We start from the raw sequence: 56,091 nt of genomic DNA, 5'->3' as shown, positions 1-56,091 counted from the left end.
CGGGCGTTTTTAACAAGTTCAATCCGCTGGGCTTCCACTTCAGTGATATCAGGTTGCTCCCCCAGCCTGGCACAAGTAAGGCCTCCAAACTTTCATTCGTCAGCAGTATCGCTTCTTCATTTAAAAACCGGGATTTCTCTACAGTGCAGGACATCCGCATTTCCCCCTATTTTCAATCGATTCGGTACAGGCATGTATACATTCAAGCCTTCCTGAGCTTATTATATCTAAAGAAGTCAGCGCTTTCAAAAGGATGGGCCTACAACTGAAAAATGTTTGAAATATTTTAATTTAAGTATATCTTCTATTTTTCTGTTATAATACGTTTACGCACAAAAGCGTAAAAGTATTAAAGAATGATATTTTTTCCAATGAGGTGTATGATTTGTCAAAAGAAAAACGCTTATCGTTTTCTATATCGGCTTTATTATTTTTAGTTATCTTAGCGATTATTTTTACGTGCCTGTTTATTTTCCACGCAGAGCCGCATTTGCCATTATTGATGTGCGTCGGCTTTTTGGCGGTCGTCGGCGCATTTAAAGGGTATAGCTGGAAAGAGCTTGAAAGCGGCATCGTCTCAGGAATTCGGAATGGTGTTCAGCCGATTATTGTTCTTTCTTTAATCGGCATATTAATCGGGGTTTGGGAATACAGCGGAGCGATTCCGACGGTTACGGTTTATGCTTTGAAGATGATCGAACCTCAAGCCCTGCTCTTGACGGCTTTATTCAGCTGCCTGATTATCAGTTCGCTGGTCGGTTCAAGCTTTACAACAGTCAGCACGATCGGAGTGGCTCTAATCGGCGTAGCCCAAGCAGCGGGAATTCCCCTCACATGGGTCGCGGGGGCTGTGATTTGCGGCGCCTGCTTTGGTGATAAAATGTCGCCGTTGTCAGATACGACAAATTTTGCCGCAGGGGTTGGAGAACTGCCGATTTTCAAGCATATCAGGCATATGATGGGAACCACGATTCCCGCTCTATTCATCACCATCCTGCTCTTCTTTTTCATGGGGCGTTCTTTAACCGTTGCATCGGCATCAACGGAAAACATTCAAACTATTGTCAGCGGGATTGAAAACATAGTCAATATCAACATGCTGACTCTTTTGTCGCCTCTCTTGGTCATCGTGCTTGCCGTAAGAAGAATTCCCGTGATTCCGTCCCTTGCAGCAGGAATCGTATCAGCGGGAATTCTCGCAGCGTTTATACAGCCTGATGTCAGCTTTTCATCTTTTTTATCAGCCATGCAGAATGGGCCGGTTTTTTCAGCCGAAAGCGAAGCGGTTGCAAACATTTTGAACCGCGGCGGCCTTCAATCGATGATGGGCTCCGTTTCCCTGATCATCATCGCGTTTGCGCTCGGCGGTCTGATGGAAAAGACAGGACTGATTACAAGCCTTCTTGAAGGTGTGATCAAAGGCATTCGTTCAAAAGGGCGCCTTGTTTTCTCAACCGTTGCGTCAAGCATGGGCATGAACTTGCTGACCGGAGAGCAATATTTATCGATTTTGATTCCCGGCCAATCGTTTAAAAAGCTGTATGATAGACTTGGAATTGAACGAAAACATTTGTCAAGGTCGCTTGAAGACGGGGGGACATTGATCAATCCGATGATTCCGTGGGGTGTCAGCGGCGCGTTTATGTCAAGTGCGCTCGGGGTCCCTGTGATTGAATATTTGCCGTTCGTTTTCTTCCTATATCTATCGCCGATCTTTTCAATATTGTTCGGATTTCGCAAACAATCATAATCCTAAAACTTTAAACCGTTTTAGGATTTTGCCCCAGCGTCAGTGAAAATCCTCGCAGTCTGGGAAAGCAGACTTTCTCAGGATGTGATTGACAGCGGCGTTCAGACAGGACGCCTGAGCGATTGCCGCCGTTCCTTTTCCCAAAGAATGCGAGGGTTTGTCGACACGCTGAAAGCGCCGTTCTCTGCTGGAGCGGCGCTTTTCTTTATTAAACAGGTTTTGCCGTTTCTGACAAAATGCTGTTTTGCATTGCTTTTTGTACTTCTTTTGTAAGCGGGCCCGGCGTTCCTGTTCCGACTTTCTGTCCGTCGATCACCGTGACCGGAATCACTTCGGCTGTTGTTGATGAAATAAACACTTCATCCGCACTCAGCAGTTCGTCTTTTGTAATGGCTTTTTCTTTATGCTGCCAGCCGTTTTTCGCAAACAGCTCGAGCAATTTCATCCGTGTGATGCCGTTTAAAATGAGATTTGTCGCGGGGTGAGTGTAAATGACGTTTTGTTTGACGGCATAAACGTTTGAAGATGTCCCTTCCGTCACGACGCCGTCACGAATCAAAATCGCCTCAAACGAGGAAGCTTCGCTTGCTTTTTGTTTGATCATGACGTTGTACAGCAGATTCAGGCTTTTAATATCGCATCTCAGCCAGCGCAGATCGTCTGCTGTGATTACGGAAACGCCGTGTTGCTGTTCTTTTTCAGGTTTTTGAATCGGAAACGTATAAGCGGTCACTTGAGGGGTGAGCCCTGCTTCATATTGATGCTTTCTCGGCGCCTTTCCTCTTGTCGCTTGAAGGTAGAGCCCTCCGTCTTGAACCTGATTGGCTTCAATAAGCTCTTTTAGCTCTCCCTTAAGCTCAGCTTCTGAAAACGGCAGATCAATGCCGATTTCGGCTGCGCTTTTGAAAAAACGGGCAATGTGTTCATTAAGCGTATAAAAGCTCCCATTGTAAATGCGGATGACTTCATAGACACCGTCTCCAAATTGATATCCTCTGTCTTCGATATCAACAGCACATTCGCTCCGTTCAATCAGCCGGCCGTTAAAAAAAACCTTCATTTCTCCATCCCCTTGTTTTTTATGGTTTCTCGATTTTCTCCATTCCATTCTAACATGTCGGTATCGTTCAAAATAGTGCAAGATTTCCAAAAACTTTCCCGCTGACGGATAAAAAACCTCTTCTTCTAAGTTTCAGCATTTTCTCTAAAAATTTGATATATTTTTCACTACACCCGGTACCCATCTTCCTTCCAATCCTGTATACTTAAAAATTGTGATCCATTATTTTATGAGACTCGCTTTCTATTACATAATGGAATCGAAAAATGATACGGAGAGAGTGACATGCGCCAAGTTTCAAAAAAAACATCTCCATCTGTAGCTTATCTGTTGACGAAAACAGCATGTTTTGTCATTTTGTGTCTGATCCTTCTCTACGTTTGGGATTTGTCACAGTCCTCTGACACCCCTGACAAAAAAGAGCTGACAATGTCTGAAAACAGTCAAATGCGGCATGAAGGAGATAGCATCCCGCTTAAAAAGGCAACGCAAGGACAGCTTCTTGATCACCTGAGCACAAAACAGGAGATCGCAAAACGCGAGCAGGAAAAAGAAAAGAAAAAAGCAGCGGAAGAAAAAAAGAATGAAAAAACGATTTATCTGACTTTTGATGACGGCCCTTCAGCGGTCAGCCAAAGGCTGTTGCAGATCTTATCAGAACATGATGTCAAGGCAACGTTTTTCATGCTTGAGCCAAACATGAAGGTTCACAGACAAGCCGTTCTCAATATGAAGCAGCAGGGCCATGCACTTGGACTTCATGGGGTGACCCATGACCAGAAGCAATTTTATAAAGACGCCAATTCTCCTAACTTGGAAATGAAGCAGGCTCAAAAAACGCTGAAGTCGATTACCGGGGTTGAAACCCATCTGATCAGAACGCCATACGGAAGCAAACCGTCGCTTACCGATGCTCAAAAGAATGTTCTGAAGAAAAACGGGTTTACTTATTGGGACTGGAATATCGACAGCCTTGACTGGAAATACAGGAGTCAAAAGTTTGTTCCGGAAGTCATGAACCAGCTGAATACGATCGAAAAGCGGCAGTCGAAACAGCCGATAGTGATCTTGATGCATGATATTCCTTCAACTGTTCAGTCATTGCCGCTATTGATCACAAATTTAAAAAACATGGGTTATTCATTCGAAACACTTGATGAATCGATGACACCTGTTCACGAATAGCAAATTGCCATACTGATCCCCTTTTTAAGGGGATTTTTTTAATAAAAGAAAGACTTGATCATCATCATATCCGTCATAAAATCTGACACACTTGTTGCCAAAAAAAGAGCCTCGGCTATATTAAACAGATAAGTTGATAAAATGGGGTGTTTTAAGATGCAGATTGAAGAAGTAAAATCGATCACAGAAGAAATTGATCAATTGGCGGGTCTTCTCGTTGAAGTGGTGAATGACGGGGCATCTATCGGTTTTTTGCCGCCGCTTAACCAGGTGCAGGCAAAAGAATATTGGCAAACGGCCTTCTCACCCAGCGTCATTTTACTGATAGCCAGACAGAACGATGAAATTGCCGGAAGTGTTCAGATTGCTCTGTGTACGAAACCGAATGGCCGCCACAGAGCTGAAATCTGTAAATTAATGACTGCCCCTGCCTTCAGACGGCAAGGCATCGCTCGTCTATTAATGCAACAAGCATTGCAAAGAGCGAAACAGGCAAGCAGATCACTGCTTGTTCTTGATACGAGAGAAGGCGATCCTTCAAATCTTCTTTATACGTCACTCGGATTTAGGGAAGCTGGACGAATTCCCGCCTATGCTGAGTCGGCTAACGGCGAACTGGATGCTACCGTTTTTTATTATCAATATCTATGACAAAGCTGCCGGAAGAGATCATAGTGAAGGCGTTCCCGGCGGGAACGCCTCTTAACCGTTTATTAATTTGGCAAACTCAGCGATTTTGTGATGGATCACAAGGTCAAACAAATGATCATAAGGTGTTTCATCCAGATTGATCATCATTTTCTTTAGTCCGGGAATCGCGTGCGCTTCCTCAGGGATAAATCTGACAGGCGCCACTTCAAGCGAGGTGCCGATCACTAAAAGCAGGTCAGATTGATCAAGACTCTCAAAAAGAGTATCGAAATGCTGAACAGCGTCGCCGAACAAAACGACATCGGTCTTTAAAATAAGGCCGCACTCTCTTCCCTTTTCATTCACACGGCAGCATCTGGGAACTTCAGCTTGCAAAATATGGTCCAGCCCATAGCGCGTCCCGCATTTAGGGCACGCGGCCGTTTGAATGGAGCCGTGCAGTTCATATACATGGCGGCTGCCCGCCTTGTTATGAAGCCCGTCAATATTTTGCGTGAACACCCTGACTTCTTTCCCCTTCCGCTCAAGATCGGCTAAATATAGATGCCCTGCATTCGGCTGAAACGAGCCTGTCATCTTGATTTGAAAAAGCTCTTTAAACTTTGGCCAAAAAAGCTTTGGAAAACGCTCGAAATAATCAAGGCTCATCGCTTCCATTCTCGACATATCTTCCGTCCAGATTCCGCCTGCTGAGCGAAAATCCGGAATGCCGGATTCAGTGCTCATTCCGGCGCCCGTTAACACGGTAATGCGCCTGGCGCTTTCGATCATCTCCAAAAACTTCCCGGTTTCTCCCTGCATTCGGCGCCCTCCCCCTTTCTCAAAACGATCTTTCTAGGCATTGTTTTGCTGATCCGTCATTTTCTTCAATTCAAAGAGACTGTGTCCAGGCGATACAAAATCCACCTCTTCTTCTTTCATAATGTCGAGGATTTTGTAGTTCACGTCCTGTCTGACGTCTAAATTTTCAGCCCACACCGTTGTATTGGTATAGTAGTTGAAAAAGATGCTCAAATGCGTATCCTGCAATACTTCTAGATTAACCATAATGACATCTTGGTTCACCTGCTCATGCGACCGCAGCATTTCTTTAAACCGCTCCACACATCTTTCGACCTTTTCCCGCGGTGTTGACGGATCGATATCGAGTGAGAACGTGACCTGGCGCTTCCGCATTTTCGTCCAGTTCATAATCGCTTCATTGGCAAGCACAGAGTTGGGAACAGTTACAAGCGCCTCTCCCGCCGTACGAACTCTCGTGCTTCTGAACGAAATATCCTCGACCGTTCCGATGACGATGTTCGTTTCAATCCAATCTCCTATTGTAAAAGGCTTCTCCATGATGATCACAATTCCCCCGAAAAAGTTCCCGACGGTATCTTTTGCCGCAAGTGCGAAAGCAAATCCCCCGAGCCCGAGGCCGGCAACAAAACCGTTCACATCATAATCGAACTCACCGGCAATGACGCTGATACCGAGCGCGACGATGATAAAACGGAGAATTTTTGACAAAAACGGCGCGAGAATGTCGTCCATGTCAAGTTCAAGCCGCTTATTGATTTTATAGAATAAAACCGATGATGATGCCGTTAAATTGTAGAGTCCGCTGACAATGATGATGATGACGGACACTCTGTACAGCTTATGGACGATGGCCATGTGGGTATCGAAAAACGGGGAGTAAATAATGGCCAAATAAATACCGAGTATAGCAAAAAACCATCTAGCGGGTTTTTCAAACGCCCGCGCCACCTGACTGAAAAAATCCGTTTTTGTTTTATTCGTCAATTTCAGAATCAGGTTGAACAAGTATTTCGTAAATATTTTTCTAAGCAAGAAAAATAAAAGCAGGATGCCGATGCTGATTCCGATTTCTGCGGCAAATTCCATTGTCATATATTTTGTAAACATTGCTTTCTCTCCTTATTAAAGCTCATCAACCATCTATTATACTAGATGCTTCGAAAAATTTCTCATTTTATTGCGCAGCAGCTCAATCCTGAAAGCTTAATCGATTTGCTTTTCCCAAACAATGACTTCATCGAAGCAATTGGACAGCTCAGAAAACCAGTCATCCAGAACCACACCCGATGTCCAGGACCACTCGCCTTTTCACAGGCAGATGGGACAAAAAAAAAGAATGGCCACTTTTCGGGCTGGCGACAAAATCTTATTTCTCAGCCACTTTGGCAAACTGAATGACGGTAGTATTCAACACCTGCTGCCTCCCTATTCTATTGATATAGGATTCGCACTTTAGTCTGTTTTTTTAGCTTTCAACAAAAAACTCCGGAATGCATCATCCGGAGTTTGATCGGTTGAGTTTGTATCCAAGAGACATTTCGGGCCAACACCGTTATTTTTTCTTTTGAGACTGTGTTTGATCAAGGAGAGTTGCTTTAAACATTTCAGCATCGGTTTCGATCTTAATCCGTTCTTCCACTTTCATTCTCCCTTTACCCATCATCTCGCCTCCTTTTGTCCATTATAAAATATCTGAAATATTGAACAAATGATGCTTTCGCACTAATTTTGACGAGCTTTGTCGTTTCCATCGCGCGTTTTTTTGCTCTGTTCTGTTTTTGAATATTTCGGGACTGGCGATTTACTTGCATCACCTCTTCAGGTATCCTAGATATGGAAAGATTTTATGAAGAGGAGCTGACATCTTTGCATATCATCGCCCATCGCGGAGCTTCAGCTTACGCCCCGGAAAATACGTTTGCCGCTTTTGATAAAGCAAGAGAGCTTGGAGCTGACTTTATTGAGCTTGATGTACAATTAACAAAGGACGGAAAGCTTGCGGTCATTCATGATGACAAGGTCGACAGAACGACAGACGGCGCGGGCTTTGTTCGGCAGTTTACGATGAGCGAGCTTGAAAAGCTTGATGCGGGAAGCTGGTTCGGCCCCGAGTTTCAAGGTGAACAAATCCCAGCTCTTGAAGACGTTCTTCAGAAGTATCACAAAAAAATGGGACTGCTCATTGAAATCAAGTCTTCCAAAACACAGCCGGGAATTGAACAAGCGATCGGGAAGCTGATCAGCCGATTCGGCGTCTCCATGAATACGATCGTCCAATCCTTTGATGCCGGCGCAATGATGACGCTTCACAAGCTGTATCCTTCAATTCCATCCGCTGTTTTGATCAAGCCGAGATTTGGAATGGTGCCGCGCAGCAGACTTCGGCATATTGCGTCATTTGCGGGCTATGTCAGCGTCAAACATACGATGCTCAGCTCTTTCCTGATCGAATCGATTCACAGTTATGATTTAAAAGCTTTTGCATGGACGGTCAACGGGCCAAAAACAGGCCGCCGTCTTGAGAGCTGGAAAATTGACGGACTCATTACCGATTATCCGGATTATTTCAAGAAAGAAGGAAAACCATGAAATCGTATGTTGCCGTTTTTATAGGAGGAGCACTCGGCTCCCTTCTTCGTTATGTCTTAAACTTGAATACAGACAGCGGTTTTTTTCCCTGGGCGACTTTTGTCGAAAATATCTCGGGGAGCTTGCTTCTCGGTCTGCTGACAGGCTTTTTTTCGTTCAGGGCAAAAAAACCGCTCGTTCAGCTATGTTTAGGTACCGGTTTTTGCGGAGGGTATACGACAATGTCTGCGTTTTCCAAGGAAACCGCCCTGATCCTTCAATCCTCTGTACCGCAAACCGGAGTCTTGTACTTAGCGGCTTCCCTTGCCGGCGGGATATGCTTCGCTTTGTTAGGGATTGTCTTTGGAAAACGGATCAGCAGAGCAGCAGGAAAAGAAAAGGAGCGGTTTGAATCATGATGGCAGCTGGTTTTATGATCGCGGGAGGAATCGGGTCTGTTCTGAGGTTTTGGCTCGGCAATATCATCATGTCGAGGCTTCCCCATCCGCGTATACCGGTCAGCATTATGCTGATCAACATTCTTGGCTCTTTCGCCCTCGGCCTATTTGTCAGCCTTGGAATTGACAATCAAGTACTCTCAATCGTCGTGGGAACGGGATTTTTCGGCGGGTTCACAACATTTTCCACCTTCAGCATCGAAGCTGTTGAGCTTTTGTCGGCAAAACGCCTAAAGGCATCAGCAGCATACATATTGCTGACAATGGTTTGCTGCATCGGTGGATTTTGGGCGGGGAGCATTGTTTGATCGATTTGGTTTTGAACAAGCAAAAGCTTGTCTGTTTCCGGTTGTCATTTTTCTTGCTCTTGCCATAACAAAAGCGGTTGAAGTGCCTTTTATGCCCCGATATGACTTTATTTTATTGATCTGTTATTGGTGCAAATATTCATGATAGCATTCAAGCTTGAATCTTTGGATGAAGTGAAAGTGATTGGCGTTTTCCACCTCATCGGCCTGGCACTAGAGCTTTATAAAGTACATATGGGATCGTGGAGCTACCCTGAGGAGGCCAGCCACCAAGCTGTTCGGCGTCCCTTTGTACAGCGGCTGTCAGCTCATGGCTCTTCTTGTGATTGTCAGCTTTATGATCGTTGCAATGCTGAAGCATTTAAAAGACAATCGCGCGAAGATGAGCTGCTTCAAGCAGGCAAAGGATTTAAAGGCCGTTTTAAGAAAGCGGTCCGAAAGAACAGGTTCAAAAAAAGAATCCATTTTGATCTCGCTTTTTTCAAAATGGATTCCTGATTTTTTTCGTTATCCTTTTACAATCTCTGCCGTCTGAAAGCTGTCCCAGTTTGAAGATATCACGTTCAAAACATCGTCTTTTTCTTGATAGGCCCCAATTTGTCCTCCGTCCATCGTCACCTTATATAATGAAGTGTCATTTTTCGTAAGACCCAGACAGACGGCAATCCCGTTGACATGCCCTCTTGCAGTCTGTTCAATCCAGGCGGCGCTTTTCATTTTTGCCGAATCGCCGGCATGGTCAATAAATCCGTTCTCAGTTAAAATAGCAGGCATGGCGGTTTCCCGAAGGACATGAAAGTTCGCTTTTTTCATCCCTCTGTCCCGGAGTCCGTTAAGTTTGATCACTTCTTGATGAATGATTCTTTGATAAAGAGCGGTTACAGACTCATCGGACAAGCCGCTGTAAATGTAGTCTTCATACCCGTAGGCTGTCCCGTCAAAAGCGTTTGTATGAATGGAAACAAACAAATCCGCGCCCCACGAATTGGCATCATCCGTGCGTTCCTGAAGCGAGACTGTTTTGTCCGTCATCCTGCTCAGCCTTGTTTCGGCATTGGCATACTCCTTTAAAAGGATATCATTGATCCTCAATGCAATGGCCAATGTGACGTTTTTTTCCTGCAGGCCGTTTCCTGCTGCTCCCGGATCACTTCCGCCGTGTCCCGGATCCAAATAAATCTTCATGTTCGATTTCCTCCTTGTTTAATGGTTTTAAGATGTTTTTTGAACCTGAATAAAAACCGACTGATGACAATCCTAGCCACGTTCCGATCATCATGTCTTCCTTCCAGTTTCCCGATGTCAAAAACAATGAAATACAGATGCCGAAAACCACTGCATAGACGGGGAGAAATCGTTTCTGAACGCCCAGAAGCTTTACCGTATGCACCAAACCTGTAATCAGCGGAACGAGTCCGATTTCAGAAATGTCCATATTCTTTCCCCTCCCTTTTCAGCCGATTGTCCAAGCAAATACCTCTGTTTACTGCGTCACATCTTGATCAGCCCCCTCGCTGAATAAAAGGTTGTCTTCATCATAAAAGGAAACCGCTCGTCCTCCCTGTCATCATCCTGTCAGGAAACTGAAGAAAAACGGAAGGAAGCTTGGTGCAAATGCAAAAAGGACTTGTCTCCGTTCCTGAAAACAAGTCCCAAAGGCGCTGTGCTAAATATTCGTGATCGCTGCCAAACTGACAAGCAGCTTATCGAGCAGCGTTTTTTTTAATAAAAACAATGTTTTTTCACTATAGCCGATTTCTATTGCGCATTTCCCCATGCTCCAATTTTGAATATACCGATATTCAACAAGCGTCCGCTCAATCTCGTCCAATTCAGCCAAAGCTGTCTCCATGGAGTCCAGCAAAAATTGATAGAGTCTTTTTTCCGCATCAATTTGATAATGCACGTCCGTCTCTTTCACCAATCCGCTCTGTTCTTCCTTATCCATCCTCCTCTCCAGATTTAATACCGCCGCTTTGTAATTTTTCCAATTTCTCAAATGAAACTCGATCCGCTTAATGTATGTTTTCTTCTCGTCCCCAGAAATGGTTTCATACCAAAGCAATTGCATCCCCCCAAATAGAACATTTGTTCCCATTATATACGAACATACATTCCTGTTCAAATGCCATTTGACTTATGGTCTTTTTTCTTAACAACACAAAAAACACCTTGAACTATTTTTCGCTCAAGGTGATTTCGTTTACGACAATCGGATTTGCCGGCGCCAGCTCCACATGTTCAGTCATTTGTTCTTGTTTGACCTCAACGTGCTTAATCAGCCGGCCTTCCATCTCAAGAACCGTTATCGTATAGGAGCCGACATGAACCGCCTGACCTACGGCGATATCTATATTTTCTTTCAGAACGAGTCCGCCGACCGTTTCGACTTCCTCTTCTTCAATATCATCCTCAAACAGTTCATTCACCTGATCGATTCTCGCCTTTCCGTCCATGATGTACTCATGATCGGAAATCTTCTGAATGAGGGGTTTTTCGTCTTCATCAAATTCGTCCCTGATGTCTCCGACGATTTCTTCGAGAATGTCTTCAGTCGTTACAAGACCTGAGGTTCCTCCGTATTCATCCGTTAAGATCGCCATATGAATCCGTTCCCGCTGCATTTTGATCAGGAGCTTTTGTACAGGAACGGTTTCAATGACTTCGATGACCGGACGGATATATGCTTCAAGAGAAAGCCGCTTTTTTTCCGTTTCTGACATGAGCAGCATATCCGTAAACAGCTGTTTCGTATTGATCATGCCGGTCACATGATCCTTATCGCCTTTATAGACTGGCCAGCGCGTATATTTTTCCTTCAGCATCACGGTAAGCGCCTCATCGATCGGCATATCCGCAGGAACCGAGGCGATTTCTGTACGAGGCACCATGATTTCTTTGGCGATCCGGTTGTCAAATTCAAAAATTTTATTGACGTATCTATATTCAGACGGATTAATCTCTCCGCTTTTATAGCTTTCTGATAACAGAATTCTCAGCTCTTCTTCTGAATGGGATTCATCCTTTTCCGAAGCAGGCTTCAAACCGAATATTCCGGTCAACACTCGGGCTGAGGCGTTTAACACCCATATGAAAGGGAACATGACAACATTGAAAAAATGCAGAGGTCCCGCCAGCCACAGTGTCATCTGTTCAGCTTTTTGTATCGCGATGGTTTTAGGGGCAAGTTCTCCAACCACGACGTTCAGGAATGTAATCACAGAAAAAGCAATCGCAATTGACAGCGCATGTGAGACAGAGTCTGAAACATGCAGGCTTTCAAAGAGCGGATGCAGAACTTTTCTGACTGCAGGCTCACCCATCCAGCCCAATCCCAGCGCTGTAATCGTAATGCCGAGCTGACAAGCTGACAAGTATTCATCTAAATCCGATATCACTTGCTTTGCGCGAACTGCCTTTTTATTTCCTTCTGCTATAAGCTGATCAATACGTGAGCTTCTTACTCTGACAATCGCAAATTCTGATGCTACGAAAAAAGCAGTCAAAGCAATCAGAACGCCGATGATAATCAGACTAACAATATCGTCCATTTAGCCCTATCCCTCTACAGGATAAGGAGTCACCTCCTGATGAATTCAAATTCCCGTAATAAGGCTGATGTGTGTTCTGTATGAGTGACTATGCAGAGGGCCCCATCAAACCACCTCCAAGCCAATATATACTATTATCTTACTTTATTAAAAAAGAGTCAGTCAAATGTCTAAACTTTAAATCTGACAATATTTCCTCGAATATTTAGAAAAATGAAGGTTTTCGCATCAATTTCACGCCTTTTTTTGATCAATTAACTTGTATAAACAGCTTCTAATATATTAAAATGTTTTATAACTATAACGTGATGGTTGAGGAGGGATGCAGATGGGGCAGAGAAATATCGTATCGGCGAATTAGCAGCTTCAGCGGGCGTTACAAAACGAACTGTTGATTATTACACAAATCTAGGGCTTTTAACGCCTATCAGATCATGTTCAAACTATCGGTACTACGATGAAGCCGCTCTTAAACGGCTGAAGTTTATTACAGACTGCAAGCAGCAGAGATTGGCTCTGTCCGACATCAAATTGCGGCTGGAAAACCAGTTTCCCTCTTCAGTTGTGAACGATGATGAAATTGGAAGCCTGACAACGGAGATTGATCATGTCAATGATCATATATCCGTGATCATAAATAGATTGGAACGGCTGAATCCCGATGAACGGAAGATTCTCAAAAGCCGCCTTTCTCCTGATAAAATGACGGTCATCCAGTCATTTATGCTGCTGCTTTAGTTAATCTTTTACTAAACAGGAGGTGTTACCTTCATTCTCACGTTAGAGTGAAGGTCCTAATTGGAAATAGTTAATTTGATTTTTGTTGCTGTTTTAATTGCTTTAACAGCATTTTTCGTAGCGTCTGAGTTTGCGATTATCAGAATCAGAAGCTCACGGGTCGATCAGCTGGTTACCGAAGGAAACAAAACAGCGGTTTCGGTCAAGAAAGTGATCACACATTTAGACGAATATTTATCGGCCTGTCAGCTCGGCATCACCCTGACGGCTCTGGGACTTGGATGGCTTGGAGAGCCTACTGTCGCCCGGCTGCTTGAGCCGCTATTTGTTCAGTGGAACATTCCAAGCTCTGTTTCACACATCGTGTCAGTTGTGATCGCATTCAGCTTCATTACGTTTCTGCATGTCGTTGTCGGAGAGCTTGCTCCGAAAACACTTGCGATCCAAAAGGCGGAAACCATTTCCTTTCTATTCGCAAAGCCTCTGATCTGGTTTTACCGCATCATGTTTCCATTCATTTGGGCGCTGAACGGATCAGCAAGGCTTTTGACGAAATCGTTTGGCCTTGAACCAGTTTCTGAAAACGAAATGGCACACTCTGAGGAAGAGCTGCGGATCATTCTGTCAGAAAGCTATAAAAGCGGCGAAATCAATCAATCTGAATTCAAATATGTAAACAAAATTTTTGAATTCGATGACCGTCTTGCCAAGGAAATCATGATTCCGAGAACAGAAGTCGTCAGCTTTCCACATGATATGAAAATCAAGGATATGATCGACATTACGAAAGCCGAAGGCTACACGCGCTATCCCGTTGAGGACGGCGATAAAGACAATATCATCGGCGTCGTCAATGTCAAGGAAATTCTGACGGCCTGCATCAGCGGAGAATGCTCCAAAGAAGACACGATTGAACAGTTTATCAACCCGATCATCCATGTGATCGAAACCGTGCCAGTTCACGATCTGCTTCTCAAAATGCAGAAAGAACGCGTCCACATGGCCATTCTTTCCGATGAGTACGGCGGAACGGCGGGTCTTGTTACGGTTGAGGATATTATTGAAGAAATCGTCGGTGAAATCCGTGATGAATTTGATATTGACGAAATCAATGAAATCCGCAAAATTGACGAAGGCCACTACATTCTTGACGGCAAAGTGCTGGTCAACCAAGTCAACGATTTGCTCGGCATCCAGCTGGACAATGAAGAAGTTGACACGATCGGCGGATGGTTCCTGACGCAAAAATATGATGTCCAAAAGGGCGATACGATCTCAGAACAGGGATTTGAATTTACGATTAATGAAATCGACGGCCATCACGTCTCATATGTAGAGGTTAAAAAAGCGGCTGAAGAACTGCTTGAGGAAGCGGAATAACAATTGAATGAACAACCTTCGAGGATACAATTCATTTTGTATCCTCTTTTTGTTGTCCGTTTTTTAGGTTCCATCCATGTAACCACTTGATTACATCATCAGCTTCCTTTAAAATGTAATCAGTTGATTACATTTATAGGAGGGGCATATGACGAAACAATTGACGAGGGAACGTTTAATTCAGGCGGCCCTTGCTGTTTTTAAAGAAAAAGGATATACAGCTGCATCCACCAGAGAAATTGCCCAACAGGCAGGAGTCAATCATTTGACCCTTTTTAGACATTTTGGAAATAAAAGAAATTTATTTCGGGAAAGTGTTGTTCAGCATGTAACATCAGGCGATTTTATCGGCGGGCTTGAGGGAAGATTAACTGGAAATATTAAAGAAGATTTAACATTGATCGCTAAAGCTTATCTTGAAGAAAACCTGGAAAAGGACACTGTTTTCTGGATTTACTATGCTGAATCAGCACAAGATCCGGAGGTTTCCGAATTAATCATGGACATTCCCCACCGCTTACAACAGTTTTTAGCCGCTTATTTTGCAAAGCTTCATTCTCAAAAAAAGATTTCAGGCGGCAACTTTCAAGTTCTCAGCGGCATGTTTTTCGGTTTGCTCAATCAATACATCATGTTTCGCCATTTGCCGGCATTCCGGGAATCATTCACTGATCATATAGAAGACTTTGTTGATGAGTGCGTCGATTTATTTTTCTCAAAACTTAAAAAGGAAGTGCTGTCTTGATGAGCCGTCAACCTGTTTTGCACATCCCTTCCGCTTCCAAATGGGATGAAAATATCAATTTGAAGATATGCGGACTCAATCCGTTTGATATCGTTGACATCGTTGTTACAGTGAAAGATGAAGCCGATGTCACGTGGAGATCGCACGCCGTTTTTCAAGCTAATCAATCTGGAGAGGTTAATCCTGCAGCAGCAATTCCATTAAAAGGAACCTATCAAGTTCAAGATCAAATGGGGCTATTCTGGTCAATGCAACCAGTTGGATCTTCCCGCTCCTTCCAGAAAAAATCGGTTCACCCTTCTGTGTATCGCATTGAAGTGAGGCAAAACGAACGGGTCATCTTGAGCAAGGAAATAAAACGATTGCTAGTCTATGAAACGATAAAAAGGCAGGAAATAGAGGAAAATGGATTCTCCGGCGTCTTTTTTCGTCCTCTTACTGCCGACCGGCCGCCCGTCATCATTGTTTTAGGCGGATCTGACGGAGGTCTTGATGAAACAATAGCAGGTATGTTATCAAATTACGGATACGCGACATTCGCAATCCCTTATTTTCAATACAAACAGCTTCCTAAAACATTGGCTGAAATTCCGCTTGAGTATTTTCAAAAAGCAATCGCCTGGCTGCTTCGCCAAGAGGGGCTCGATCATGGCCAAATCGGAATATTCGGACGGTCAAAAGGCGGGGAATTAGCGCTTTTAATCGGTTCTCATTTTCCTGATATCCGTTTTGTCATTTCCCATGTAGGCGGCGGAATCGTCTTTCAAGGTGTCGGATTGAAAAAACTTCGCCAGACATCTTCTTGGAGTCTGGGCGGCGCACCGCTGGCCTTTGCCCCTCTCCCACTGTTCACGATTTCTCAGCTGTGGACGTTCATGAAACAAAAGATCACAAGGCAGCCTCAATCTTTTCTTGAGCTTTATCAAAAAGCATTACATAACATAAAGGACGATCATCCTTCTATTATTAAAGCAGAAAATATAAAGGGACCCGTCTTTTTAACTTCAAGTACAGATGATTTGGTTTGGCCTTCGGCATTCATGAGCGAAAAAGTCGTTGAACGCCTGAAAGTGAACGGCTTTCCCCATTCTGTTCAGCATCTATGCTTTGAAAATGCCGGCCACAATATCAGACCTCCGTATTTTCCAACCGCTGCACGTCAAAGCGGAACGGTTGTATATGGAGGGGAAACTGCCGCGGATGCTCTCGCTTCCCAGACATTTTGGCGGGAATTGCTTTTGTTTTTGGAAAAAACGGCTTTATGCTGGCAAAATCAAAAAACACCCCTGTAAGATCGTAATGATCAATTACGACTCAAGGGATGTTTTTTTGTCTCATTCAACAGCCAGAAGCTGTTTCTTGTTCGCATTTTTTATGACAGCTCCTTGAGCTGCGTTTCAAGACCCTTAATACTGTCATTCAAAGCCTCTGTCATTTTCGCCAGCTTTTCTTTTGACGAATATTGAGCGAAATCTTCCGGATTGAGGGGCTCGCCGATGATCAGCTTCATTTTGCCTTTCTTGAAAAGCTCTTTTCCGTTGGACGGGCCGCTGTATGCAGCCGGTACAAGCGGCGCTTTTCCCATCTGCGCGATCGTGACCGCTCCCCTTTTTAAAGGAACATCTTCAGATGATCTCGTTCCGCTCGGAAAAATGCCGACAATCTTTCCTTCTTTCAGCAATTTGATCGGGGTTTTGATGCTGCTTGGCCCCGGATTTTCTCTGTCGACCGGAAAAGCGTTGATGCTCGAAAGGAAAGAACCGCTTAATTTATTTTCAAAAAGCTCTTTTTTCGCCATGTAATGAATTTCATTAGGCAAAATGCCGACACCTAATGTGACTACATCCACCCATCCGGAATGTGTACACGCAATAACGAAGCCTGTGTCTTTAGGAAGATTCTCCTTATTGTATACTTTAATTCCGCCGCGTAAAGAAAGAATCGCTTTTGCAGCATTAGCTGTAAATTTATACATATGGCACTTCCTTTATTGTTGTAATCGAATGAGGTTTCCCTTTTCCATTATAACAACAATTTTTATTACCTGGTACTAAAAATTGTTTTTTCATCAAAAAACCGAGGAATATCCCCTGCTTCAGATTGTTTACAAAATCCTAAACGGTCTTGAGAATTAGAATAAAAAAAACAGGAGTGAAGCTAATGTCTAAAATCAGTCTGATGACAACAATTTTTTAAAATACGCAAAGCATTTAAGCGCCTTTTCCAACCTTAGGTAATGACTTCCACATCCCTTCATAAGAAACTCGATCCGCAATATTTAGGTTTGATATTCTATTGCCAAAGCCTTCATCCTCCTTCACCTATACGACTTTGTTTTTTCCTTGTCCACTAGATAGATTCAGTTTTGCATGAAAATTAGTTTTTTTGAACAGGTTCAGTTATTATATAGGATAGATGATTTTTAAGGGTAAGAAATTGGAGGAAAAAACAGCCGTGGACATATTGAGTGCAACTTCAAACCTTTCTTATGCGTTTATAACATAGAGGGGAGAAAAGGCAGTGACTATCGATGAAATTTACCAAATGTATATGAATGATGTTTACAGGTTCCTGCTCTCCATGACGAAAGATAAACATCTTGCAGAGGATTTGCTTCAGGAAACCTTTATGAGAGCTTATATACACATCCACTCTTACGACCACAGCAAAGTGAAGCCATGGCTTTTTCAGGTGGCGCGGAATGCGTTTATCGATTATGTCAGAAAGCATAAAAAGGAAGTCACGATTTCTGACGATATGATCGGAAGCCTGTTTCAGACCGCGGTTCAAAGCCCGGCCCACCAGGTCGAGATTAAGGAAGTGTTAACGTTATATATGAATCAGCTTCCCGATAACTACAGGGAAGCGCTTACGCTTTATTATTTAAAAGAGCTGAATTACAAAGAAGCGTCAAGTTTGATGAATATCTCAGAGGCTAATTTTAAAAGTGTTCTATTTCGCGCCAGACAGCGGCTGAAAGCACTTTACAACAGAGGTGTTAACGATGAATGAAGATTTTAAAAAACGTTGGGAACAATATAAAAACGGCGAACTTTCCGAATCGGAAATGATCAAGGTTGAAGAGGAGCTTGAACAGCTTGAAGAATATCAGGATATGCTTGATCAGGAAATGAAAGATGAAAATTGGGATCTCACACTCAGTCCTGAAAAACAAAAAGCGATTTTACGATATGGAAAAAACAAATCATATATGCGGATTTCAGCCCTTGCTGTCCTTTCTACGCTCATCATCCTGCCGCTTTGTACGCTCGGGAGCTATTTATACTACGGCCTGGGTGGACATGAAAGCAAAGGAAACACACTGGTGCAGACCGCTTCAATGACCGTAGCCGTCACCAAGCCGAATATTCAAGTGGATACTGATTCACTCGTGAATAAAGTGCAGCTATTCGGAATCAAGACCCAATTCCCGCTAAAAAAACAGATCGGCAATGTGACGAAAGTGGTTGGGAATGAAGAAGTGGAAATGTTTTTTGACCAGCTGAAGTCCCCTCAGGTTCACCAATATAACCAGGAGCTGTCACAGGAAGAACGGCATTTTGTCTATCCAGGGGGCATAAAAGAAAAATCGGTTTCCAAAGCCAAATCAATCTTAAAACAATTGCCTGACGGGACTGTTGCCGAAGCTTTCCTTTCCTTTGAGAGAGCCTATCCGACAAGGGAACTCTATGACAAATTAAAAGGATACGATATTCGTGTTCTTTGGAATGCGATAGAAACCGAAAACGATTTAAAAGAGCATCCGTACGCTGAACCGATCGGTTATCCTGGAAAGGATTCCAACCGCATTTTCGAATTTCAGCACCCTGCTCAAAATGACAATGAACAGTTCAAAGCCGCGCTGTCATATATGATCAAACACAATGACTGGGCTGAAACCATATCAGGAAGAAAAGACTTAAAACTCGCCAAACGGCTTGATTACGTTGAGAAAAATGGTGTAAACGTGTATGGAGCGGTCATTACCGGCCCTTCAAAAGAAATTGAAAACCTGATTGAAAAAGGGCCTGTCAAAGCGGCTAAAGTAGGTGAGGTGGAATTATGGAATTGGTAAGAATCTTTAAAGAACATAATGTATTTGGGTGGGTATCTGTCGGGACAGCGATCCTTTCCCTCTTCATCTTAAATTTGGCGATTATAAGCGATACCTTCGCTTTTTCCTATAAAATGCTTCCTTTTGCAATGGCCGCCATACCGCTCGGCATCATCGAGCTCTTCATCAAAAAAGGACGGACAGGACTAGGATTCCTCGGAGTCGTGCTCAATATTTTCATTCTCATCTGCGTCTGGACCATTGTGTCTATCGATTCGAATTTGCAGCTTGGATTTTGATGTAAGGTCCAGATAGACAGGAGACACAGACTAAGGGCGGGCATCGGGGGCGGCTTTCATCCGCCGCCCCTCATGCCGGCCGGGTACAGCCGGATCGAAGATTTTGATTTCCTTAGAAATGACGCTTTCTCCAATTTTCGAAAAGCATTTCATTGATAGAATGCCCCCATAAGAATTATTGGTTGCTTTTACAGATTCGAAATGACCTCTTTCGTGAGTCAAAATCTTCTTTGAATCATGAAAGAAACATCATACTCATACGATCACCACATGTGAAATGTATTTTTTCTTTAATAAATGCATAAAATAAAAAAGAGCCGACTGCGCCAACAGTCGAGTCGTGTGTACAGAGCGGCCCAGCAAGGGGCTGGCTCAAACGCAATCTGGAAATAGACTTTCCCTTTAAACTTTTGCGGTGCTCAAGGGAAGTCTATTTTTCTTTTTTAGACAACACGGCAATTAACATGCCAAAAGCAATCATTAAAGAGATTGTTTCGAATGTTGTCATAAGCATCCCCCCCTTTCATAGGGGAGTTGAGTGAGCCGAAACTTTATGAAATGAATATTTTACCGTAACACTCTCTAACATTGAGAGTGTTTTCTCATTCCCAAGACAAAATGCCGAGGCTAAAGGATAAAATGATGAATCGCCTCCGAAGCTTGGTCAGCTTCATGTGGAGGCGGCTTTTTAATGCTGCCCAAAAGTCTTTCTTATGGCCTTTTGGGACAGCCCCTTTATTTGAGATGCTTGCGATATAAATAGCTCGCTTTTTCATAACCCATTTTTTCCTCGTAAAATCTGTGTGCCTCGCGTCGCTGTGTTCCTGATGAAAGTTCGACAGTCCGGCAGCCGTGCTGTTTTGCCCACTCTTCAACAGCCGAGAGCAGCTTTTTTCCATAGCCTTTTGACCGATGTTTTTCACACGTCACCAAATCGTCTACCCACACATGGACTCCTTGATTCAAGGTTACTCTCTGCACAAACCCGGCCAAGGAAACGGGAACAGCATCTTCGTATAATGCCAACATCCTATAATTTTCGGTTTTCTTCGCTTTGTCTGCGAGCTCTAAAAACGCCGGTTCATCCAGATGGGGCCGCAGCTGTTTCATGACCGGGTACACTTCCCTTAGCTCTGTTTCAGATTGGATTTCCTTTTGATAAAGCAACAGCATCATTCCTTTCTGATTGATGAATTTACTTTAACTCGAAATCTGGCATGAATAAAATAGTCAGTTTTGCTAAAATAAAGAATGCCAGTTATGTTATATGTTGAAAGGTATGGTGCTATGGATATAACGCCTTTTTTAAACCGCGAACATGATGAACCGCTTTATCAGCAGCTCTATATGTTTTTTAAAAACAAAATTCATAGCGGCCATATACAGCCCGGTACAAAACTGCCTTCCAAACGGGCGCTCTCCAAGCATTTAAATATCAGCCAGACAACCGTCGAACACGCATATGAACAGCTCACAGCCGAAGGCTACCTGATCAGCAAACCGAGAAAGGGCTGGTATGCGGCTGAGACGGACGGAGACTTTAACGACCATCCAGCGCCGCCCCTTTTTAACACAGAGGCGGAAACATCACCGTCTTTAGAAGATGTCATTGATTTTCATCACGGGCATGTCGATCTCCATTCTTTCCCGGTCTCCTCCTGGAAAAAAACAATCGCAAAAACGGTCGATGCATCAGACTTCGAGCTTTTTCAGAGCGGGCCGCCGGCCGGAGACCTTTTCTTGCGAAAGATGATAGCTGTCTATCTCAGAGAATCGCGCGGTGTCAAGTGTACGCCGGAGCAAATTATCGTAGGCGCAGGCACACCCGTTGTGCTGCAGCTTTTGTGCCAGCTGTTTCCTAAAGGAACTGCAGTCGGGTATGAAAATCCGGGATTTTACCGTTCAAAAAGCGTCTTAAAAGCGGGCGGGCTTCGAGTGATGCCCATTGCGGTTGATGAAAGCGGAATTTGTGTCAATGAACTTCATCAATACAGGCCAAAACTAGCATATGTCACACCGTCCCACCAGTTTCCGCTCGGCATGGTCATGCCGGTCGGCCGCAGATTGAAGCTGCTTGACTGGGCGAAGTCTCATGGCGCTTATATTATTGAAGATGACTATGACGGCGAATTTCGTTATGCAGGACAGCCGATTCCTTCCCTCCAGGGGCTTGATCAAAACAATCGCGTCATCTATTTGGGGACTTTTTCAAAATCGCTGATCCCCTCTTTAAGGGTCAGCTATATGGTCCTTCCTCTCCCATTGGCTGAAAGAGGACAAGAGCTCTGTTCATTATATAAACAAACGGTTTCCCGTCATGTGCAGCAGGCTGTCGCTCAATTTATGAAAAACGGCGAATACCAAAGACATATTAACCGAATGAGGACGCTTTACCGAAAAAAACGAAAAACGCTGCTTGAGGCCGTCAAGCGGGAATTAGGAAATGATGCCGCAATCAAAGGAGAAAATGCCGGCCTTCACATCATTCTTGAAACAAACGGCATTCAAAGTGAAGAATGGCTGGTTTCGAAGGCGCTTGAAGAAGGCGTCAAAGTCTACCCCGCATCTGTCTCATATGATACACCGCCGCAAACGAGGGCCGTGCTCCTCGGGTTTGGGGGACTTTCTGAAGAAGCTATCACAGCCGGAATCAAAAAGCTGAAAAAAGCGTGGCTTCGCCCATAAAATACCCTGCACAATCGGGCACAAAAAGTCGGATAGTGATATTCCGCTCCTGCTATTCTGTAAATAAAGGAGGTCATCTCATGGATTTGCTGAAGAACATGAATGAAGCGCTGAAGTACATCGATAACAATCTGACTGCCGATATTGACTTTAAAAAATTGGCAAAGCTGGCTTTTTGCTCTGAATATCATTTTAAAAGGATGTTTTCCTTTCTTGCAGGCATTTCTCTGTCAGAATACATCCGTCGCAGGCGGCTGACCCTTGCGGCATTTGAACTGAAAGACACCAGCGCAAAGGTGATTGATGTTGCGGTAAAATACGGCTATCAGTCCCCGGATGCTTTCACAAGGGCATTTCAAAAACTGCACGGGATCACGCCGACAGAAGCCAGAAACAGTGTGCACACGCTTAAAGCATATCCGCCGATGACCTTCCAGCTAACAATTAAAGGAGGAAGCGAAATGAACTACCGAATTGAAGAAAAGAAGGCCTTTCACATAGTCGGCATAAAGAAAAGGGTTCCTGTCATTTTTCACGGAATCCATCCGGAAATCGCCTCGATGTGGAAATCGTTAAACAGTGAGATGATTGACAGCTTGAAGAAACTTTCTAATGTGGAGCCTTCGGGAATCATTCAAGCATCCGCTAATTTTTCAGAAGGCCGGATGGAAGAAGAAGGAGAGCTTGACCATTATATCGGCGCAGCTACAACAAATGAATGTCCTGAACCCTTCACACAGCTTGAAGTGCCCGCCTTGACATGGGCAGTATTCGAAGCGGCAGGACCGTTTCCTGATACACTGCAAAATGTGTGGGGACGCATTTATTCTGAATGGTTTCCATCCTCTCACTATGAACAAATGGAAGGGCCGGAAATTCTCTGGAATGAGCATAAAGATATTTCCTCACCAATGTTCAAAAGCGAAATATGGATCCCGGTTAAAAAAAGGAGCTGAGCTGTTTACAGCTCTTTTTTTTAATCCCAATATTCGATCGCTACGTTTGAATATTCGTCCTCGCTTAGAACAAATCCAAATTTAAATGTCTCTGAAACGACAGACAAATTATCGTGCATGTCCAATATGAGCTTGTTCATCATTTTTTTGCATTCTCGTAAAGGGATGATGATAGCAATTGGATGCTTAAGATAAAGCCGCTGGCCTCTAAAGTAAAAACCCAATGTAGAAGGATAAAATAGAACTTTTTCCTGTTCGTATTTCTTATCGTAATCAAATATGAAGTCAATCTTTGACTTGAGCGTTTTTCCATCGTATGGAAATGTTAAAGTTTTGATTTCATCAGTTTTAATACGGGCATAAATGTTCTGATGCACTTCCTCGGCTAGTTGATAATCGGCATATTCTTTATCCGAAATATCTATATCGTGATATTGCTTCAAATCATATATAAGCTGTATCTTTGCTTGTTTTCTATTATTTTCTTTCAGCAGCTTCCCGAGCCTGCTTTTTCTATCATTCACCATATAACCACCCTGCTTTTAAAAAAATATGGAAGAAGGGAATTGGCCAAGACCCTTTTCCATATCTTTTTCTATTTACGTCTACCCTGTTATGGCATCCGCCGGCACAACATGTGCTTTTAAAAAGTCAATATATCCATCAACTGCGTCTACCGTCGTGTAAGGAGACACACTGTAAAATTTCTGAACGTAGAGCGGTACGGGCGACTGGCTGTCGGAAGGATAAACATACCTCTGCTTTTTCGTACTGCCAAAGTACGTCTGATTGCGGAACCTCCCCAACGCTTCTGCAATTGTCTCATTATGCCTGTTAACTTCCCGAACCTCTTCTTCAGTAATGTTTCCGCTTATCTCATCGTGATAGCGAACATTGCGGGGATAAAACCGGAAAGTCGTAACAGGCGCTGCCTCATTGGTCACTGCCGCATATGGAAAGGCTGCTGTCAGCTTTTTGCGAAACGCCAGATTGACCCTGATGTAATTCGCCAAGATCTGCTGATAGCCTTGGATGCCGAAGGCAAGCAATGAGGCATAAATCGGTATACTGCTTCCCATTCTTGAGCACTCAAGCGTATAGCTTGTATGATAGCTGCCAAAACCCCTGTTTCCAACATAAGGGGTCTCATCAGGGTCCAAGTCAACCGCTTTAAAATCCTCTCTGTTTTTGACTAAAAAAAGGCTTGTCGTATACGGCGTTTGGCCGAGTTTATGAAAATCAAAGACAAGGCTGTCCGCAAGCTTTAGATGCTGAAAATGAGACTTATAGCGGGAAAGCGTCTCAAGCACGTCATCTTCAAGCCGGAGCGGATTTTCTGCAAAATCATATCCGTTAAAAAAGCTGTACATTCCGCCCATCGCTGTATCGGCATGGATATATATGCGAGGCAAACCGTATGCGGCCTCTATTTCTTCTGTCACCTGCTTGATGCCCGCCAGATCATCAATCCCGAATGTATCTGTCGTGCCAAGCGTTGCCAAAACATAAATCGGAAGTCCGCCGTTTTCAATGACAGCCGTCATTTTTTCCCGCAAGTCGAACAGATCCATTGAATGATCGCGATTCGCTTTTACCCGGATCAAATGGTCCGTTCCTATACCTGAGGCTTCCATCGATTTATAGAGGCTGAAATGCGACAGCTCAGAACAAAACGCGTACAAATGATTTGGCGTTCCTTTTTGATTCGCTTCAGGACAGGCATTTGCAATCGCGAGCCTAAGCGACTGAAAAACGGCTCCCTGTCCTCCCCACGTCGTAAATCCCGCGCTTTTTTGCCTGTCATAGCCGACGATGTCTGACAGCATGCTGGTGATTTGCACCTCTGTTTTGGCCGCCGCCGTACCATCGACATCCCATAAATTATTTCCATTCAAAAGAACCATCAAAAGGTTTCCTGCAATGCTGGCATTGTTCGGCAGCGGAGTCGCATTCGCAACATACTGCCGATTCAGAAAGCGATGCCCCTCCAGCAATTTCAACAGCTCTTCAACACTCTTTTTTGTTCCGAGCCCTTTTTCAGGCAAAACGGCCGCATCAATTATATTTTGGTAATAATCAGACGAAATCTCTGATTCAAGGCCAAGCGTCAGCCGGCTCGGATCTTTCAGCTCATCCATCCCGGTCAGGACGGTTTCAAGCAGTTCAAGCAGTTCAAACCGCGCCTCATGCCCCCCATCCTCGCTCGGAAACATGTTTTGAAAGTGTTGCATCATATTCTCCCATCTCCTGATCAGTTAAAGTGAAAATACTCCGATTAAGTTTAAAAAGACGAGCACAATCGCAAGCGGAACTAGAAAGCGGAGCAGGTAAAACCACACGAGAAAAAATCCTCTCCCCGCCTTTGACCCGCTTTTCATCTCCTCAAATAAATCATGCTTGGACAATTTCAGCGGAATGAAAATGGAAATGAAAAGCGCTCCCAGCGGCATGAGCACATTGCTGACAATGTAATCCGCCGCATCAAAAAACGTCTTATTGAAAATGAACGGCTGATCAAGCACTCCATAAGACAAGCATGAGGGAACGCCCGCGGCAAAAATCAAAAGCCCGATTGTCCATGTCCATTTTCCCCTTTTTGTTTGATCTCCTTTCGTGATGGCCGCCACGATGATTTCAATCATCGAAAAAGCGGATGTCAGTGCGGCGAATAAAAAAGCCGCCAAAAAACCGATAAAAAACAAAATCCCGAACGGAAGCTGATCAAAAACAGCCGGCAAGACCGCAAACAATAAAGTCGGACCTTCATCTGGCTTCAGTCCGAATGAAAAGACAGCCGGAAAAATCGCCAAACCGGCGAGCAGCGCAACGGCAAGGTTCATGATGACGATCGACATCGCCGACTTTGGCAGGTTTTGAGATTTTGATAAATAAGAGCTGTATGTCACCATCACAGATACGCCGAGTGTCAAAGTGAAAAAAGCTTGTCCGAGCGCAAAAAGGATCGCCCGGGGCGTCAAACCCGCAAAATCAGGAACAAGCAGGAAGCGAACACCGTCCATCGCATGATCAAGAGTCAAAGCCCTCAACACAAGAGCGATAAATAAAATAAATAATAGCGGCATCATGACCGAACTGACCCGTTCGATTCCTTTTTGTACACCTTTGGCAACGACGATGATCGTCATCATAATAAACGCGAGCTGGGCTGCCAACGTTTGCAGCGGGTCTTGTATGATGGAACCAAAAAGCGCTCCATACTCCGCTTGTGAAAGGCCTGACAAAGAACCTGTGACGGCTTTGATGATATACAGCAAGATCCAGCCGCCGATGACACTGTAAAAGGATAAAACAAGAAAACAAGCGGCGATCCCGATCCAGCCTGTTATCACCCAAGGCGAGCCTGGCGCCATTTTTTGATAGGTGCCGATAGCATCAGATTGGCTTTTTCGGCCTAATATAAATTCCCCGAGAAGCAGGGGGTACCCCAAAAGTATCGTAAAAAGAACAAACACAAGGAAGAATGCGCCTCCCCCGCTTGTTCCCGCCACATAAGGGAACTTCCATATCGCTCCCAGACCGATGGCAGACCCTGCGGCAGCAAGCACAAATCCTATTTTGGATGTCCATTTTGCTGATATTGTGCGGTCGCTCATTCATACACTTCCTTTCTATATCTTTTTCTATTATCTCTTACTCGATAGCTTTTTTTAAAGTGATCTTGTAAATTCTTATTTTTCGGAATAAATAAACAGAAAAAAACCGGCTTCCTCAATGGTCAGCCGGTTTATCATTATGTTGTGATAAATCTTCCGCCGTTGATATGGATCGTCTGTCCCGTCATATAAGACGAATCGTCTGAAGCGAGAAGGACATAAACTGCGGCGTGTTCTGAAGGCTGTCCAGGCCTTCCCATCGGCGTATCAGTTCCGTGCTGCTCCGTCTTTTCCGGAGAGAATGTAGACGGAATCAGCGGCGTCCAAATGGGCCCCGGCGCAACCGCGTTTACGCGGATCCCTTTCTTGACTAGAGATGCCGCCATTGAACGGGTAAACGCGACGATTGCTCCCTTTGTGCTTGAATAGTCGATCAGAGCGGAGCTTCCTTCATATGCCGTAATCGAAGCCGTGTTAATGATCGCGCTCCCTTCGCGCAAATGCGGGAGCGCGGCTTTTGTCATGTGGAACATCGAAAAAATATTCGTTCTGAACGTTTTTTCCAGCTGTTCTGTCGAAATATCCTCTATTCCTTTCTGAGGATGCTGCTCAGCGGCGTTGTTAACGAGAATGTCGAGTCTGCCAAAGTGATCCGCCGTCTTTTGAACGGATGTTTTACATTGTGTTTCATCTCCGACATCCCCAGGAATCAAGAGGCATTCAACACCTTCCTGTTCAATCCGCTCTTTCGTTTCTTTGGCATCTTCATACTCATCCAGATACATGATCGCAACGTTTGCGCCTTCTTTCGCATAAGCAATGGCGGCGGCTCTGCCGATTCCGCTGTCTCCGCCGGTAATAAGAGCGGTTTTTCCTTTTAATTTGCCGCTTCCTTGATAATCCCGATCCTCTCTCAGCGGAAGGGGCTCCATCTTATGTTCTGCCCCTGGCTGTCTATCTTGTTTTTGGGCTTTCTGTCCTTCAGTCTGTCTGTTCGCCGGATTCATCTGACTCACCTCTGTTCACATGGTTTAGTGGTCAGTTACCACATTTGTGCCGGCTCTAAACGCATGAACAGGTGATGCGGGTTTAATGATCAGAAAGCGGAAGTCGAATGAGCCGATCGTCGTTTTTCTGCTTTGTGCCTCTTCCGTCGCCGTTGTTTGTGATGAAATAAAGATCGTCGCCAATGATGTGAATGTCCCTGATCCTCCCAAATCCGCCTAGCCATTTTTCAGCTTTGGCTGCAGCAGGATCAACCTGGTAAATGGCTTCTCCCCTCAATCCCGCCATATAGAGAATGCTTCCTTTCGCCGTCATGCCTGACGGAGCCCATGTTTTTTCTCCTGAATGGATGAGCGGCGCTTTCATTCCTTTTTTCGTTTCGCCGCCTTCAATCACCGGCCATCCATAGTTTGCGCCAGGCTCAATTTGATTCACTTCGTCATGGCCTGTCTGACCATGCTCCGAGCTGTAAAGCTTTGTGTCGATCCATGCCAGCCCCTGCGGGTTTCGGTGTCCGTAGCTGTATACATACGATGCTTTGAAAGGATTGTCGGCCGGCACTGAACCGTCCAGCTCCATTCTTAATATCGTCCCTGCCATTTTTTCGGGCTGCTGTGCCCATTCTCTCTCACCCGCATCACCTGTGGTGATATAAAGCTTTTGATCAGGACCGATGGCGAGCCGGCCGCCGTTATGAATGGCGCCGCCTGGCAGACCGGCAAGCAGCTCATCCGCTTCAGTCCAAGTCAGATGATCGAGCGTCAATTTTGCGATTCGGTTTTTTATGTCGGGCCCGTCTTGATATGTATGATACACATAAGCTTCCTGATTGTTTTGAAAATCGGGGTGAAGCGCAAACCCGAGAAGCCCGCCTTCCCCTTCCTGATGAACCGGCTTTTTGAGCTGCAGCTGCATGCGTTCCTTTTTCCCGTCTGTTATGGACGTGATCTTGCCGTTTCGTTCTGTGATGTAGAATGTCCTGCCGTTATAAACGATATTCCAGGGTACATCAAGCCGGTCTGCAATGACTTCTGCCCCGCTCCCTCCTTCTCCTGATGTCATGGCATCTTGATTTTTTTCATGACTTTGGTCAGCTGAACACGCGGTCAAAACGATGAACATCATCAAAAACAGGAATAACCTTTTTAATCGTCTCCCCCCAGAATGTTTTCTGCTGTTTACATTCAAGAACACCAGCCCATTTCCCTACTGAAAACTTGCAGTTTTTCAGCAAATTAAAAAAACACGCTCTTCTATTCAGAAGGCGTGCGCTTTCATTACTGAGAGACCATCTCTCCGATATATTTGGCCGACGGCCTGAAAATCATGTTATCGCCAGCCTGCTCCAACACATGGGCGCACCAGCCGACCATTCTGGCTGCCGAAAATGTAGGCGTAAACAATGAGGCGTCAAAATCGATCGCTTTCATGACGGCCGCTGCATAAAACTCGACATTGGTATAAAGCTTCCGGCCGGGCTTATATTCTTCCAACAGACGGATCGCCGTGTTCTCAACGTGAAGAGCCAGATCAATATCCCGATCGTCTCCGGCAATTTCTTCAGCTTTAATCCGCAAAGCCTTCGCCCTCGGATCATGCGTTTTATACACACGATGTCCAAATCCCATCAGTCTCTCGCCTTTTTCAAGCTTTGCTCTTAAATAGCTTTCAGCACGGCATTTTTCTCCGATGTCCTCAAGCATTCCAGTCACCGCCGACGGTGCTCCGCCATGCAGAGGCCCTTTCATCGTGCCTAGTGCGGACGTGACGGCTGAGACAAGATCGGATTCAGTAGACACCGTGACCCTTGCCGAGAAGGTTGACGCGTTCATGCCGTGTTCCATGGCGAGAATCATGTACGTTTCAAGTGCTTTCATTTGCGCTTCGGTCGGACGCTTTCCTTTCAGCATATAAAAATAGTTTTCTACAAAGCCAAGCTCAGAAAGCGGCTGTACAGGCTCCTTTCCATCCATCAGACGTTTTCTGAAGGCGATGATCGTTGGAGCGACCGCAATCAGCCGAACCGCTTCTGCCATTGTCGGACGGAATCTATACGTTATATCTCCGAATGAAGAGACGACCGTGCGGAGTGCCGCCATATCGTCTAATGCACTCGGAAGGCTCGCAATCAGCTTTTCAGCCGATTCTGGCAGTACGCGAAATGAAGCAAGCATTTCCTTGAAAGTTTGAAGTTCATCTTCGTTTGGAAACACTCCGTTAAGTATCAAATAAGCAATTTCCTCAAATGTCGAAGCAAGCGCCAGCTGGTCTGCATTGTATCCTCTGTAAATCAGCTTTCCCTTTTCACCGTCAATGCGGCTGATCGCTGTTTCAACACAAGTAACCCCTTTTAATCCGTGATATACCATGTGAATTCCTCCTTTGCCTTTGTTATTTTCATTATAGTTGATATAATATTTAAAAAATATTGAATTATATTGATGCCTTTGATTAAAAAAATTAATCAGGAGGAGCGCAATGGATTTTAAATGGCTTCATACCTTTGTCACTGCAGCAAAATACGAAAATTTCAGAAAAACAGCAGAAACCTTATTTATTTCCCAGCCGACTGTAACCGTTCAAATCAAACTGCTCGAGGAAGAGCTCGGATGCCAATTATTCACCCGGAAAGGAAGAAGCATCCATTTGACAAAAGAAGGGAGAGCCTACCTTCCTTTTGCCCTCCGTCTTCTGGAGGATTATGAATCCAGCATGACAGAGCTGCACAAAATCAGACAAGGCTATTCGCAAACTTTGAATCTGGCAGTCTCACCGCTTATCGCAGATACGATTCTGCCTTTCGTATTAAAAAAATATACATCGCTTCACCCAAACTCGGAAATCAAAGTGAAGATCGCCGAATCGGCTGAAATTGCCCCCTTGATCTCGGCAGGCAATGCAGATATCGGATTAAGCTGCCTCAAAGTTCAATCGTCAAATCTGACCTGTCATTCAATGTACAGCGATCCCGTCATCTTGGTTGCGCCCCATGACGGCCAAGACTCAGAAAGCGCGTCTCCGCTTGATGTCAAAGATTTGCTTGAAGAATATTTATTGTTGACCCACAACCATCCGGAGTATTGGGATGATTTGGTTCGACAGCTGAGAATCAAATTTCCGTTTGTGAGAACAATGCTCGTGTCCCAGACACATATTACGAAAAGATTTATTGCAGAAGGGCTCGGCATTTCATTTTTGCCGTTATCGACCGTGCGCCGCGAGCTGATGGAAAGAAGATTAATAGAGGTGCCGTGCGGGTTTATGAAGCTTCCCGTTGTAGGTGGGTATGCGGTCAGTTTAAAAGATAATGAGAAAGTACAGCACTTTTTAACATTCTTATCCCAGTTCCGTTTTTGAAACAGGAAAACCCGTTCAATCAAGAACGGGTTTTTCTAAAATAGCTTAGAAGCGTTTTGCGCCAAGGTAGCGCGGCTTCCAATAGCTGTTTGTCATATCGCTTGTTGTCACGCCGTCTGAGCCGGCATGAATGAATTTGTTATTTCCGATGTAAACGCCCATATGCGATGGTCCCGCCTGATAAGTGGTAAAGAAGACAAAGTCGCCGACAGCAGGGCTTGATACGCTGGTCATAGAATTCCAGTATCCGACTGTATTCGTTCTGGCTACATTTGTTTGCTTGTTTAAGAGATACCAGATAAAGCCGCTGCAGTCAAAGCCGGAAGTCGTCGTGCCTCCCCATTTGTAAGGTGTTCCGATAAGCGCTTGCGCATCTGAGATAAGCTTTGATGTATTCAGCTTTGAAGAGGTATTTGCCGATGAGCTGCTTGTCGTACTGGAACCAGTATTTGTAGATGCTGCTTTTACACTGCTTGTCCCCTTTACTTTCAGAACTTGTCCGATGCGAATTAAGTCTGTTTTTAAACCGTTCAGCTTTTTCAATTCATTGACAGTCATATTGTAGGACCGCGAAATTTTCCAAAGGCTGTCTCCTCTGACGACTTTGTACGTGGAAGAAGATGACTGCGATGCTTTAGAAGAAGTGCTGCTGCTTCCATTGATGGACAGCGTTTGTCCTATATAAATGATATCAGAAGTCAGCTTGTTTTCTTTTTTAATCTTACCGACGGTTGTTCCATATTTTTTTGAAAAACCCCATAATGTATCGCCTTTTTTCACCTTGACCGATTGTGCGGATGCCGCTCCCGCAAACAATGTAGTCCCCAAAACAATCGCTGTTGTTGCAGTTAAAACTTGTTTCTTCATGTTGTCCTCCCATAGGTAGATTTTTATCATCTTAAATGTAATAATCTCTCATATTTAGAAAAGAAACGGCTTCTTAAGCCTTCCTCTGTTTCTATTATAAGGAGGTAATTCCATTAGGAATAGTCTTGACTTCCTGCATCAGATTTCTTAGTTATTCGTTTCTAAAAAAAGTTTTTAAGGGTCTAAAATATTTCATTTGCATTTCAAAAGTAACTTAAATGCTACATAGTTACACTTTTCAAGTGTTAAAAAATTCAATTAATAGAAATAAAAATCCACTATCTCATTTACTATTTTTCAATTTATCAAAACTGGGCAAACAAGCTTCCTTTAACAATATAGACTGAATCCGATTTTTAATAGGAGAAGGTCGGCACAAATGACAGTGGAAAGGCTCTTAAAACGATCTTTAATAACCGCTCACATACAGGCTGGACAACAGGCGGCCAAACTGGCGAAGAAGTGCCGGTATACGCGTATGGCCCAGGAAAAGAACAATTCACAGGTATTGGATCACACAGATCAGACGAAAAAGATTTTCACATATTGCAAAAAAGAAAATAGGAGTGAACACTTGTAGCTGTATCAAAACCGGATTTTTTTAATAGCGGGAAGCAAAAAAAAAGAGGGAGTTCCCCTCTTTTCATCTATAAATATCGTCGATGTACGGCCTTTCCGTCATACGAGAACATGACAGGCTTATCCTCAAGCACGGTTTCGACATGTACGCTTCTTCCCCACAGCTGCTGGAGGTAAGGAAGCACTTTTTCAAGATACTTTAAATCAAGTTCAATCCCTTCATACCAATGCTTGATGTAGAGTTCGTTATTTTTTAAATAATCTCCGTCCTCAACGGTCAGATAAGGGAATCCTCCGTTTACTCTCATGCTGACAAGCTGGTCGCGTACTGCTTCCCATTCCTTGTCAACGATTTTGTAATCCCTTCCCTGTTTTTGAAACAGATAGAGATCCTCCCTCGCCACAAGATCCTTTGTCAAGTAATTGCGGATAAAGGAAATATCTGATTCAATTTCTCGCACTTCAAAGATTTTCTCTCTTCCCGAGTTTGGCTCAATCCCCATCTTCTTCATGTCATCGGTCGGGTTGTTGTAGCGTTCTTCGATGTCTTCAAATATTTTTAATCCGAGATAATAAGGGTTGATCCCTGTTTTAGACGGCTGTACGACCCCTGCATTCAGCTTGGCAAATTCGATTGATTCACTGGAAGTCAGGTCGAGCTCGCGGATGATCCGCTGGTGCCAGTAGGATGCCCATCCTTCATTCATAATTTTGGTTTCAAGCTGCGGCCAGAAATACAGCATTTCCTCCCTCATCATAGTTAGAATGTCCCGCTGCCAAGGCTCAAGCTCCCTGGAATGCTCTTCAATAAAAAGCAAGATGTCTTTTTCCGGTCTCGGAGGGAACTTCTTCCTCCCCTTTTTCTTCTTCTGTTTCAGCTCTTTCTGATCGAGCTCCCACAGATCATCATAAGGACTTGATCCCGTTTCTGCTTCCTCTTCCTCATCATCTATGCTCCAAGAAAGCTTCGGCCTCACCAATGAAGGATCAATATGTTCTTCAATCGCCAAAACCGCATCGAGAAATGCTTCAACTTCCTTTGAACCGTGGATCGTCTCATAGTGTTTAATCCGTTCCGCCGTTGCCGCCATGCTTTCAACCATATCCCGTTTTGTATTTTGAAAGCGGCAGTTGTTTTTAAAGAAGTCGCAGTGAGCAAGCACGTGCGCGACAATCAGTTTATTTTGGATCAGTGAATTGCTGTCAAGCAAAAATGCATAGCAAGGATCAGAATTGATGACAAGCTCGTAAATTTTGCTCAGACCAAAATCGTAGTGAAGCTTCATTTTATGAAATTGTTTGCCAAAGCTCCAATGGCTGTATCTTGTCGGCATCCCGTATGCACCGAATGTATAAATAATCTCAGCCGGACAAATTTCATATCTCATCGGGTAAAAATCAAGGCCGAACCCTTTCGCGATGTCCGTAATTTCTTCAATCGCCCGCTGCAGTTCTTTTTGCTCCCGTACGCTCAATACTCAGATCCCCCCCGGTTGGACTTCTCTTTCATTGTATGAGCCGGGTCTTGAAAAGATGAAATTTTAAGGCAGCTGTCGATTGACAGCTGCCTTTTGATTAGTTTGCTATTTGCATATCAAGGGATGAAGCAAAGCTTTCATAGCGGATGTTTTCCATTGGAACACCCAGATTTTGCAGTCCTTCGATGACGCTCTTCATGAAAGAAAGCGGTCCGCAGATATAGAATGCGGCATCCGTATTTTTGACGGCCGTTTTAAGAATGTCATCGTTCAGACGGCCATTGATGACGTGATCAGACGGTTCTCCGGAAGCTTGGCTGTAGATGAACAGCAGTCTGCCCTCTTGTTTCTCGCCGATCAGCTTTTCAACCTCTTCTTTGAAAGCATGGTGTTTTTCGGACTTCGCCGCATGAATGAATGTGATCTGCCGATCGTTTTCCTTAGCGGCCAGTGTTTTCACCATACTCATGACAGGCGTAATTCCAGATCCGGCGCTGATGAAGTAAACCGGTTGATCCGTCTGTTCGGAAAGGGCGAAGTCTCCCGCAGGAGCGCTCACTTCGAGGCTGGCGCCGACTTCCATTGCTTCATGCAGATAGCTTGATACCCTTCCTTTCGGCTTGCCTTCTTCCGCTTCCAATTTAACTGAAATGCGGTAGTAATCTTTGTTCCAGGCATCTGACAAGCTGTACTGTCTTGTTAAAAAGTACTGTTCTCCAGGAATTTTAATCCGTACAGATACGTATTGGCCCGGGCTGAAAGGAGGCAGGTCTGTTCCGTCAGCCGGTTTTAAATAAAAGGAGGTGATCGTTTCAGATTCCACCCGCTTATCTAAGACGACAAACGGTTTAAAGCCTTCCCAGTTTCCGTCCTGTTTTTTGTCTTCATCATACATTTGTTTTTCGATTTCAATAAACACGCGGGCAATCTCTTCATATGCCTCGGCCCAAGCTTGGAGAATTTCCTCTGTCGCTGCATCGCCGAGTACGATTTCAATCGCTTCCAAAAGGTGATGGCCGACGATAGGATAGTGCTCCGGTTTCACATTTAAGCTTTTATGCTTATGTCCGATTTGTGTGACAACCGGCAGAAGCGCCTCAAGGCGGTCGATATTCTCTGCCGCCTGCAGCACGGTATAAGCTAATGCTTTAGGCTGTCCTCCCGTTTGCTGGCGTGACATATTAAAAATGTTCTTTAATTCAGGATGTGCGTTGAACATCCGTTTGTAAAAACAAGAAGTAATTTCTGTTCCTTTTTCCTTTAAAACAGGGGCGGTCGATTTGACAATTTGCATCGTTTTTTCAGATAGCATAATGGTTTGCTCCTCTCCAGCCACTTTTAAGAAGTATTTAAAATACATCTTTTAAAGTGCAGAACGGTCTTTTTTAAAATATGAATTGGTTTCTCTTGATTAAAGATGTATTTACTATACATCTTTATAGTAGTCCTTTATGAATATTAAAGCAATATCATAAATGAATATTTTATATTTTTGTAACAAATTCAGCTCCACCCTCATAAAAGGGAGAAAATGTGATAAGATAATGAAAACTTGTTTGATTGAGGTAATGCGACGATGAAATTAACAAATTATACGGATTACTCATTAAGAGTACTGATTTTTCTAGCATCCAAAAACTCAAACGAGCTTGTCAATATAAAAGACATCGCCGACACGTATTCCATCTCAAAAAACCACCTCATGAAGGTGATTTACGAGCTTGGCAAGCTTGGCTACGTTGAAACGATTCGGGGCCGCAACGGCGGCATTCGCCTCGGAAAAGCTCCTGAACTGATTAATATCGGTGAAGTCATAAGAAAAACAGAAGATGATTTTAACCTTGTCGAGTGTTTTAATGCAGAAAAAAACAACTGCATTCTGTCTCCCACATGCGGCTTAAAACACGTCTTAAACAAAGCCCTTTCCGCATATTTAGCAGTATTGGACCAGTATACTCTTCAGGATGTTATCTTTAATCAGGATCATATACGTAAATTATTGAGTTGACGAAGGAATCGTGTTCCTTCGTTTTTTTCTTTACAGAGGAAAAATTTGAACGCTGATGATCGCATGTGTTACCGGATGAAAATATACTTCTGCATGCGCCGAAAACGTTTGGCTTTCCTGATTGACGGTTACCCTGAAAACATCTTTCACCTGTTCATCATTGACTTCAGTACGGCCTACATATTCATAATCCTCCAGCTGGGCGCCTTTATATTTTTCTTCAAGCGCGCTCCAGGCGATTCTTTCCCATCTTTCGGCCGAATCGTGTTCTTCCCCCAGTGTATAGCTGTTTGCCGTGAATGCGGACAGCATAAGGATGCTGAAAAAAACCGCGTACGAAAGTTTCTTCATTTTTCACTCTCTCCGATTGTATTGTACATATGATTATCATGACCAGAAAGCTGGCGGTCATGCAGATATTTTTCGCTTTTCCCATATACAATCCTCATATTTCTAGGCTGTGAAATCAGGCAGACCAAGTTTTGCCCAGAGAAAAAAACAGGCCGCCACATAAAATAATCAAGACTCCTTAAAGAAAGAAGGGAGAATCGCGAATGAACTACGCTGATTATGATAAGGCTTTGTATTACACACATCGGTCTCAATGGGATAACCTGCTCATCTTAATGGTGCGTACGGAAGATGATTTACTGTCTAAACGAATTGAACATTTTTTGCACGCCTATAATTTTGAAAGAGACGACTCCATTGTTGAAAAAAGGCTCTATGATCTGCTTCAATATATTGATCATGCTTCATTTTCCGGACAAGAAAATGAAACCGGCGTGCTCGTCTTCACATAAAAAAAAGCCTGACGCTCTTTTAGCGTCAGGCTTTTGCTTAGCTCGCGTCCCGTCAGAAGGCGAGTCAAGCTTTTTGAAATGTTGCGAATAACAGAAGTTCTTCCATCACATTTTTAATATTCGCTTGCGCCTCTTCTATGACCGTTTTGTTTACCTCATCAATATGTATCGGATCGAGCACAAGCTGCTTTGTGATCACGTTCGCATATAGTCCGCGGGCTACGATGCGCATGTTGGCCAAAGCGTTCATCCCGCCTTTTCCTCCTCCTGCACACGCAAAAAGCGCTACCGGCTTTCCACAAATTGTTCATTGCTTAAAAAGTCGAGCGCATTTTTCAAAGCGCCGCTCATACCGCTGTGGTATTCTGGGGATAATAAAACGACAGCGTCAGCGTCTTTGACGGCTGCTTTCAGCTGTTGAACATTCTCTAATGAAAACTGCTCTTCTTCGCCGTTGAAAACCGGCAGGCTGAATTCGCTTAAATCGATCAGATCAGCCTGATATGTATTGGCAATATAAGAAGCGGCTACTTTCGTTCTTCCTTTTTTTCTTGCGGTTCCGCTGATAACGGTGATCTTCATATCATCATCTCCTGGTATTTGAATTTATGTCATGTTTCACAGCAAAAAGCGCGGCTTGCGTGCGATCTGACAGTTCAAGCTTAGATAACAGATTGGATACGTGCGTTTTGACCGTTTTTTCGCTGATGAATAAAGAGGCTGCAATTTCTTTGTTGCTTTTGCCTTTAGCAATTTCAAATAAAACATCTTTTTCTCTATTTGTCAATTGATGTATTTTTTCTTTTTCATCAGTCTGAGCCATGTGTTGAAAGACGTGGGACATGATCTTCGGGTCCAATGTATGCCTGCCTCTGTGAACGGCCCGAATCGTTTCGACAAGATCATCCGGCTCGGCGTCTTTCAGCTGATACGCTTCTGCGCCGGCTTGAATGGCGGGAATCACGTGCGCCTCGTCGGCATAGCTTGTCAATGCAATCACTTTAACCGACGAATATGCTTTTTTGATTTGCTTTGTCGCTTCAATTCCGTCCATTTCAGGCATCGACAAATCCATTAAAACGATATCTGCATCATTTTTATTTAAGGCTTCCAGCGCTTCTGCGCCTGTCGATGCTTCTCCCACAACAGCCAGATCGCTTTTCGTCTTAAAAAAAAACAGCAGGCCTTTTCTGACAATGTGATGATCATCGGCAATGACGATTTTTATTTTCTCCATTTTGCCTCCCCCTTCTCCCTGCATGGCAGAACAACCCGGATTTTCGTCCCTTTATTCATGTCCGACTCGAGATGGAAGGTGCCTCCCGCCTTTTCTGTCCGTTCTTTCATTCCTTTTAAGCCAAGCGTCGGAATAGCTGAGTCAGGATCGTATGAAAAGCCTTTTCCATCATCTTCGATTTCCAGAACAGCAGATGACGGAGACACGCAGATGTTCACATGGATCAGCTCGGCTTCCGCATGTTTCTTACAATTGTTGAGCGCCTCCTGACTCAGACGCCAAAACAGCTCTTCCTCTGCTGGCGATAAGCGCAGAACACCGCTGAGCGTCATCTTCACATCAAGACCGAGGACTTCGGCATACTTTTCAAGGGCAGCCCCCAGTCCTTCCTCAAGGCCTTGGGGTCTGAGCTGCCAAATCAATGCCCTCATCTCAAGGAGTGCTTCGTGTGATAGGTCCTGGATAAACTCAAGCATTTCACAGACTTCGGGGTTATTTGTCATTTCGCCGGCAGCTTTTGCGGTCAGACTTAACGAAAAAATCATTTGGTTGACAGAATCATGCAAATCCTGTGCGAGCCTGTTCCTCTCCGTCAAAAGGACATTTTTTCGTTCTGTTTCAGCAAGCCTCATCCGTTTAATAGCTGTGCCGATCTGCAAGGCGACAGCCTCTAAAAGTGCCAGCTCTTCTCGGTTAAAGTGAATTTTGCCGGGAGCGGCGACATTCAGCAGGCCAAATCGTTTATTTTGATCTCTGAGCGGCACTGTTGCATGCTGGGTAATGCCTTCGGGATCTCCCCTGTTCATTTTAATGGCCTTATCAATTCTCTGGCAGTGGATCATATTTGTCGCTCTGTCCAAATTTTCGTCCCTGTATTGCTGAAGGCAATAACATCCTCCTTCACACAATAAGCGGCTGTCATCATAAGCGAGAGCTTCAGGTAAAAAAGCGGATGCAGCCAGTTCAAAACCGCCTTTCTCATCAATCAGAAAAAGCCATGCCGTCTTGAGTCCTGTCAAATGAAGAAGCTTCTTCAAGACAGCATCAAGCGTTTCCTTTACATAATTTCCTTCATTTAAGGTTTCCGCGATTTCTTTCAGCGTTTTTAGTTTTTCAAACCGGGTGTCTTCTCTCAAAAGCTTTATCCGCCCCTCATTCCAGATTCCAGCTTATTTTATTATACAAATGTTTCAAAAAAATGACGCCCTCCATAAGATCGGAAACGGCTCGCCGTATTAGATGAATTTTTCTCAGACTTTTGACTGAGAGCTGGTTCGAAAAGATCTTTGTTTCTTTTCCAAAACCTTTTCAAGGAGTACAAACTGATCCAAAAGCAAAACAACACGACCGGCAAGCCAAACAGAATCAAGCTCCCCCATTCTCCCGGTCCATTAGGCAGACCTGTGAACGCACAATCGATGAACAGGACGGCCAAGGCCCGGATGATACTGCTGTACAGGATCTGCATACATTTTTGTCGATATGTTTTAACGTTGTCGATTTCCGAGTAGCCTAAACCGGCTGGACTTGCCGTATATTCTGAAAAACCGTTGTGCAAAACAGCGCTTCTGACCACAATATCCATCAACAAGAGAAAGGCGATGATCATCCCCGCTTAGCTGAAGAATTGAGTCATTTTTATTCATCCGCCGGCTTCAACCCATTCATCATTTTTCATCATCCACCCAAAATAAATCGTCCAAGGTTTTATCCAGAGCCTTTGCAATAGCAATGCAAAGCTGCAATGTCGGATTATATTTATTTTTTTCAATCAGTCCGATCGTCTGCCTCGTCACCCGAACCCGTTCTGCTAACTGGGCTTGTGTCCATGACTTTTCGATTCGGGCCAATTTGACTCGGTTCACCATTTGCTCACCCGCCGTGTTTATTTAATCGTCTAAAAGATCTTTATTTTTTTTGAAAGATTTATGCAAAGAAATAAAATGGATAATGAAATAAAAAAATACAAACAGAATAAACATCACAATCAAGTCAACCCATTCATCCGGCTGTTCCGGGACGCCGATGAATATGAGCGTTAAAATGAAAAAGATGATGCCGGAACCGAAGCTGACCGCTATGATTTCTTTTCTTTTTTTCCGATAAGTCAATTGATTCGCGATCTCCGGGTACTCAAGCCCGGAAAAAAGATAGCGGAATAAAATCCAGCCTGCATAGACAGCAAAACCAATTCCGCTGATTAAGTATTCGGATGATGGCCTCTCCAAAATGAGGCTTCTGATGAGAAAATCGATCAACAATAGAACCGCAACGATCATGCCGGCTTCGCTGAAAAATTGCTCCATTTTCTTTTCAATGTATTCATCTCCAGATTTAAAAAACTTCATGCCTATTCTCCCCCTCATTCATAAAATTGAAATGAATGCTCAACATCGTGCAATTTATATCGCACTTTATGCAAAATATATATTACATTCAACAGCATGACTTTTCAATAGGGATGAAAAAAAATCCGCCTGCATACATGCGGCGGATTTTTAGTCTTACGAATTTGATGCTGCTTTTACAAGCTCATCTATTTTATTCATTACTTCATCTGTCAAGGTCTTCAGACGCGCTTCACTGTCTTGATTGCTTTGGCCTTTGACCGCAAAATAAAATTTCACTTTAGGTTCTGTGCCGGACGGGCGGAGGCAGAACCATGATCCGTCCTCAAGGAAGTATTTCAGGACATTCGATTTTGGAAGATCAATCGTTTCTTCCTTGTTTTCCTTCAGCAGCGTCCGTTTGCCGATCAGATAATCCTCAGCAGACATCACATCTTTTCCGGCGATTGAAAGAGGCGGCTGCTTTCTGAAAGAGCTGAGGATTGCAGCGATCTGTTCAGCTCCTTCTTTCCCTTTTAATGTAAGAGACTTCAATCCCTCGCGATAATAGCCGAATGTTTTATACAGCTCCATTAAACCGTCATAAAGAGATTTCCCCTCTTTTTTATAAAAGGCGCATACTTCAACGGCAAGGAGCGCAGCCTGGACGGCATCCTTATCCCTTGCAAAGTCGCCGATTAAATAGCCGTAGCTTTCTTCATAGCCAAATTGGAAGGTATATTCGCCTGAGGCGTGATATTGCTTCATTTTTTCTCCGATGAATTTAAAGCCTGTCAGTGTGTCGATTGTATCAAGCCCGAACGAAGCTGCGATATCGCGGCCCATTTCGCTTGTGACAATCGTTTTTAAAACGACGCCGTTTTCCGGGAGGATTCCTTTTTGCTGTTTTTGTGAAAGCAAATAATGGAGCAGAAGCGCTCCCGTCTGGTTCCCAGTCAGTACAACATAACGCCCTTCTTGATCTTTTACAGCGACGCCGAGGCGGTCTGCATCAGGGTCTGTCCCGATCAGAATATCGGCTTCTTTTTCCTCGCCCAATTTGATTGCATATTCAAAAGCGGCGTGTTCTTCCGGATTAGGTGAAGAAACAGTCGAAAAATCAGGATCTGGCAGCTCTTGTTCAGGAACGACGGTGACATGTTCATATCCGAGAGCTTTGAGTCCCCGTCTGACGGATTTGTTGGCTGTGCCGTGCAGCGGAGTGAATATCACCTTTACTTCTGTCTTTTGAGAAAGATCCGGATTGACGGAGATCGACGTCAGCTTGTCAAGGTATGCTTGGTCTATATCTTCGCCGATAACCTTAATCATCCCTTTTTCTTTTAAAGCGTCTTCATCGCCAGCCGGAATGTCAAGTTCGTTTTCAATCGCATTGACGTGGCCTACGAGCCTGTCAGCGGCCTCGGGCGGCAGCTGGGCCCCGTCATCGCCGTATACTTTGTAGCCATTGTATTCCGGAGGATTGTGGCTTGCCGTAATCACGATACCGGCATATGCATTCAGCTCTCTTACCGCGAATGAAAGCTCAGGCGTCGGGCGCAGTTCATCAAACAGATACGTCTGAACGCCGTTTGCGGCAAGCGTTTTAGCCGCTTCCATCGCAAATTCAGGCGATTTGTGGCGGGAGTCATAAGCGATGACAGCGCCGCGCTTCTTGGCTTCCTCCCCGTTTGCAGCAATATAAGAAGCAAGGCCGGCCGATGCTTTGCGAACCGTATAGACGTTCATTCTGTTCGGGCCGGGTCCGATTTCCCCGCGCATCCCCGCTGTTCCAAATTCAAGCTTTTTATAAAAGCAATCTTCCAATTCTTTTTCATTTCCTTCTCGTTCGAGAAGGAGAGACCTTAATTCAGGATCTAGGTTTTCATTTTTCTTCCAACGTTCATAGCTTGTTCTCCAGCTCATGACAGACCTCCATTGTTCTAGCCTATGTAATTGCAGCCTTTTCTTTTTATATTATCGATAAACGCCTGCTTTGTCCAAAATTAGACGGCTCATCTAAAAAAATGAGGCTGCCTCTTATCAAGGCAGCACCATTTTAGATATTCAGACCTGTTTTACCGAAACATTCACACATGCCTTTTGCACTTGTCATGATGATTTGTTTTCAAGCGGAACCACCGCGTCATGAAGCAGCATATCTAATGTTTTCATATGCTTAGCCCTTGTTTCGGCGTCCCAGTTCAGCTTGTCGCTCATATATTCCGTAAGTCCCTCTTTATACGTGCGGACCCAATGGATGTCAAAAAACAGCGCGCCCGTTCTGCGTACAAAGAAGTCTGCCGGTGCGGCGGCCATTTCTTCTTCAATGCCGTAGTCCATTTCCGCCAATACGTGAACAGGAATGCGGCGTTTAGCTGCTTCATCCTTCAGCTGCTGCACTCGTTCAAACAGATGGTCTGTATTCGATCCGTATCTGGCTGCAAGCTGTTTGGCTGTTTGTTCTGTTAAACCTGCTGCAACCCCTTCAGCCGCTTTCGCCTCAATAAAGGCCTCTAAGTTTTTGGAGCCGCCGATATGCCCGCCGGAAATCGGCATTGTTTTTGTTTTGCAAGGTCCGAAGTCTTTGTCTCCTTCTTCTTTCAGACGGGTTCTGACAAGATCGACGATATGTTCAGCCATTTTTCTGTATCCTGTCAGTTTTCCGCCGGCAATCGTGATCAAACCGGAGTCCGATGTCCAGATTTCATCTTTGCGGGAAATCTCCGACGGGTCCTTTCCTTCTTCATGAATCAGCGGTCTGAGTCCGGCCCAGCTGGATTCAACATGCTCGGCTTTGATGCCCAGCTCAGGGAACATATAATTGATCGCTTTGATGACATAGTCCCTGTCTTCTGTCGTCATTCTCGGATGTTCCAGATCCTTGTTGTAAACGGTGTCCGTTGTTCCGACATATGCCTTGCCATTCCTAGGAATGGCGAACACCATGCGGCCGTCGGGCGTATCGAAATACACCGCTTGTTTTAAAGGGAAGACCGATTGATCAAAAACAAGATGCACTCCCTTTGTATGCTGAAGGTGTTTGCCTTCTTTTGAGCGGTCTTTTTCCCTGAGACGGTCGACCCAAGGTCCTGTCGCATTGACGATTTTTTTCGCATAGACGCGGTATTTTTTCTTTGTCAAAACGTCTTCAATGACGACACCGACAACTTTGCCGTTTTCGTAAAGAAACTCGCTTACTTTCGCATAGTTCATGGCCTCAGCTCCAAACTTTGCCGCTTCTTTTAATACTTCAATTGTCAGTCTGGCGTCATCTGTCCGATATTCGACATAATAGCCTCCGCCTTTGAGGCCGTCCTTTTTCACAAGCGGCTCTTTTTCGAGTGTTTCGTTTGCATTCAGCATGCTTCTCCGCTCATGCTTCTTGACGCCTGCCAAAAAATCATAAACTCTAAGGCCGATAGATGTCGAGAACTTGCCGAACGTTCCTCCCTTATGCATTGGCAGAAGCATCCATTCAGGCGTTGTCACATGCGGGCCATTTTCATAGACAATCGCCCGCTCTTTCCCGACTTCGGCGACCATTTTGACTTCAAACTGCTTCAAGTAGCGGAGCCCTCCGTGCACAAGCTTCGTCGAACGGCTTGATGTCCCTGCGGCAAAGTCCTGCATTTCGCAAAGAGCCGTTTTCATCCCCCGTGAAGCGGCATCCAAGGCCGTACCGGCTCCAGTGATCCCGCCGCCGATTATAAACACATCGTATTTCTGTTTTGTCATATGATTAAGAATGTCGTCGCGTTTGCGGCTTGAAAATAATGATTCCATATTAAAGTCCTCCCTTGTTGTCACGGCAAATAATAGAAAAAGAGACCACAAACATCCAAAGCAATGACGCTGCTTTGGTGTTGTGGTCTCTCCTCTTCTCCAACCGTTTCTATTAACTTAAGTTCATTGTAGCATAAATGTTATTTAAAAGCCATAGCTGCTTTTACTGCCTTTTTCCATCCGCTGTATAAACTGTCGCGCTCTTGTTCTTCCATTTTCGGTTCAAAGCGCTTATCAAGCTGCCATTGATCTTTGATGTCTGAGCGATCGTTCCAGAAGCCGACGGCAAGGCCTGCTAAATAAGCTGAACCAAGTGCAGTCGTTTCATTGATTTCCGGACGTTCAACCGGAACATTGAGAATGTCTCCCTGAAACTCCATCAGGAAGTTGTTCTTTACAGCTCCGCCGTCAACCCGCAGCTTTTTAACCGAAATCCCGGAGTCTTCCATCATCGCATCAAGCACATCTTTCGTTTGATATGCAAGCGACTCAAGCGTTGCTCTAATAAAATGCTCTTTTGATGTTCCGCGGGTCAGACCAAATACAGCGCCGCGAACATCGCTGTCCCAATAAGGCGTGCCTAAGCCGACAAATGCCGGAACCACATAAACACCATCAGCAGATTCTGCTCTTACAGCGTAATTTTCACTTTCTTTTGCATCCTTAAACATTCTCAGCCCATCGCGAAGCCATTGAATGGCGGAACCTGCGACAAATACGCTTCCTTCCAGCGCGTATTCTACCTTTCCGTCAATTCCCCAAGCGATCGTCGTCAACAGGCCATGCTCTGATTTAATCGCTTTTTCACCGGTGTTCATCAGCATGAAACAGCCCGTGCCATACGTATTTTTAACCATTCCTTCTTCAAAGCAGGCTTGCCCGAACAATGCCGCCTGCTGGTCTCCGGCCGCCCCGGCAATCGGAATATTTTTTCCGAAGAAATGATAATCGACCGTTTCAGCGTAGACATGTGATGAAGGCTTGACTTCCGGAAGCATAGATTTCGGAACGCCGAGAATGTCGAGCAGCTCCTCATCCCATTTCAAGTCATAAATGTTGAACATTAATGTTCTTGATGCGTTTGAATAATCTGTCACATGAGCTTTTCCGCCTGACATCTTCCAGATCAGCCATGTATCGATTGTTCCAAAAAGCAGGTCGCCGTTTTCGGCTTTGTCCCTCGCTCCTTCTACATGATCCAAAATCCACTTGACCTTTGTTCCTGAAAAGTAAGGATCAATCAAGAGGCCTGTTTTTTCCCTGATTGTATCTTCACAGCCTTTATTTCTTAATTCATGGCATATGTCTGCCGTTTGGCGCGACTGCCAGACAATCGCATTGTAAACCGGCTTGCCGGTATGTTTATCCCAGACGACTGTTGTTTCCCTCTGGTTCGTAATGCCGATCCCGGCTATTTGTCCGGCTTCTATTCCTGATTCAGAAAGTGCTGAAGCGATGACGGACAGGACAGATCCCCAGATTTCATTTGCGTTGTGTTCAACCCAGCCCGGGTTCGGGAAATACTGTTGAAACTCTTTTTGTGCGGTATGCACAACTTCCCCGTTTTTGTTGAAGATAATCGCTCTTGTACTTGTCGTTCCTTGATCAAGAGATAAAATATATTTTTCCATTTTAACTCCCCCTATGAGTCTGTTAAGAGTCACTTTACTTAAAACGTGACCGATTTATCCACTGCCTGTTTTTTCATATGAATATAGAAACCTAACAATATCACAGCTACTGCAGCGCTTACAAACCAAAAGCTGTTTGTCATGTGCCCTTTAAAAAAGGCATTGTAAAATACGCCTGCAAATGATCCGCCGAGAACCGGTCCAAGGACTGGAATCCATGCATATCTCCAGTTCGATCCTCCTTTTCCCGCAATCGGGAGAACGAAGTGGGCGATTCTTGGTCCCAAATCTCGCGCCGGATTAATCGCATAACCTGTCGTACCTCCAAGCGAGAGGCCGATCGCCACGATCAGAAATCCGACAACAAGCGGATTCAGTCCGTCTGTGAATTTGTTTCCGCCAATCGCTAAAATGCCGAGCACGAGAATAAATGTCCCCAATGTTTCGCTGAACAGGTTGGCAAACGTATTAGGAATGGCCGGCCCTGTTGAGAATACTCCGAGCTTGGCTCCAGCATCTTCTGTTTCTTTCCAATGCGGCAAATAGTGAAGAAAAATGAGTACGGCTCCTAAAAATGCACCAAGCATCTGCCCTAAAATATAGGAAGGCACCTGCTCCCAAGGAAAATCGCCGACAAATGCCAGCCCCAGCGTAACAGCAGGATTTAAATGCGCTCCGCTGATATTGCCGACGGCATATACGGCCATGGCCACTCCGAGCCCCCAACCAAATGCGATAACAATCCATCCCGATTGATGAGAAAGCGATTTCTTTAAATTTACTCCTGCACATACACCTGCACCAAATACGATGAGCAGCATCGTACCAATAACTTCTCCCCAAAATGCTGTCAAGGCTAATCCCTCCTAATCAATCTATCAATTCCAGATGAACAGTCATTGTTCATCTTATCCACTGTGCTTAAAAGACCATAAAAAAACACAGCAAACTTTCTTTACATGATCATAGTAAAGAACTGCTGTGGTCTCCGAGTCTCCGTCACAATGTATTAACTTAGTAAGATCGTATCGTAAAATGTAAGCGGTGTCAATATTTTTTCACATTTTAAATTTTAACCCCAATACTTTTTCCACAGTTCCGTATCAGAGGTAGTCACAGCTGCAGCCCCAGCCTCTAGCGCTTTTCTTACATCTTTTTCAGAACGGATGAATCCTCCTGCAAATATTGGAATTCCAGTTTTTTCCTTTACTTCACTAATCAATTCCGGCGCAACTCCCGGAAGCACTTCAATATAATCAGGTCTATGTTTTCTAACGAGTTCAATACTTTTCATCATGGCGCTTGTGTCAATTAAAAACATGCGCTGGATGGCATATACTTTCTTCTGCTTTGCCTTGGCAATCACGCTTGATCTCGTTGACAGAATACCAGCCGGCTTCATTGCCTGACAGATGAATTCCGCTCCGTACTCATCGTGTTTAATTCCCTGGATTAAATCGACATGCACAAGCATCTTTTTTCCGCGTGCTCTCGCAGCGCTGATGACCCCGCCCAACTGTCCAAGATGAATATCAAGAAGGACTCCGTATGAAAAAGGACTGTCCAAAAAAATATCAAATTGTTTCATGTTTCGTATTGCCGGTAAAATTTGCTGATCGTCAAAACTCATGTTCCATCTCCTTCATTTACTATCCTGCTTTTACTGTATTACACTAAAGGAATTTCCCTCACATTGCAATCCCTTATATAGAAAGAAGTTTGGCTTTTACTGATGAAAATCATTCCCAAGCAGATGATTTTACATTCCCCCATCCCGGGTGGATAATTTAGCTTAATCACATATGAAAGGGGATTTTTGATGAAAGCGATCATACATGACGGTACGACCGGGCTTTCGGGACTTACATATCAAGACGTTTCAGCTAAATCGCCCGGCTTTGGCGAAGTAAAAATCAAACTGAAAGCAGCGGGGCTGAATCACAGGGACCTGTTTCTCTTTCAGTCGAGAAAAGCAGGCGATGCCCCGTTTATTCCCGGTTCAGACGGAGCCGGCATTATAGAAGAAATCGGCGAGGGTGTGCAAGATCTCTCCGTTCATACAGAGGTGATCATCAATCCGAGCATTGCTTGGGAACTGACCGATTCCGTTCCGCAAGTTCCGGACATCCTGGGAGGCCCCACTGATGGCACTTTCGCGGAACATGTCATCGTTCCGGCCAAACACGTTGTTACAAAACCCGCCTATCTTTCCTGGGAGGAAGCCGGAGTCTTGCCATTATCCGCTCTGACCGCCTACAGAGCCCTATTTACGAAAGGGTGCTTGAAAAAAGGCGAACATATCTTGATTCCCGGAATCGGAAGCGGTGTTGCAACCTATGCGCTGCTGATGGCAAAGGCTCTTGGCGCAGAAGTCACTGTGACATCGCGAAGTGAAGAAAAAAGGAAAGAAGCGCTGCATTATGGAGCAGACCGCGCCTTTGACAGCGGCGGCGATTGGAAAGAAAACATGGACGGACATCACGCTGACATCATCCTTGACAGCATCGGTCCGGCCACATTTGCAAACTATTTTGATGTCATAAAACCGAACGGACGGATCGTCAATTTTGGCGCCAGTTCTGGAGACAGCATCAACCTTCCGCTGCGCTCGCTTTTTTTTCCGCAAATTAGCATCATCGGCACATCGATGGGGAGCCTTGAAGAATTTCGGCAAATGCTCGCCTTTATGGAACGTCATTCACTAAAACCGATCATAGATCGAGCATTCCCGTTATCAGAAGCCGTTCATGCCTTTAAACGAATGGCAAACGGTGAACAGTTCGGAAAGATTGCTCTGTTATTAAGCTGAGGCGGCGCTCCCGCCGCCCCTTTCGTTACAGCCGGCAAAGGCTTTCCTTGAGCACTTTCACCATAAATGAAAGGTCTTGTTCCGACAGGCTGAGCGGGGATGCAAATGATATCCGACGCCGTATCTCCGTTTTTGCTGACAATGAATCCTTTTTTCCCTGGATTGCCTGATCACTTTGTCCACACCTTTGACATCTGCGGGTTCTTTCCCGACAAGCAGCCCTTTGCCGCAGAGGTTTCCGACAACATTCGGGCGGCTTTTCATTCACTGAGGAGCCTTAGGCCGAGCGTCCTTGATCGTTCAATCAACTGCTCCTCCTCCATCACGCTGAGGTTATTCAGTGCCGACGCAGGCCGCAGGGCTTCCTCCAAACGTATTGACATGGCGGAGGCGGTCATACTTACCCGTTGCCGAAAGCGGCAGATATCGGCCTGTTAAACCTTTGGCCATCGTAATAAACACCATAATTTATAAAATCAAATCGTTGACAGTCCTGCCAAAACCGCAGATCTCTTCATCACAGATCAAGTGCGCTTCGTGCTTCTCACAGATCTTTTTGACCTCCATATATCCGTCATGAGGCATGAGGATGCCGCCTCCCGTAATAATCGGTTCCATGATCATCGCAGCGATCGTTTCGTTTCAGAAAGCTCCTATGTCATCACCACAATCAATGTTTCAAAAAAGTAAATCATTTCAGTTTCCTATTGATTTACTTCTCCGGATGAGGTGCCGTTCCTTTTTTTGTTTTGATATGCAAAAAGGCTGCCTGAACGATTTCAGGTCAGCCCCACAGAGAAAGCATCCAGAGCACAGCCGGCAAGGTGGCTATGCTGAGCATCGTGCTGATAAACGTTGCGCTTGAAACGATTTCCGGCTTTGTTTCAAACTGTACGGCCATCAGTGTCGTATTTGCCGCCGTCGGCATGGCAGCGGCCAGAATCATAATCTTTTTGACCAAATCGTCGACAGGCAGGATGAGAGCGAATCCCAAGGCAATCAAGGGGGACACGAACAGCTTCAGCAAGAGAGAATAAGAGATTTTCCGATATTCAATATGCTTAAAGGAAATGACGGCAAGCTGCATGCCTAGAATGATCATAATCGTCGGTATCGCAGCGTCGCCTACTAATTTAATTGCCGTCATTAACTGTTCGGGAATCGAAATATGACCTAACTGAAAAAACATGCCGAGCAGCGCCCCATATGCAACGGGCATCCGGGTTACCCTCGTCATCACCGTTTTAAAGCCGCCTCCCTTAGAGCTTCCTTTCGCTGCATAATACACGCCGATCGTGCTCATCACAAGCTGCTGAAGCACCATCAGCACAACGGCGATATCAAGCCCCGCCGTCCCGTAGACAAGCAAGACGACCGGAGTGCCGTAGTTTCCATTGTTCATGAAAGCAGACGACAAAACAAGAGCGCACCGCTCCTGATTGGAATACTTGTGAAAATATGAAATGATATATACAAATAGAATCAAAGTTAAACAGAGGCCGAGGCAATAGACGGACATATATACATAATCCATAGTCAGCCTGTTTTCATAAAATGTATCAAACGCCAAAAAAGGAGACATTAAATAAAGGGACATTTTAGAGAGATTTTGAATATCAAAATGAAGCAGCTTTTGTCCGATAAACCCAATCGCAAAAATCCCGAAAACAGGCAGCAAAACAAGCAAAAATTCCATGATGCACCTTCTTTTTTATATATAAACCGTTTTCAGTCATAATTTTAATAATAAAGAAGATTTCTTTTCTTTTCAATATCAGCATTCTTCAGATCAAATGGACAGGGCCGGCTGACCCTGTCCTTCTTTTATTTCAGCTTCCATCCAGCCGCTTTTTCTTCTCTCGCAGCCGTATAGTTTCCGTCATATCGGGTCAACCGCCCGCCGTCAAGCCAATAGGTGACATTGAACAGACGATCGAGAAAATACCGGTCATGGGATACCGCTATTATTGTTCCCTCAAATTGGCTCAATGCTTCTTCGAGCACTTCTTTTGACTCAATGTCTAAATGGTTTGTCGGTTCATCGAGAATGAGGACATTATGCTGCTGATGAACAAGCTGGGCCAGCCGAAGCCTCATCCGCTCTCCCCCGCTTAAATCTTTTACTCTTTGAAAAACGGCATTTCCGTAAAACAAAAATTTTGCAAGCATCATGCGGGCTTCGCCTTCAGTTGCAGTGACTTTTTCACGGAATTCGTCTAGAACCGACTGCTCTTCATTCAGTTCAGCGACATGCTGAGTCAGATGGGCAGCCGACAAATGGCTTCCAAGCTGGACAACCCCGCCGTCAGGGGCAGCCGCTCCGCCAATGATATTGAGAAGCGTCGTTTTTCCGCTGCCGTTTTCACCGACAATGGCGGCGCGCTCCTGAAAGCGGACATGCATGCTCAGGCTGTTAAAGAGCATCCGGCCGCCCAATCGTTTGCTCACTTCCTCAAGCTTGACGACGTCTTTTCCGCTTCGGCCGTCCATTTTGAAAGATAAGTCTATTTTCTCCCGCTCCAGCACGGGTTTTTTCAAAACTTCGATGCGCGCCAAAGCCTTTTCCATGCTTTTCGCCCGCCGATGCAGACCATCGTTCGGAGGATTGGACCGATTCGCCCATTCCTTTAAACGCTTAATCGTTTCTTTCATTTTTTTGATCTTTTTCTGCTGGTCCTGATAATGCTGGAATTCTTTGATGAGGCGCTCCTCTCGTTCAACCGCATATTTTGAATAGCCGCCTTGATACATGTGAAATTCGCCTTGGTCGATTTCAAAAATGGATGTGACGGCTTCATCCAAAAAATAGCGGTCATGCGAAACGATGACTACTGTTCCTTTGTACTGCTTTAAAAATGATGTAAGCCATTCGATCGCAGTTAAATCTAAATGGTTTGTCGGCTCATCCAGCAAAAGCAAATCCGGCGCTGAAAGCAAAAGGCGCGCCAGGCCGACCTTTGTCCGCTCGCCTCCGCTCAAGCCTCGCCACGGCCTATCAAACAGGCGGCTGACATTCAATCCGGCGGCAACGCGTTCAATTTGCGCGCTGATCTCATAACCGCCTTTTTGCTGAAATTCTTCCTGCAATGCCCCGTACCGCTCCAACAGGCGTTCAAGCCTTTTCATATCGTTTTCGCCTGAAAGCTCCCGTTCAATCTGGGAAAGCCTGTGCTGTATTTTCCATAATGAAGCAAACACATCATAAAGCAGCTCTTTCACTGTTTTTTGGCCGTCCATGGAAGGAGTCTGCTCCAATAACCCGGCGGCCGTTCCTTTTTTCCAGGTGACAAGGCCTTCATCAGGCTGTACTTGACCGCTCATTAACTTTAATAAAGTCGTTTTCCCGCAGCCATTGCTGCCGATCAGGCCGATGCGTTCACCTTGCTTAAATTCGCAGGAAAGTCCATTGAAAACCGCGTGTCCTCCGTACGTTTTCGTGACATTCTGTATACTGCATACGATCACTTATCTCTTCCTCCATATTCCAGTGAAGAGACACTTTTGCATTAAAAAAGACGGCAGAGCTGCACACTGCCGTCAAGTCATCAGACATGAATGAAAATCCGATTGTGGGCAGATGTCTCTCACTGGTATTTTTTCCTGTATGAATGTGTAAAAAGGGCAGACTGATCCCGTAATCCGCATTCTCCGGAAAAAATCGCACGACAAATATACAAATGAGCTTGCATGTCTGTCATGCGGATACCAGTTTGATTCATCTTTCCCACCTCCTTTTGATAGTTACAATATATGAAAAATAAACCAAAAAGTCAAACTGAATAAAGCCGGCCAAAAACGGCCGGCTCTGTTCGATTATTTTTTATAATTGATCCGGTATATGTCATGGCGCCTATCCTTGAGCTGACGGACCGTTCCGTCCTGGCGCTGCCTTCTGAGAATTTCCAAGTCGACATCGCCGATGACCACCATTTCAATGTTCGGATTGCATTCACCGACGATTCCATCCCTTGCAAATTCAAAATCTGAAGGAGCGAAAATCGCGGATTGCGCATATTGAATATCCATATTTTCGGTTTGCGGAAGATTTCCGACCGTTCCGGAAATGACGGTGTATACCTGATTTTCAACTGCTCTTGCCTGAGCGCAGTATCTGACGCGCAAATAGCCTTGACGGTCTTCAGTACAGAAAGGCGTAAAAATAATTTTTGCGCCTTTTTCCGTTGCGATTCTGCCGAGCTCAGGGAACTCAATGTCATAGCAGATCTGAATCGCAATTTTTCCGCAGTCTGTGTCAAAAACGCGCACTTCATCTCCTCTGCTGATGCCCCACCATTTCCGTTCATTCGGTGTGATGTGGAGCTTGTACTGCTTTTCAATCGTGCCGTCCCTTCTAAAGAGATAAGCGATATTGTAGATTTTCCCTTCCTCTTCGACAAAGTGGGAGCCGCCGATAATATTCACGTTATATTTGACGGCAAGATCTGTGAACAAGCTGATATAATCCTCGGTGTATTCTGTGATTCGCTGCACGGCGAGGCTCGGAGAACGCTCTTCGAGAAAAGACATCAGCTGTGTCGTAAAGATTTCCGGATAAACTGCAAAATCAGCTCCGGCGTCTGAAGCGACATCCGCATAGTATTCCACTTGATTGGCAAACTCCTCAAACGAATGAATCTGCTTCATTTCGTATTGAATCACGCAGATCCGAACCGGAAAAGCCGACTTGTAATAGCGCTTCGTTTGCGGCAGATAGTCGACATTATTCCACTCCATCAAAGTGGCATATTTGCTTGATGCTTTGTCATCAGGAAGATAGTTTGGATTAATCCTCATCATCGTAAATCCGTTCAAAAGCTGAAATGAAAGGACCGGATCATAAATCTGGTGGTGAATGACCTGTTCCACATATTCTCTCGGCGTCATCTCCGAAGCGTACTTATGGTAATTCGGAATCCGTCCGCCGATAATGATGCTTTTTAGATTCAGCCTTCTCGCCAGATCTTTGCGTGCTTCATAAAGACGGTGTCCGATTTTCATTCTTCTGTATTCAGGTTGAACCATGACTTCAATACCGTACATGTTTAAGCCGTCAGGGTTATGATTGGTGATATAGCCGTCATCTGTAATATCCTGCCATGTATGCCTGTCATCATATTCATCAAAATTGATCAGCAGACTTGAGCAGGAGCCGATCACTTCACCGTCAAGCTCTGCACAGAACTGCCCTTCCGGAAAATGATCAAGATGGCTTTCCAAATGCTCACGCTTCCAAGGGATCATTCCCGGAAAGCAAAGTTCCTGAAGCTCAATGATGCTTTCGATATCCTTTTCTTCAATATTGCGAATTACAATCTTTTTTTCAAAACGGGAAAGATCCAACTTTTCAGACACGTCTCATTCCTCCTCTCCTCTTCTTCATGCTTGTTCAGAAATTTTCTCTATCAGCCGTTCAAGTTCCAATTCCGCCATTGATTCAAGGCGATGGTCATAATCTTCGAACAGCAAAGTTTTCGTGACTTGATTCGGAACGATGACACACTTCATACCGGCCCGTTTTGCCGCAATCGATCCATTGACAGAGTCTTCGAAAGCGATGCATTCCCCAGGCTTCACACCAAGGCAATCGGCAGCCTTCAGATAAAGCTCCGGATTCGGTTTGACTTCTTCTACATCATCAGCCGTTCTGATGCACTCAAAATCGTCATAAAGGCCGATTTGTTTTAAATGCTGAGATACCCATTTATAATCTGAGCTTGAAGCCAGGCCGATTTTTAGGCCGAGCTCTTTTGCCGCTGATAAATAAGCTTCCACACCTGGGCGCGGTTTTTCATTTTCCATTCTTTTTATAAAACGCTCCTGCCTCATCTTCGTCAGTCCTTCATGGTCAAGCTTTGTTTCAAGCTGCTCCTCCAAGTAAACGAATGGCTGAAATCCCGCGGACGTACCGATCACTTTTCCCCAAACCGACATTGGAAGCGCCGACCCATGCTCTTCAAATATTTCTTGAAGCACTTCATACTCATGTGTTTCTGTATCTAAAATAAGACCGTCAAAATCAAAAATCACTGCTTTAATCATCACGCTTTAGCCCACTCCTTTTGACTGTTTGCAAACTTATTGTATCCTTCTTGCTAACCCTTGAAAAGTCCGGCGCATTCAAATCAGTATGTAGAAAGGAAGAAGAGCCTGCTGTTTTAGAGGCAAGCTCTTCCGTATTTATTGTGTTTTTGTCGGAGTGGAAATGTTCGTAAGCGCCTGTCCGGCTGATTCATTAGACAGTTCATTTACCGCCAGATCTCCAAGCGCGACAATGCCGACTAAATGGTTGTTCTCCACGATCGGCAGGCGTCGGATTTGGCTTTGCGCCATAAGCTGTGACGCTTCTTCAAGGCTCATGTTCGGATTCCCCGAAACGATATTCGTTGTCATGATTTGTGAAACAGGCGTCTGTCCATCTTGTCCTTCAGCTGTCGTTCTCAGTGTGATATCACGGTCTGTGATCATTCCTTTTAACACACCCTGATCAACAACCGGAATCGCTCCAACATTATGCTGGCTCATAAGCTCTGCCGCTTCCTGAACGGTCTGATTGGAAGAAACTGTTGCAACTTGTCTTGACATCGCATTGTTGATTGTGTTCAAGTAAACTGCACCCCTTTCGCTTGTTAGTATGTACAATAAGTGAAATGCTAAAAAGGAAGTTGACACCATCCATTGTGTTTTTTGCTGATTTCCTATATAGTCTTTTCATAAAAAAAAAGAGCTTTTCCATAGAGGAACAGCTCTTTAAAGTTCAATGACCGGCTCTTACATCAGCAATTGAATGCCCTGCTTATCAGCGTCTGTTTTCAGCATGTTAAAATCGGACGAGCTTAAAGGAAAATACAGGCCGCATTCATTCAGTTTTTGACAGTTTCTATCGAAGAGTTCCCGGTCTTTTAACACCCACTGGCGTTTTGATTTCGTTAATAACGTGTGGATCAATTGCAGACTTGTGATAATCTGAAATGCTTCATCCAGAATTCCTTTGTATTCATATTCTTTAAAGTCAAGCGTTCCCTGCTTTTTCAGCTCTTTCATTTTTTGTTTGCTGAAGTACATTGACAATACTTGATACAGCTCAGATGCAAGCTCTTCAATATAGGTTTCCTGCTCTTCAGTTGCAGCTTTAACAATACGCACATTTATCACCCTTCATCCCTTGTTCAAATCTCTTCAAACAGAATAGCACACAAAAACTCGGGGCTGTGAAGGTAAGTGTTTCCTGATAGCTGAATCGCTTTTTACAGAAAGGAGAGTAAAAATGAACCAAAAAAATCGCGGTGTTACTTTTGTCGCCGACGGCGAAAATAACGGAGAACATTTATTTACATTTTTAAAAAGAGAAACGAAAGCTTCAAAGCCGGTCATTCAATATTGGGCAGCAAACCAAAAAAT

At 44.6% G+C, this 56,091-nt stretch carries 60 protein-coding genes and 4 pseudogenes (2 of these 64 running past the window's edge); 22 read left to right on the top strand and 42 right to left on the bottom strand.

Annotated elements, in window-relative coordinates:
- On the bottom strand, positions 1–154 hold the start of the coding sequence (locus BTA30_RS12540; protein ID WP_076761636.1) for an aldose 1-epimerase. 827 nt of this gene lie to the left of the window's left edge; 154 of the gene's 981 nt are visible here — the first part of the coding sequence; its start codon is at positions 152–154; its stop codon lies beyond the left edge, outside the window.
- A 231-nt stretch (positions 155–385) separates the two neighbouring features.
- On the opposite strand from BTA30_RS12540, the gene nhaC reads away from it, so the two are divergent.
- The gene (nhaC, locus tag BTA30_RS12535; RefSeq protein ID WP_076761634.1) at positions 386–1,750 is read left to right on the top strand and encodes a Na+/H+ antiporter NhaC; all 1,365 of its coding nucleotides are present in this window, start codon (positions 386–388) and stop codon (positions 1,748–1,750) included.
- Positions 1,751–1,958: 208 nt separating this feature from the next.
- Here nhaC and dat read toward each other — a convergent pair whose 3' ends face one another.
- Positions 1,959–2,810, bottom strand: coding sequence for a D-amino-acid transaminase (gene dat, locus BTA30_RS12530; RefSeq protein WP_076761632.1), 852 nt, complete (start codon positions 2,808–2,810; stop codon positions 1,959–1,961).
- Between the two features lie 285 nt (positions 2,811–3,095).
- Between dat and BTA30_RS12525 the strand changes: the two genes are divergently transcribed.
- Positions 3,096–3,995, top strand: a complete 900-nt coding sequence (locus BTA30_RS12525) for a polysaccharide deacetylase family protein (protein WP_076761630.1) — start codon at positions 3,096–3,098, stop codon at positions 3,993–3,995.
- 156 nt (positions 3,996–4,151) lie between these two features.
- Positions 4,152–4,646, top strand: coding sequence for a GNAT family N-acetyltransferase (locus BTA30_RS12520; protein WP_076761628.1), 495 nt, complete (start codon positions 4,152–4,154; stop codon positions 4,644–4,646).
- A gap of 51 nt (positions 4,647–4,697) precedes the next feature.
- Here BTA30_RS12520 and BTA30_RS12515 read toward each other — a convergent pair whose 3' ends face one another.
- The 3 genes from BTA30_RS12515 to BTA30_RS22760 all read right to left on the bottom strand — a co-directional run bounded on the left by BTA30_RS12515 (position 4,698) and on the right by BTA30_RS22760 (position 7,110).
- Positions 4,698–5,447 (bottom strand): NAD-dependent protein deacylase, encoded by a 750-nt coding sequence (locus tag BTA30_RS12515; protein WP_076761626.1) that lies wholly within the window; start codon positions 5,445–5,447, stop codon positions 4,698–4,700.
- A 33-nt stretch (positions 5,448–5,480) separates the two neighbouring features.
- The gene (locus BTA30_RS12510) at positions 5,481–6,557 is read right to left on the bottom strand and encodes a mechanosensitive ion channel family protein (RefSeq protein ID WP_076761624.1); all 1,077 of its coding nucleotides are present in this window, start codon (positions 6,555–6,557) and stop codon (positions 5,481–5,483) included.
- Between the two features lie 445 nt (positions 6,558–7,002).
- On the bottom strand, positions 7,003–7,110 hold the full coding sequence (locus BTA30_RS22760) for a YhdX family protein (protein ID WP_094777330.1): 108 nt from the start codon (positions 7,108–7,110) through the stop codon (positions 7,003–7,005).
- Positions 7,111–7,316: 206 nt separating this feature from the next.
- Between BTA30_RS22760 and BTA30_RS12505 the strand changes: the two genes are divergently transcribed.
- From BTA30_RS12505 to BTA30_RS23865, 4 genes and pseudogenes are all read left to right on the top strand, one after another.
- On the top strand, positions 7,317–8,039 hold the full coding sequence (locus tag BTA30_RS12505; RefSeq protein WP_076761752.1) for a glycerophosphodiester phosphodiesterase: 723 nt from the start codon (positions 7,317–7,319) through the stop codon (positions 8,037–8,039).
- On the top strand, positions 8,036–8,437 hold the full coding sequence (locus tag BTA30_RS12500) for a fluoride efflux transporter FluC (protein WP_076761622.1): 402 nt from the start codon (positions 8,036–8,038) through the stop codon (positions 8,435–8,437). The genes BTA30_RS12505 and BTA30_RS12500 overlap by 4 nt, the downstream gene beginning before the upstream one ends.
- Positions 8,434–8,784: a fluoride efflux transporter CrcB gene (crcB, locus tag BTA30_RS12495; RefSeq protein ID WP_076761620.1), complete on the top strand. Its 351-nt coding sequence runs from the start codon at positions 8,434–8,436 to the stop codon at positions 8,782–8,784. Before BTA30_RS12500 ends, crcB begins: the two co-directional genes overlap by 4 nt.
- Positions 8,777–9,085 (top strand): annotated as a pseudogene (locus tag BTA30_RS23865) (DUF817 family protein); the annotation flags it as partial. The gene crcB and the pseudogene BTA30_RS23865, both read left to right, overlap by 8 nt.
- Before the next feature lie 206 nt (positions 9,086–9,291).
- Here BTA30_RS23865 and BTA30_RS12485 read toward each other — a convergent pair.
- From BTA30_RS12485 to BTA30_RS12470, 4 genes are all read right to left on the bottom strand, one after another.
- Positions 9,292–9,969, bottom strand: coding sequence for an N-acetylmuramoyl-L-alanine amidase family protein (locus BTA30_RS12485; RefSeq protein WP_076761618.1), 678 nt, complete (start codon positions 9,967–9,969; stop codon positions 9,292–9,294).
- Positions 9,932–10,219 (bottom strand): hypothetical protein, encoded by a 288-nt coding sequence (locus tag BTA30_RS12480; protein WP_076761616.1) that lies wholly within the window; start codon positions 10,217–10,219, stop codon positions 9,932–9,934. The genes BTA30_RS12485 and BTA30_RS12480 overlap by 38 nt, the downstream gene beginning before the upstream one ends.
- A gap of 231 nt (positions 10,220–10,450) precedes the next feature.
- Positions 10,451–10,849: a transcriptional regulator gene (locus BTA30_RS12475; protein WP_076761614.1), complete on the bottom strand. Its 399-nt coding sequence runs from the start codon at positions 10,847–10,849 to the stop codon at positions 10,451–10,453.
- A 112-nt stretch (positions 10,850–10,961) separates the two neighbouring features.
- A complete protein-coding gene (locus BTA30_RS12470; RefSeq protein ID WP_076761612.1) occupies positions 10,962–12,335 on the bottom strand; it encodes a hemolysin family protein in 1,374 nt (457 codons plus the stop codon).
- Between the two features lie 312 nt (positions 12,336–12,647).
- On the opposite strand from BTA30_RS12470, the gene cueR reads away from it, so the two are divergent.
- The 4 genes from cueR (at position 12,648) to BTA30_RS12450 (ending at position 16,490) form a co-directional block, all read left to right on the top strand.
- Positions 12,648–13,073, top strand: coding sequence for a Cu(I)-responsive transcriptional regulator (gene cueR / locus BTA30_RS12465; protein ID WP_076761610.1), 426 nt, complete (start codon positions 12,648–12,650; stop codon positions 13,071–13,073).
- A gap of 60 nt (positions 13,074–13,133) precedes the next feature.
- Entirely contained in the window at positions 13,134–14,453 is a 1,320-nt protein-coding gene (locus tag BTA30_RS12460) for a hemolysin family protein (RefSeq protein ID WP_076761608.1), read from the top strand.
- A gap of 148 nt (positions 14,454–14,601) precedes the next feature.
- Positions 14,602–15,198 (top strand): TetR/AcrR family transcriptional regulator, encoded by a 597-nt coding sequence (locus tag BTA30_RS12455; RefSeq protein WP_076761605.1) that lies wholly within the window; start codon positions 14,602–14,604, stop codon positions 15,196–15,198.
- A complete protein-coding gene (locus BTA30_RS12450; RefSeq protein ID WP_239693607.1) occupies positions 15,198–16,490 on the top strand; it encodes an acyl-CoA thioester hydrolase/BAAT C-terminal domain-containing protein in 1,293 nt (430 codons plus the stop codon). Before BTA30_RS12455 ends, BTA30_RS12450 begins: the two co-directional genes overlap by 1 nt.
- An 80-nt stretch (positions 16,491–16,570) precedes the next feature.
- On the opposite strand, the gene BTA30_RS12445 is transcribed toward BTA30_RS12450, so the two are convergent.
- Positions 16,571–17,173: a lysophospholipid acyltransferase family protein gene (locus tag BTA30_RS12445; protein WP_076761602.1), complete on the bottom strand. Its 603-nt coding sequence runs from the start codon at positions 17,171–17,173 to the stop codon at positions 16,571–16,573.
- Between the two features lie 545 nt (positions 17,174–17,718).
- Between BTA30_RS12445 and sigM the strand changes: the two genes are divergently transcribed.
- The 3 genes from sigM to BTA30_RS12430 are packed head-to-tail and all read left to right on the top strand — an operon-like array spanning position 17,719 to position 19,551.
- On the top strand, positions 17,719–18,210 hold the full coding sequence (gene sigM, locus BTA30_RS12440) for an RNA polymerase sigma factor SigM (RefSeq protein ID WP_076761599.1): 492 nt from the start codon (positions 17,719–17,721) through the stop codon (positions 18,208–18,210).
- Complete coding sequence (locus BTA30_RS12435) at positions 18,203–19,273, top strand: anti-sigma factor (protein ID WP_076761597.1); 1,071 nt, start codon at positions 18,203–18,205, stop codon at positions 19,271–19,273. Before sigM ends, BTA30_RS12435 begins: the two co-directional genes overlap by 8 nt.
- Entirely contained in the window at positions 19,261–19,551 is a 291-nt protein-coding gene (locus BTA30_RS12430) for an anti-sigma factor (protein ID WP_076761595.1), read from the top strand. Before BTA30_RS12435 ends, BTA30_RS12430 begins: the two co-directional genes overlap by 13 nt.
- Positions 19,552–19,581: 30 nt before the next feature.
- Here BTA30_RS12430 and BTA30_RS24130 read toward each other — a convergent pair whose 3' ends face one another.
- The 3 genes from BTA30_RS24130 to BTA30_RS12420 all read right to left on the bottom strand — a co-directional run bounded on the left by BTA30_RS24130 (position 19,582) and on the right by BTA30_RS12420 (position 20,724).
- Positions 19,582–19,704 (bottom strand): hypothetical protein, encoded by a 123-nt coding sequence (locus BTA30_RS24130; RefSeq protein WP_275667132.1) that lies wholly within the window; start codon positions 19,702–19,704, stop codon positions 19,582–19,584.
- Between the two features lie 277 nt (positions 19,705–19,981).
- Positions 19,982–20,059: a putative holin-like toxin gene (locus tag BTA30_RS23860; RefSeq protein ID WP_003180750.1), complete on the bottom strand. Its 78-nt coding sequence runs from the start codon at positions 20,057–20,059 to the stop codon at positions 19,982–19,984.
- Between the two features lie 227 nt (positions 20,060–20,286).
- Positions 20,287–20,724 (bottom strand): GNAT family N-acetyltransferase, encoded by a 438-nt coding sequence (locus BTA30_RS12420; protein ID WP_083696885.1) that lies wholly within the window; start codon positions 20,722–20,724, stop codon positions 20,287–20,289.
- Positions 20,725–20,838: 114 nt separating this feature from the next.
- Here BTA30_RS12420 and pdxR point away from each other — a divergent pair, with 114 nt between their 5' ends.
- Positions 20,839–22,236 (top strand): MocR-like pyridoxine biosynthesis transcription factor PdxR, encoded by a 1,398-nt coding sequence (gene pdxR / locus BTA30_RS12415; RefSeq protein WP_076761751.1) that lies wholly within the window; start codon positions 20,839–20,841, stop codon positions 22,234–22,236.
- Positions 22,237–22,316: 80 nt separating this feature from the next.
- Positions 22,317–23,192 (top strand): AraC family transcriptional regulator, encoded by an 876-nt coding sequence (locus BTA30_RS12410; RefSeq protein ID WP_076761590.1) that lies wholly within the window; start codon positions 22,317–22,319, stop codon positions 23,190–23,192.
- A gap of 20 nt (positions 23,193–23,212) precedes the next feature.
- On the opposite strand, the gene BTA30_RS12405 is transcribed toward BTA30_RS12410, so the two are convergent.
- From BTA30_RS12405 to BTA30_RS12380, 6 genes are all read right to left on the bottom strand, one after another.
- A complete protein-coding gene (locus BTA30_RS12405) occupies positions 23,213–23,716 on the bottom strand; it encodes a hypothetical protein (protein ID WP_125921355.1) in 504 nt (167 codons plus the stop codon).
- Positions 23,717–23,797: 81 nt separating this feature from the next.
- Positions 23,798–25,426 (bottom strand): pyridoxal phosphate-dependent decarboxylase family protein, encoded by a 1,629-nt coding sequence (locus BTA30_RS12400; protein ID WP_083696886.1) that lies wholly within the window; start codon positions 25,424–25,426, stop codon positions 23,798–23,800.
- 21 nt (positions 25,427–25,447) lie between these two features.
- Entirely contained in the window at positions 25,448–26,806 is a 1,359-nt protein-coding gene (locus tag BTA30_RS12395) for a sodium-dependent transporter (protein WP_076761587.1), read from the bottom strand.
- 137 nt (positions 26,807–26,943) lie between these two features.
- Complete coding sequence (locus BTA30_RS12390) at positions 26,944–27,813, bottom strand: SDR family oxidoreductase (protein ID WP_076761585.1); 870 nt, start codon at positions 27,811–27,813, stop codon at positions 26,944–26,946.
- 82 nt (positions 27,814–27,895) lie between these two features.
- Positions 27,896–28,936 carry a PQQ-dependent sugar dehydrogenase gene (locus BTA30_RS12385; protein WP_076761583.1) on the bottom strand — a complete coding sequence of 347 codons (1,041 nt, stop codon included), beginning with the start codon at positions 28,934–28,936 and terminating at the stop codon, positions 27,896–27,898.
- Between the two features lie 152 nt (positions 28,937–29,088).
- Complete coding sequence (locus BTA30_RS12380) at positions 29,089–30,180, bottom strand: citrate synthase/methylcitrate synthase (RefSeq protein ID WP_076761581.1); 1,092 nt, start codon at positions 30,178–30,180, stop codon at positions 29,089–29,091.
- A gap of 109 nt (positions 30,181–30,289) precedes the next feature.
- Here BTA30_RS12380 and BTA30_RS12375 point away from each other — a divergent pair, with 109 nt between their 5' ends.
- On the top strand, positions 30,290–31,168 hold the full coding sequence (locus tag BTA30_RS12375) for a LysR family transcriptional regulator (RefSeq protein WP_076761579.1): 879 nt from the start codon (positions 30,290–30,292) through the stop codon (positions 31,166–31,168).
- Positions 31,169–31,213: 45 nt separating this feature from the next.
- On the opposite strand, the gene BTA30_RS12370 is transcribed toward BTA30_RS12375, so the two are convergent.
- On the bottom strand, positions 31,214–32,035 hold the full coding sequence (locus BTA30_RS12370) for a C40 family peptidase (protein WP_076761577.1): 822 nt from the start codon (positions 32,033–32,035) through the stop codon (positions 31,214–31,216).
- Between the two features lie 390 nt (positions 32,036–32,425).
- On the opposite strand from BTA30_RS12370, the pseudogene BTA30_RS22540 reads away from it, so the two are divergent.
- Positions 32,426–32,615 (top strand): annotated as a pseudogene (locus BTA30_RS22540) (alkaline phosphatase); the annotation flags it as partial.
- A gap of 67 nt (positions 32,616–32,682) precedes the next feature.
- Here BTA30_RS22540 and BTA30_RS12360 read toward each other — a convergent pair.
- Both BTA30_RS12360 and hmpA read right to left on the bottom strand, forming a co-directional pair.
- Positions 32,683–34,089: a SpoVR family protein gene (locus BTA30_RS12360; RefSeq protein ID WP_076761575.1), complete on the bottom strand. Its 1,407-nt coding sequence runs from the start codon at positions 34,087–34,089 to the stop codon at positions 32,683–32,685.
- Positions 34,090–34,189: 100 nt separating this feature from the next.
- On the bottom strand, positions 34,190–35,404 hold the full coding sequence (gene hmpA / locus BTA30_RS12355) for an NO-inducible flavohemoprotein (RefSeq protein ID WP_076761573.1): 1,215 nt from the start codon (positions 35,402–35,404) through the stop codon (positions 34,190–34,192).
- Between the two features lie 264 nt (positions 35,405–35,668).
- Between hmpA and nsrR the strand changes: the two genes are divergently transcribed.
- Positions 35,669–36,100 carry a nitric oxide-sensing transcriptional repressor NsrR gene (gene nsrR, locus BTA30_RS12350; RefSeq protein WP_076761571.1) on the top strand — a complete coding sequence of 144 codons (432 nt, stop codon included), beginning with the start codon at positions 35,669–35,671 and terminating at the stop codon, positions 36,098–36,100.
- A 30-nt stretch (positions 36,101–36,130) separates the two neighbouring features.
- On the opposite strand, the gene BTA30_RS12345 is transcribed toward nsrR, so the two are convergent.
- Positions 36,131–36,451 (bottom strand): YqzG/YhdC family protein, encoded by a 321-nt coding sequence (locus tag BTA30_RS12345; protein WP_076761569.1) that lies wholly within the window; start codon positions 36,449–36,451, stop codon positions 36,131–36,133.
- 203 nt (positions 36,452–36,654) lie between these two features.
- On the opposite strand from BTA30_RS12345, the gene BTA30_RS12340 reads away from it, so the two are divergent.
- The gene (locus BTA30_RS12340) at positions 36,655–36,903 is read left to right on the top strand and encodes a YhdB family protein (RefSeq protein WP_076761567.1); all 249 of its coding nucleotides are present in this window, start codon (positions 36,655–36,657) and stop codon (positions 36,901–36,903) included.
- Positions 36,904–36,967: 64 nt separating this feature from the next.
- On the opposite strand, the pseudogene BTA30_RS12335 reads toward BTA30_RS12340, so the two are convergent.
- From BTA30_RS12335 to BTA30_RS12285, 11 genes and pseudogenes are all read right to left on the bottom strand, one after another.
- A pseudogene (locus BTA30_RS12335) lies at positions 36,968–37,485 on the bottom strand (NADPH-dependent FMN reductase).
- A 4-nt stretch (positions 37,486–37,489) separates the two neighbouring features.
- Entirely contained in the window at positions 37,490–38,140 is a 651-nt protein-coding gene (locus BTA30_RS12330; RefSeq protein WP_076761564.1) for a response regulator, read from the bottom strand.
- The gene (locus BTA30_RS12325) at positions 38,128–39,276 is read right to left on the bottom strand and encodes a GAF domain-containing sensor histidine kinase (protein WP_076761562.1); all 1,149 of its coding nucleotides are present in this window, start codon (positions 39,274–39,276) and stop codon (positions 38,128–38,130) included. Before BTA30_RS12325 ends, BTA30_RS12330 begins: the two co-directional genes overlap by 13 nt.
- Before the next feature lie 41 nt (positions 39,277–39,317).
- On the bottom strand, positions 39,318–39,749 hold the full coding sequence (locus BTA30_RS12320; RefSeq protein ID WP_076761560.1) for a hypothetical protein: 432 nt from the start codon (positions 39,747–39,749) through the stop codon (positions 39,318–39,320).
- A gap of 58 nt (positions 39,750–39,807) precedes the next feature.
- A complete protein-coding gene (locus BTA30_RS12315) occupies positions 39,808–40,008 on the bottom strand; it encodes a helix-turn-helix transcriptional regulator (protein ID WP_076761558.1) in 201 nt (66 codons plus the stop codon).
- A gap of 21 nt (positions 40,009–40,029) precedes the next feature.
- The gene (locus BTA30_RS12310; RefSeq protein ID WP_076761555.1) at positions 40,030–40,488 is read right to left on the bottom strand and encodes a DUF6773 family protein; all 459 of its coding nucleotides are present in this window, start codon (positions 40,486–40,488) and stop codon (positions 40,030–40,032) included.
- Between the two features lie 156 nt (positions 40,489–40,644).
- Positions 40,645–42,393, bottom strand: coding sequence for a phospho-sugar mutase (locus BTA30_RS12305; RefSeq protein WP_076761553.1), 1,749 nt, complete (start codon positions 42,391–42,393; stop codon positions 40,645–40,647).
- Positions 42,394–42,579: 186 nt separating this feature from the next.
- Positions 42,580–44,253 (bottom strand): glycerol-3-phosphate dehydrogenase, encoded by a 1,674-nt coding sequence (gene glpD, locus BTA30_RS12300; RefSeq protein WP_076761551.1) that lies wholly within the window; start codon positions 44,251–44,253, stop codon positions 42,580–42,582.
- 140 nt (positions 44,254–44,393) lie between these two features.
- The gene (gene glpK / locus BTA30_RS12295) at positions 44,394–45,884 is read right to left on the bottom strand and encodes a glycerol kinase GlpK (protein ID WP_076761550.1); all 1,491 of its coding nucleotides are present in this window, start codon (positions 45,882–45,884) and stop codon (positions 44,394–44,396) included.
- A 38-nt stretch (positions 45,885–45,922) separates the two neighbouring features.
- The gene (locus BTA30_RS12290; protein ID WP_076761548.1) at positions 45,923–46,738 is read right to left on the bottom strand and encodes an MIP/aquaporin family protein; all 816 of its coding nucleotides are present in this window, start codon (positions 46,736–46,738) and stop codon (positions 45,923–45,925) included.
- A gap of 218 nt (positions 46,739–46,956) precedes the next feature.
- On the bottom strand, positions 46,957–47,514 hold the full coding sequence (locus BTA30_RS12285; RefSeq protein ID WP_076761546.1) for a glycerol-3-phosphate responsive antiterminator: 558 nt from the start codon (positions 47,512–47,514) through the stop codon (positions 46,957–46,959).
- 189 nt (positions 47,515–47,703) lie between these two features.
- Here BTA30_RS12285 and BTA30_RS12280 point away from each other — a divergent pair, with 189 nt between their 5' ends.
- Positions 47,704–48,693 carry a quinone oxidoreductase family protein gene (locus BTA30_RS12280; RefSeq protein WP_076761543.1) on the top strand — a complete coding sequence of 330 codons (990 nt, stop codon included), beginning with the start codon at positions 47,704–47,706 and terminating at the stop codon, positions 48,691–48,693.
- Between the two features lie 25 nt (positions 48,694–48,718).
- Here BTA30_RS12280 and BTA30_RS22535 read toward each other — a convergent pair.
- The 8 genes and pseudogenes from BTA30_RS22535 to BTA30_RS12240 all read right to left on the bottom strand — a co-directional run.
- Positions 48,719–49,335, bottom strand: a pseudogene (locus tag BTA30_RS22535) (aminotransferase class III-fold pyridoxal phosphate-dependent enzyme); the annotation flags it as partial.
- Positions 49,336–49,477: 142 nt separating this feature from the next.
- A complete protein-coding gene (locus BTA30_RS12265) occupies positions 49,478–50,389 on the bottom strand; it encodes an AEC family transporter (RefSeq protein WP_076761540.1) in 912 nt (303 codons plus the stop codon).
- A gap of 128 nt (positions 50,390–50,517) precedes the next feature.
- A complete protein-coding gene (gene abc-f / locus BTA30_RS12260) occupies positions 50,518–52,158 on the bottom strand; it encodes a ribosomal protection-like ABC-F family protein (RefSeq protein ID WP_076761538.1) in 1,641 nt (546 codons plus the stop codon).
- Positions 52,159–52,277: 119 nt separating this feature from the next.
- A complete protein-coding gene (locus BTA30_RS24125; protein ID WP_263315902.1) occupies positions 52,278–52,412 on the bottom strand; it encodes a hypothetical protein in 135 nt (44 codons plus the stop codon).
- A gap of 94 nt (positions 52,413–52,506) precedes the next feature.
- The gene (locus BTA30_RS12255) at positions 52,507–54,045 is read right to left on the bottom strand and encodes a bifunctional GNAT family N-acetyltransferase/carbon-nitrogen hydrolase family protein (protein WP_076761536.1); all 1,539 of its coding nucleotides are present in this window, start codon (positions 54,043–54,045) and stop codon (positions 52,507–52,509) included.
- Positions 54,046–54,069: 24 nt separating this feature from the next.
- Complete coding sequence (locus BTA30_RS12250; RefSeq protein WP_076761749.1) at positions 54,070–54,732, bottom strand: HAD family hydrolase; 663 nt, start codon at positions 54,730–54,732, stop codon at positions 54,070–54,072.
- A 138-nt stretch (positions 54,733–54,870) separates the two neighbouring features.
- The gene (locus tag BTA30_RS12245; protein WP_395948174.1) at positions 54,871–55,275 is read right to left on the bottom strand and encodes a CBS domain-containing protein; all 405 of its coding nucleotides are present in this window, start codon (positions 55,273–55,275) and stop codon (positions 54,871–54,873) included.
- Between the two features lie 186 nt (positions 55,276–55,461).
- Positions 55,462–55,836 (bottom strand): DUF5365 family protein, encoded by a 375-nt coding sequence (locus tag BTA30_RS12240; RefSeq protein WP_239693608.1) that lies wholly within the window; start codon positions 55,834–55,836, stop codon positions 55,462–55,464.
- Positions 55,837–55,957: 121 nt separating this feature from the next.
- Between BTA30_RS12240 and BTA30_RS12235 the strand changes: the two genes are divergently transcribed.
- On the top strand, positions 55,958–56,091 hold the start of the coding sequence (locus BTA30_RS12235) for an RluA family pseudouridine synthase (protein WP_076761531.1). The gene runs 790 nt beyond the window's last position; the window shows 134 of its 924 coding nt (coding positions 1–134); the start codon lies at positions 55,958–55,960; its stop codon lies off the right edge, out of view.

This window comes from Bacillus swezeyi (assembly GCF_001969815.1).
In the GTDB taxonomy this organism is placed as follows: domain Bacteria; phylum Bacillota; class Bacilli; order Bacillales; family Bacillaceae; genus Bacillus; species Bacillus swezeyi.
The sequence above is the reverse complement of the archived record's forward strand: the minus strand, read 5'-3'. Positions and strand labels throughout refer to the sequence as shown.

Bases quoted from the DNA above. Each gene is read 5' to 3' on its own strand.
- dat (WP_076761632.1), bottom strand. From the start codon at position 2,810: ATGAAGGTTTTTTTTAACGGCCGGCTGATTGAACGGAGCGAATGTGCT.
- BTA30_RS12525 (WP_076761630.1), top strand. From the start codon at position 3,096: ATGCGCCAAGTTTCAAAAAAAACATCTCCATCTGTAGCTTATCTGTTG.
- BTA30_RS12520 (WP_076761628.1), top strand. From the start codon at position 4,152: ATGCAGATTGAAGAAGTAAAATCGATCACAGAAGAAATTGATCAATTG.
- BTA30_RS12515 (WP_076761626.1), bottom strand. From the start codon at position 5,447: ATGCAGGGAGAAACCGGGAAGTTTTTGGAGATGATCGAAAGCGCCAGG.
- BTA30_RS12510 (WP_076761624.1), bottom strand. From the start codon at position 6,557: ATGTTTACAAAATATATGACAATGGAATTTGCCGCAGAAATCGGAATC.
- BTA30_RS22760 (WP_094777330.1), bottom strand. From the start codon at position 7,110: ATGGGTAAAGGGAGAATGAAAGTGGAAGAACGGATTAAGATCGAAACC.
- BTA30_RS12500 (WP_076761622.1), top strand. From the start codon at position 8,036: ATGAAATCGTATGTTGCCGTTTTTATAGGAGGAGCACTCGGCTCCCTT.
- crcB (WP_076761620.1), top strand. From the start codon at position 8,434: ATGATGGCAGCTGGTTTTATGATCGCGGGAGGAATCGGGTCTGTTCTG.
- BTA30_RS12485 (WP_076761618.1), bottom strand. From the start codon at position 9,969: ATGAAGATTTATTTGGATCCGGGACACGGCGGAAGTGATCCGGGAGCA.
- BTA30_RS12480 (WP_076761616.1), bottom strand. From the start codon at position 10,219: ATGGACATTTCTGAAATCGGACTCGTTCCGCTGATTACAGGTTTGGTG.
- BTA30_RS12470 (WP_076761612.1), bottom strand. From the start codon at position 12,335: ATGGACGATATTGTTAGTCTGATTATCATCGGCGTTCTGATTGCTTTG.
- BTA30_RS12455 (WP_076761605.1), top strand. From the start codon at position 14,602: ATGACGAAACAATTGACGAGGGAACGTTTAATTCAGGCGGCCCTTGCT.
- BTA30_RS12450 (WP_239693607.1), top strand. From the start codon at position 15,198: ATGAGCCGTCAACCTGTTTTGCACATCCCTTCCGCTTCCAAATGGGAT.
- BTA30_RS12445 (WP_076761602.1), bottom strand. From the start codon at position 17,173: ATGTATAAATTTACAGCTAATGCTGCAAAAGCGATTCTTTCTTTACGC.
- BTA30_RS12435 (WP_076761597.1), top strand. From the start codon at position 18,203: ATGAATGAAGATTTTAAAAAACGTTGGGAACAATATAAAAACGGCGAA.
- BTA30_RS12430 (WP_076761595.1), top strand. From the start codon at position 19,261: ATGGAATTGGTAAGAATCTTTAAAGAACATAATGTATTTGGGTGGGTA.
- BTA30_RS24130 (WP_275667132.1), bottom strand. From the start codon at position 19,704: ATGAAATGCTTTTCGAAAATTGGAGAAAGCGTCATTTCTAAGGAAATC.
- BTA30_RS23860 (WP_003180750.1), bottom strand. From the start codon at position 20,059: ATGACAACATTCGAAACAATCTCTTTAATGATTGCTTTTGGCATGTTA.
- BTA30_RS12420 (WP_083696885.1), bottom strand. From the start codon at position 20,724: ATGCTGTTGCTTTATCAAAAGGAAATCCAATCTGAAACAGAGCTAAGG.
- pdxR (WP_076761751.1), top strand. From the start codon at position 20,839: ATGGATATAACGCCTTTTTTAAACCGCGAACATGATGAACCGCTTTAT.
- BTA30_RS12410 (WP_076761590.1), top strand. From the start codon at position 22,317: ATGGATTTGCTGAAGAACATGAATGAAGCGCTGAAGTACATCGATAAC.
- BTA30_RS12400 (WP_083696886.1), bottom strand. From the start codon at position 25,426: ATGATGCAACACTTTCAAAACATGTTTCCGAGCGAGGATGGGGGGCAT.
- BTA30_RS12395 (WP_076761587.1), bottom strand. From the start codon at position 26,806: ATGAGCGACCGCACAATATCAGCAAAATGGACATCCAAAATAGGATTT.
- BTA30_RS12390 (WP_076761585.1), bottom strand. From the start codon at position 27,813: ATGAATCCGGCGAACAGACAGACTGAAGGACAGAAAGCCCAAAAACAA.
- BTA30_RS12385 (WP_076761583.1), bottom strand. From the start codon at position 28,936: ATGATGTTCATCGTTTTGACCGCGTGTTCAGCTGACCAAAGTCATGAA.
- BTA30_RS12380 (WP_076761581.1), bottom strand. From the start codon at position 30,180: ATGGTATATCACGGATTAAAAGGGGTTACTTGTGTTGAAACAGCGATC.
- BTA30_RS12375 (WP_076761579.1), top strand. From the start codon at position 30,290: ATGGATTTTAAATGGCTTCATACCTTTGTCACTGCAGCAAAATACGAA.
- BTA30_RS12370 (WP_076761577.1), bottom strand. From the start codon at position 32,035: ATGAAGAAACAAGTTTTAACTGCAACAACAGCGATTGTTTTGGGGACT.
- hmpA (WP_076761573.1), bottom strand. From the start codon at position 35,404: ATGCTATCTGAAAAAACGATGCAAATTGTCAAATCGACCGCCCCTGTT.
- nsrR (WP_076761571.1), top strand. From the start codon at position 35,669: ATGAAATTAACAAATTATACGGATTACTCATTAAGAGTACTGATTTTT.
- BTA30_RS12345 (WP_076761569.1), bottom strand. From the start codon at position 36,451: ATGAAGAAACTTTCGTACGCGGTTTTTTTCAGCATCCTTATGCTGTCC.
- BTA30_RS12340 (WP_076761567.1), top strand. From the start codon at position 36,655: ATGAACTACGCTGATTATGATAAGGCTTTGTATTACACACATCGGTCT.
- BTA30_RS12330 (WP_076761564.1), bottom strand. From the start codon at position 38,140: ATGGAGAAAATAAAAATCGTCATTGCCGATGATCATCACATTGTCAGA.
- BTA30_RS12320 (WP_076761560.1), bottom strand. From the start codon at position 39,749: ATGATCATCGCCTTTCTCTTGTTGATGGATATTGTGGTCAGAAGCGCT.
- BTA30_RS12315 (WP_076761558.1), bottom strand. From the start codon at position 40,008: ATGGTGAACCGAGTCAAATTGGCCCGAATCGAAAAGTCATGGACACAA.
- BTA30_RS12310 (WP_076761555.1), bottom strand. From the start codon at position 40,488: ATGAAGTTTTTTAAATCTGGAGATGAATACATTGAAAAGAAAATGGAG.
- BTA30_RS12305 (WP_076761553.1), bottom strand. From the start codon at position 42,393: ATGAGCTGGAGAACAAGCTATGAACGTTGGAAGAAAAATGAAAACCTA.
- glpD (WP_076761551.1), bottom strand. From the start codon at position 44,253: ATGGAATCATTATTTTCAAGCCGCAAACGCGACGACATTCTTAATCAT.
- glpK (WP_076761550.1), bottom strand. From the start codon at position 45,884: ATGGAAAAATATATTTTATCTCTTGATCAAGGAACGACAAGTACAAGA.
- BTA30_RS12285 (WP_076761546.1), bottom strand. From the start codon at position 47,514: ATGAGTTTTGACGATCAGCAAATTTTACCGGCAATACGAAACATGAAA.
- BTA30_RS12280 (WP_076761543.1), top strand. From the start codon at position 47,704: ATGAAAGCGATCATACATGACGGTACGACCGGGCTTTCGGGACTTACA.
- BTA30_RS12265 (WP_076761540.1), bottom strand. From the start codon at position 50,389: ATGGAATTTTTGCTTGTTTTGCTGCCTGTTTTCGGGATTTTTGCGATT.
- BTA30_RS24125 (WP_263315902.1), bottom strand. From the start codon at position 52,412: ATGAATCAAACTGGTATCCGCATGACAGACATGCAAGCTCATTTGTAT.
- BTA30_RS12250 (WP_076761749.1), bottom strand. From the start codon at position 54,732: ATGATTAAAGCAGTGATTTTTGATTTTGACGGTCTTATTTTAGATACA.
- BTA30_RS12245 (WP_395948174.1), bottom strand. From the start codon at position 55,275: ATGTCAAGACAAGTTGCAACAGTTTCTTCCAATCAGACCGTTCAGGAA.